51 protein-coding genes, 6 tRNA genes, 1 pseudogene and 1 riboswitch (2 of these 59 cut by a window edge) are annotated in these 55,663 nt (G+C 61.5%); of the genes and pseudogenes, 40 read left to right on the top strand and 18 right to left on the bottom strand.

The window, feature by feature from the left end:
* A protein-coding gene (locus tag E1K68_RS18645) for a GNAT family N-acetyltransferase (protein WP_212614530.1) crosses the window boundary here: on the bottom strand, positions 1-268 show its 5' portion. It extends 227 nt beyond the left edge of the window; only the first 268 of its 495 coding nucleotides appear in the window; its start codon is at positions 266-268; its stop codon lies off the left edge, out of view.
* A 119-nt stretch (positions 269-387) separates the two neighbouring features.
* On the opposite strand from E1K68_RS18645, the gene E1K68_RS18640 reads away from it, so the two are divergent.
* Entirely contained in the window at positions 388-903 is a 516-nt protein-coding gene (locus E1K68_RS18640; RefSeq protein ID WP_212614529.1) for a GNAT family N-acetyltransferase, read from the top strand.
* Between the two features lie 165 nt (positions 904-1,068).
* Here E1K68_RS18640 and E1K68_RS18635 read toward each other — a convergent pair whose 3' ends face one another.
* A complete protein-coding gene (locus E1K68_RS18635; RefSeq protein WP_005789819.1) occupies positions 1,069-1,533 on the bottom strand; it encodes a MarR family winged helix-turn-helix transcriptional regulator in 465 nt (154 codons plus the stop codon).
* 97 nt (positions 1,534-1,630) lie between these two features.
* Here E1K68_RS18635 and E1K68_RS18630 point away from each other — a divergent pair, with 97 nt between their 5' ends.
* Both E1K68_RS18630 and E1K68_RS18625 read left to right on the top strand, forming a co-directional pair.
* On the top strand, positions 1,631-1,999 hold the full coding sequence (locus E1K68_RS18630) for an antibiotic biosynthesis monooxygenase family protein (protein ID WP_005789817.1): 369 nt from the start codon (positions 1,631-1,633) through the stop codon (positions 1,997-1,999).
* Positions 2,000-2,031: 32 nt separating this feature from the next.
* Complete coding sequence (locus tag E1K68_RS18625; RefSeq protein ID WP_212614528.1) at positions 2,032-2,490, top strand: hypothetical protein; 459 nt, start codon at positions 2,032-2,034, stop codon at positions 2,488-2,490.
* A gap of 85 nt (positions 2,491-2,575) precedes the next feature.
* Here the strand turns inward: E1K68_RS18625 and E1K68_RS18620 are convergent.
* Both E1K68_RS18620 and E1K68_RS18615 read right to left on the bottom strand, forming a co-directional pair.
* A pseudogene (locus E1K68_RS18620) lies at positions 2,576-2,880 on the bottom strand (transposase); the annotation flags it as partial.
* Positions 2,881-3,477: 597 nt separating this feature from the next.
* Complete coding sequence (locus tag E1K68_RS18615) at positions 3,478-3,711, bottom strand: DUF6124 family protein (protein ID WP_122734552.1); 234 nt, start codon at positions 3,709-3,711, stop codon at positions 3,478-3,480.
* Between the two features lie 455 nt (positions 3,712-4,166).
* Here E1K68_RS18615 and E1K68_RS18610 point away from each other — a divergent pair, with 455 nt between their 5' ends.
* Entirely contained in the window at positions 4,167-4,613 is a 447-nt protein-coding gene (locus tag E1K68_RS18610) for a GNAT family N-acetyltransferase (protein ID WP_212614911.1), read from the top strand.
* A gap of 155 nt (positions 4,614-4,768) precedes the next feature.
* On the opposite strand, the gene E1K68_RS18605 is transcribed toward E1K68_RS18610, so the two are convergent.
* From E1K68_RS18605 to E1K68_RS18595, 3 genes are read right to left on the bottom strand one after another with little or no spacing between them, the layout of a single operon-like run.
* Positions 4,769-7,000: a GMC family oxidoreductase gene (locus tag E1K68_RS18605; RefSeq protein ID WP_212614527.1), complete on the bottom strand. Its 2,232-nt coding sequence runs from the start codon at positions 6,998-7,000 to the stop codon at positions 4,769-4,771.
* The gene (locus E1K68_RS18600) at positions 6,997-7,488 is read right to left on the bottom strand and encodes a hypothetical protein (RefSeq protein ID WP_003192607.1); all 492 of its coding nucleotides are present in this window, start codon (positions 7,486-7,488) and stop codon (positions 6,997-6,999) included. The genes E1K68_RS18605 and E1K68_RS18600 overlap by 4 nt, the downstream gene beginning before the upstream one ends.
* 4 nt (positions 7,489-7,492) lie before the next feature.
* Positions 7,493-8,833: a cytochrome C gene (locus E1K68_RS18595; RefSeq protein ID WP_212614526.1), complete on the bottom strand. Its 1,341-nt coding sequence runs from the start codon at positions 8,831-8,833 to the stop codon at positions 7,493-7,495.
* A 325-nt stretch (positions 8,834-9,158) separates the two neighbouring features.
* Here E1K68_RS18595 and E1K68_RS18590 point away from each other — a divergent pair, with 325 nt between their 5' ends.
* Positions 9,159-9,722 carry a nucleotidyltransferase family protein gene (locus tag E1K68_RS18590; RefSeq protein WP_057711849.1) on the top strand — a complete coding sequence of 188 codons (564 nt, stop codon included), beginning with the start codon at positions 9,159-9,161 and terminating at the stop codon, positions 9,720-9,722.
* 105 nt (positions 9,723-9,827) lie between these two features.
* Here E1K68_RS18590 and chrA read toward each other — a convergent pair whose 3' ends face one another.
* Positions 9,828-11,021, bottom strand: coding sequence for a chromate efflux transporter (chrA, locus tag E1K68_RS18585; RefSeq protein WP_212614525.1), 1,194 nt, complete (start codon positions 11,019-11,021; stop codon positions 9,828-9,830).
* Positions 11,022-11,185: 164 nt separating this feature from the next.
* On the opposite strand from chrA, the gene E1K68_RS18580 reads away from it, so the two are divergent.
* From E1K68_RS18580 to E1K68_RS18570, 3 genes are read left to right on the top strand one after another with little or no spacing between them, the layout of a single operon-like run.
* The gene (locus E1K68_RS18580; RefSeq protein WP_003192600.1) at positions 11,186-11,626 is read left to right on the top strand and encodes a TspO/MBR family protein; all 441 of its coding nucleotides are present in this window, start codon (positions 11,186-11,188) and stop codon (positions 11,624-11,626) included.
* Positions 11,626-12,555 (top strand): alpha/beta hydrolase, encoded by a 930-nt coding sequence (locus E1K68_RS18575; RefSeq protein ID WP_212614524.1) that lies wholly within the window; start codon positions 11,626-11,628, stop codon positions 12,553-12,555. Before E1K68_RS18580 ends, E1K68_RS18575 begins: the two co-directional genes overlap by 1 nt.
* Positions 12,545-13,036, top strand: coding sequence for a GNAT family N-acetyltransferase (locus E1K68_RS18570; RefSeq protein WP_212614523.1), 492 nt, complete (start codon positions 12,545-12,547; stop codon positions 13,034-13,036). Before E1K68_RS18575 ends, E1K68_RS18570 begins: the two co-directional genes overlap by 11 nt.
* 307 nt (positions 13,037-13,343) lie before the next feature.
* Here the strand turns inward: E1K68_RS18570 and E1K68_RS18565 are convergent, their stop codons facing one another.
* The 4 genes from E1K68_RS18565 to E1K68_RS18550 all read right to left on the bottom strand — a co-directional run bounded on the left by E1K68_RS18565 (position 13,344) and on the right by E1K68_RS18550 (position 17,473).
* Positions 13,344-14,108: an ABC transporter ATP-binding protein gene (locus E1K68_RS18565; RefSeq protein WP_003192596.1), complete on the bottom strand. Its 765-nt coding sequence runs from the start codon at positions 14,106-14,108 to the stop codon at positions 13,344-13,346.
* Positions 14,105-15,109 carry an iron ABC transporter permease gene (locus tag E1K68_RS18560; protein WP_003192595.1) on the bottom strand — a complete coding sequence of 335 codons (1,005 nt, stop codon included), beginning with the start codon at positions 15,107-15,109 and terminating at the stop codon, positions 14,105-14,107. The genes E1K68_RS18565 and E1K68_RS18560 overlap by 4 nt, the downstream gene beginning before the upstream one ends.
* Complete coding sequence (locus E1K68_RS18555) at positions 15,106-16,116, bottom strand: ABC transporter substrate-binding protein (RefSeq protein ID WP_034134156.1); 1,011 nt, start codon at positions 16,114-16,116, stop codon at positions 15,106-15,108. The genes E1K68_RS18560 and E1K68_RS18555 overlap by 4 nt, the downstream gene beginning before the upstream one ends.
* Positions 16,117-16,230: 114 nt before the next feature.
* Positions 16,231-16,424: riboswitch (cobalamin riboswitch) on the bottom strand.
* A 119-nt stretch (positions 16,425-16,543) separates the two neighbouring features.
* Positions 16,544-17,473 carry a DNA/RNA non-specific endonuclease gene (locus E1K68_RS18550; RefSeq protein WP_169912650.1) on the bottom strand — a complete coding sequence of 310 codons (930 nt, stop codon included), beginning with the start codon at positions 17,471-17,473 and terminating at the stop codon, positions 16,544-16,546.
* Between the two features lie 136 nt (positions 17,474-17,609).
* Between E1K68_RS18550 and E1K68_RS18545 the strand changes: the two genes are divergently transcribed.
* Together E1K68_RS18545 and E1K68_RS18540 are read left to right on the top strand one after the other, a co-directional pair.
* Positions 17,610-18,671 (top strand): M4 family metallopeptidase, encoded by a 1,062-nt coding sequence (locus E1K68_RS18545; RefSeq protein WP_003192590.1) that lies wholly within the window; start codon positions 17,610-17,612, stop codon positions 18,669-18,671.
* A 29-nt stretch (positions 18,672-18,700) separates the two neighbouring features.
* Complete coding sequence (locus tag E1K68_RS18540) at positions 18,701-19,006, top strand: protealysin inhibitor emfourin (protein WP_003192587.1); 306 nt, start codon at positions 18,701-18,703, stop codon at positions 19,004-19,006.
* A 14-nt stretch (positions 19,007-19,020) separates the two neighbouring features.
* Here the strand turns inward: E1K68_RS18540 and E1K68_RS18535 are convergent, their stop codons facing one another.
* Entirely contained in the window at positions 19,021-20,142 is a 1,122-nt protein-coding gene (locus E1K68_RS18535) for an NADH:flavin oxidoreductase (RefSeq protein ID WP_003192585.1), read from the bottom strand.
* 99 nt (positions 20,143-20,241) lie between these two features.
* Here E1K68_RS18535 and E1K68_RS18530 point away from each other — a divergent pair, with 99 nt between their 5' ends.
* Positions 20,242-20,643 (top strand): helix-turn-helix domain-containing protein, encoded by a 402-nt coding sequence (locus E1K68_RS18530; RefSeq protein ID WP_003192584.1) that lies wholly within the window; start codon positions 20,242-20,244, stop codon positions 20,641-20,643.
* Between the two features lie 11 nt (positions 20,644-20,654).
* On the opposite strand, the gene E1K68_RS18525 is transcribed toward E1K68_RS18530, so the two are convergent.
* Complete coding sequence (locus E1K68_RS18525; protein WP_169856056.1) at positions 20,655-22,049, bottom strand: aldehyde dehydrogenase family protein; 1,395 nt, start codon at positions 22,047-22,049, stop codon at positions 20,655-20,657.
* 254 nt (positions 22,050-22,303) lie between these two features.
* Here E1K68_RS18525 and E1K68_RS18520 point away from each other — a divergent pair, with 254 nt between their 5' ends.
* Positions 22,304-23,176 carry a LysR family transcriptional regulator gene (locus tag E1K68_RS18520; protein ID WP_057711847.1) on the top strand — a complete coding sequence of 291 codons (873 nt, stop codon included), beginning with the start codon at positions 22,304-22,306 and terminating at the stop codon, positions 23,174-23,176.
* 106 nt (positions 23,177-23,282) lie between these two features.
* Here the strand turns inward: E1K68_RS18520 and E1K68_RS18515 are convergent, their stop codons facing one another.
* Entirely contained in the window at positions 23,283-23,492 is a 210-nt protein-coding gene (locus E1K68_RS18515; RefSeq protein ID WP_005789784.1) for a hypothetical protein, read from the bottom strand.
* A 101-nt stretch (positions 23,493-23,593) separates the two neighbouring features.
* Positions 23,594-24,790 carry an amino acid aminotransferase gene (locus E1K68_RS18510; protein WP_057711846.1) on the bottom strand — a complete coding sequence of 399 codons (1,197 nt, stop codon included), beginning with the start codon at positions 24,788-24,790 and terminating at the stop codon, positions 23,594-23,596.
* 343 nt (positions 24,791-25,133) lie between these two features.
* Between E1K68_RS18510 and uvrB the strand changes: the two genes are divergently transcribed.
* The 10 genes from uvrB to E1K68_RS18460 all read left to right on the top strand — a co-directional run bounded on the left by uvrB (position 25,134) and on the right by E1K68_RS18460 (position 32,538).
* A complete protein-coding gene (uvrB, locus tag E1K68_RS18505; RefSeq protein ID WP_003192575.1) occupies positions 25,134-27,149 on the top strand; it encodes an excinuclease ABC subunit UvrB in 2,016 nt (671 codons plus the stop codon).
* A gap of 186 nt (positions 27,150-27,335) precedes the next feature.
* Positions 27,336-28,817: a glutamate--tRNA ligase gene (gene gltX, locus E1K68_RS18500; RefSeq protein WP_212614522.1), complete on the top strand. Its 1,482-nt coding sequence runs from the start codon at positions 27,336-27,338 to the stop codon at positions 28,815-28,817.
* A 147-nt stretch (positions 28,818-28,964) separates the two neighbouring features.
* Positions 28,965-29,040: transfer RNA gene (locus tag E1K68_RS18495), tRNA-Ala, on the top strand.
* Positions 29,041-29,119: 79 nt separating this feature from the next.
* Positions 29,120-29,195 (top strand) — tRNA-Glu (locus tag E1K68_RS18490).
* Positions 29,196-29,245: 50 nt separating this feature from the next.
* A tRNA-Ala gene (locus E1K68_RS18485) sits at positions 29,246-29,321 on the top strand.
* An 81-nt stretch (positions 29,322-29,402) separates the two neighbouring features.
* Positions 29,403-29,478: transfer RNA gene (locus E1K68_RS18480), tRNA-Glu, on the top strand.
* A 183-nt stretch (positions 29,479-29,661) separates the two neighbouring features.
* Positions 29,662-30,201, top strand: a complete 540-nt coding sequence (locus E1K68_RS18475) for a TetR/AcrR family transcriptional regulator (RefSeq protein WP_003192571.1) — start codon at positions 29,662-29,664, stop codon at positions 30,199-30,201.
* A 15-nt stretch (positions 30,202-30,216) separates the two neighbouring features.
* The gene (locus tag E1K68_RS18470) at positions 30,217-31,050 is read left to right on the top strand and encodes an alpha/beta fold hydrolase (RefSeq protein WP_003192569.1); all 834 of its coding nucleotides are present in this window, start codon (positions 30,217-30,219) and stop codon (positions 31,048-31,050) included.
* 38 nt (positions 31,051-31,088) lie between these two features.
* Positions 31,089-31,523 carry a thioesterase family protein gene (locus E1K68_RS18465; RefSeq protein WP_003192568.1) on the top strand — a complete coding sequence of 145 codons (435 nt, stop codon included), beginning with the start codon at positions 31,089-31,091 and terminating at the stop codon, positions 31,521-31,523.
* Between the two features lie 55 nt (positions 31,524-31,578).
* Positions 31,579-32,538, top strand: a complete 960-nt coding sequence (locus E1K68_RS18460; RefSeq protein ID WP_094773822.1) for a tRNA-dihydrouridine synthase — start codon at positions 31,579-31,581, stop codon at positions 32,536-32,538.
* On the opposite strand, the gene E1K68_RS18455 is transcribed toward E1K68_RS18460, so the two are convergent.
* The gene (locus tag E1K68_RS18455; protein WP_212614521.1) at positions 32,498-35,797 is read right to left on the bottom strand and encodes an EAL domain-containing protein; all 3,300 of its coding nucleotides are present in this window, start codon (positions 35,795-35,797) and stop codon (positions 32,498-32,500) included. The genes E1K68_RS18460 and E1K68_RS18455 overlap by 41 nt on opposite strands.
* 66 nt (positions 35,798-35,863) lie before the next feature.
* Entirely contained in the window at positions 35,864-36,754 is an 891-nt protein-coding gene (locus E1K68_RS18450; protein ID WP_003192564.1) for a LysR family transcriptional regulator, read from the bottom strand.
* A gap of 140 nt (positions 36,755-36,894) precedes the next feature.
* Between E1K68_RS18450 and leuC the strand changes: the two genes are divergently transcribed.
* The 18 genes from leuC to E1K68_RS18360 form a co-directional block, all read left to right on the top strand.
* Positions 36,895-38,313, top strand: a complete 1,419-nt coding sequence (leuC, locus tag E1K68_RS18445) for a 3-isopropylmalate dehydratase large subunit (RefSeq protein ID WP_003192562.1) — start codon at positions 36,895-36,897, stop codon at positions 38,311-38,313.
* A 10-nt stretch (positions 38,314-38,323) separates the two neighbouring features.
* A complete protein-coding gene (gene leuD, locus E1K68_RS18440) occupies positions 38,324-38,968 on the top strand; it encodes a 3-isopropylmalate dehydratase small subunit (RefSeq protein WP_003192559.1) in 645 nt (214 codons plus the stop codon).
* A gap of 129 nt (positions 38,969-39,097) precedes the next feature.
* Positions 39,098-39,862 carry a class I SAM-dependent methyltransferase gene (locus E1K68_RS18435; protein WP_034134165.1) on the top strand — a complete coding sequence of 255 codons (765 nt, stop codon included), beginning with the start codon at positions 39,098-39,100 and terminating at the stop codon, positions 39,860-39,862.
* A 53-nt stretch (positions 39,863-39,915) separates the two neighbouring features.
* Complete coding sequence (leuB, locus tag E1K68_RS18430; RefSeq protein WP_003192555.1) at positions 39,916-40,998, top strand: 3-isopropylmalate dehydrogenase; 1,083 nt, start codon at positions 39,916-39,918, stop codon at positions 40,996-40,998.
* A 64-nt stretch (positions 40,999-41,062) separates the two neighbouring features.
* A complete protein-coding gene (asd, locus tag E1K68_RS18425) occupies positions 41,063-42,175 on the top strand; it encodes an aspartate-semialdehyde dehydrogenase (protein WP_003192554.1) in 1,113 nt (370 codons plus the stop codon).
* A gap of 249 nt (positions 42,176-42,424) precedes the next feature.
* Complete coding sequence (locus E1K68_RS18420; protein WP_212614520.1) at positions 42,425-43,435, top strand: aspartate-semialdehyde dehydrogenase; 1,011 nt, start codon at positions 42,425-42,427, stop codon at positions 43,433-43,435.
* Positions 43,436-43,596: 161 nt separating this feature from the next.
* A complete protein-coding gene (locus tag E1K68_RS18415) occupies positions 43,597-46,131 on the top strand; it encodes a FimV/HubP family polar landmark protein (RefSeq protein WP_003192550.1) in 2,535 nt (844 codons plus the stop codon).
* 202 nt (positions 46,132-46,333) lie between these two features.
* Positions 46,334-47,158, top strand: a complete 825-nt coding sequence (truA, locus tag E1K68_RS18410; protein ID WP_003192549.1) for a tRNA pseudouridine(38-40) synthase TruA — start codon at positions 46,334-46,336, stop codon at positions 47,156-47,158.
* Between the two features lie 63 nt (positions 47,159-47,221).
* Entirely contained in the window at positions 47,222-47,854 is a 633-nt protein-coding gene (locus E1K68_RS18405; RefSeq protein ID WP_003192547.1) for a phosphoribosylanthranilate isomerase, read from the top strand.
* 245 nt (positions 47,855-48,099) lie between these two features.
* On the top strand, positions 48,100-49,020 hold the full coding sequence (accD, locus tag E1K68_RS18400) for an acetyl-CoA carboxylase, carboxyltransferase subunit beta (RefSeq protein WP_003192545.1): 921 nt from the start codon (positions 48,100-48,102) through the stop codon (positions 49,018-49,020).
* Complete coding sequence (gene folC, locus E1K68_RS18395) at positions 49,017-50,324, top strand: bifunctional tetrahydrofolate synthase/dihydrofolate synthase (RefSeq protein WP_034134167.1); 1,308 nt, start codon at positions 49,017-49,019, stop codon at positions 50,322-50,324. The genes accD and folC overlap by 4 nt, the downstream gene beginning before the upstream one ends.
* Positions 50,308-50,964, top strand: coding sequence for an SPOR domain-containing protein (locus E1K68_RS18390; protein ID WP_003192540.1), 657 nt, complete (start codon positions 50,308-50,310; stop codon positions 50,962-50,964). The genes folC and E1K68_RS18390 overlap by 17 nt, the downstream gene beginning before the upstream one ends.
* A 248-nt stretch (positions 50,965-51,212) precedes the next feature.
* A complete protein-coding gene (locus E1K68_RS18385) occupies positions 51,213-51,770 on the top strand; it encodes a CvpA family protein (RefSeq protein WP_003192538.1) in 558 nt (185 codons plus the stop codon).
* Positions 51,771-51,811: 41 nt separating this feature from the next.
* Positions 51,812-53,317, top strand: a complete 1,506-nt coding sequence (purF, locus tag E1K68_RS18380; RefSeq protein WP_003192537.1) for an amidophosphoribosyltransferase — start codon at positions 51,812-51,814, stop codon at positions 53,315-53,317.
* A gap of 65 nt (positions 53,318-53,382) precedes the next feature.
* Positions 53,383-54,594 carry an O-succinylhomoserine sulfhydrylase gene (locus tag E1K68_RS18375; RefSeq protein WP_003192536.1) on the top strand — a complete coding sequence of 404 codons (1,212 nt, stop codon included), beginning with the start codon at positions 53,383-53,385 and terminating at the stop codon, positions 54,592-54,594.
* A gap of 11 nt (positions 54,595-54,605) precedes the next feature.
* On the top strand, positions 54,606-55,370 hold the full coding sequence (locus E1K68_RS18370; RefSeq protein WP_003192533.1) for an SDR family oxidoreductase: 765 nt from the start codon (positions 54,606-54,608) through the stop codon (positions 55,368-55,370).
* A gap of 108 nt (positions 55,371-55,478) precedes the next feature.
* Positions 55,479-55,554: transfer RNA gene (locus E1K68_RS18365), tRNA-Val, on the top strand.
* A 55-nt stretch (positions 55,555-55,609) separates the two neighbouring features.
* Positions 55,610-55,663: transfer RNA gene (locus E1K68_RS18360), tRNA-OTHER, on the top strand (it continues 92 nt past the right edge of the window).

Raw genomic sequence — 55,663 nt, 5'->3', positions numbered from 1 at the left:
TTACATACAAGTGGTCGAGCAAGAGCTCATTGGGGTGATGTTTGACCACTACGAAACCTACCCGCTCTCCAGCTGCCTCGATATAGCGTGTATTGCGAGCTTCAAAGCCGCCAAGAAACCGCTCCCGCGCACGCACTGGGTCAAATCGCCCAACACGCTCCAGACTTTCGCGCATGGCCTCAATTCGAATGGCTACCAGATTATCCAAGTCGCTTTGTTGAACTGGGACCAAAATGATCGGGGAATTTTGATTGGGTGCGACGGGCATATTGTGTGCTCCAACTACCATCCTGGGGCCCCAGTATAGAGAGCCTGATACTGATGAGGCGACCTGCATGGTATGTTCACGGCATACATGGAGTAACGGCCCCCAGGAAGGAAATTGCAATGCCAGTGGACACCCACGCAATCCGCATTCTCTCGCAACGCCTGAGCATTGAGCCCTTCTGTGAGCAGGACGCTGTTGACTCTTTCCCTTGTATCACACCGTCTCTGACTCGCTATATGTCCTGGGAACCGCCTGCCTCGCTGGAAGAGTACGCACACGTTTGGGGGCGGTGGCTGCCTGCGATAGCGGATGGCAGCGACATTGTGTTTACGATCAGAGAGCGGGTGAATGCCCGTTTTACCGGCCTGGTCGGGCTGCACCATACCGGCAGCGAAACACCGGAATTGGGTATCTGGATCCGTGAAGATAAACATGGGTTGGGGTTTGGTGGTGAAGCGGTGCGGGCGGTTGTTCAGTGGGCTAGCCAGTGGGTGGTGGCAAAGTACTTTATCTACCCTGTTGCGACGCAGAATCGTGCGAGTCGACGTATTGCCGAAGCTTTGGGGGGAGTTGTTATCGAGAGGCGGGCGGCGGAGAAATATGATTCGGTTGTGTATCAGATACCGGGGGTTTAACCCTGGGAATCAGGTTGTCCGGATGCCTGTCTTTGGCCGAGGGCTGCCCCTCGTGACCGGCTGATATCGACCAGAAGCGGACGTCCGTGAGCACCGTTTACAAGCTGATCCGGTCTTTTGTTGCCTGAGCTTTTGACAAGCTCGATTATGCCGGGGCTGGCCGGGTCAGTCGGCCTGGTCTTCCTCAAGCCTATTGCGCAGGTGGTTTAGAACCTGATGGGTAGTCTGGATAGCATCGATGTCCAACCCCTCCGCCAGCTCATTAATCCAGGGCGTCTGAAGATTCATCGCCAGATCGAATGCTTCTCTTCCAGCGTCAGTCAGGACAACCAACTGCGCCCTGCGGTGGTGTGGGTTCGGCTGAAACTCCAGCAGTCCATCCTTCACCAGATCGTTAACGATCCGCTGAACGTTTTGCCGATTTGCCCCCATGTCGCGAGCAATCCATGAAACCGGTTGTGCTCGTTCGGCGTACACAATAGTACCCAGTAGTTGCCAGCGGGCGCTTGTCAGACCTAGCTCTGCGACGAGTCGATCGCCTGCAGTAAGCAGACGCGCACTTGCTCGAAAGATCTCAAGAACCAGATCGCTCATGGCGCGTCCTGGGGGGGTGTAGTTTGTCTTTTTCATGGCGCGAATCCTTCCACGTTGACACCATGATGTCAATCGCAGTAGGTTTGGAACTTGAAAACCAAATTGTCATCATGATTACAATATAGAGGTCGCCATGCTTTCTATTCGCCCCCTTGATCCGATCGTGCCCATCACTCAGCAGCTGCATTGCAGCGAAGCTCCAGTGGTATTGATCAACCTCTTCACTGTCGACGCAGACGATATACCTGACCTCCTTTGCGCATGGGAGCTGGATGCCAACTGGATGAAACAACGTGCCGGTTTCATCTCCACGCAGCTCCATCAGGCCATCGGTGGCAGCAACATGTTCTTGAATTACGCCGTATGGGAATCGGTAGAGCGGTTTCGCGATGCTTTCAATCATCCAGAATTCACCAATGCCTTGGCGCGGTATCCCTCAAGTGCCTTGGCCATGCCGCATCTGTTCACCAAGGTAGCGGTGTCGAATATCTGCACGGCCTGAGTATTAACCAACTGTCTGACGGTATTAGATAAATGCTTAGACGATTACATCTGATCTCCAGCACGCTGGCACTGATCTGCATCGCCACCTTCTTTCTGTCGACTATTTTTGTCGAGCTCATCGGATCCGGACATTCGATAGCCTCACTCAAGCACCTGATCGTGAGTCCCGGGCTTTGGATACTGGTACCGACAATGATTGCGACCGGTGCAAGTGGAGTGCTAATGAGTCGGAAACGACAAGGACGACTGGTCGCTTTGAAGAAGAAACGTATGCCATTCATTGCCGCCAATGGCCTGCTGGTTCTGATGCCGTGCGCCATTGTGCTTAACCAATGGGCGTCGGCGGGAAGCTTCGATACGCGTTTTTACCTCGTACAGGTAATCGAACTGATCGCAGGGGCCACCAATCTCGCATTAATGGGGTTGAATATGCGTGACGGCCTGCGCCTCAGCGGCCGACTGCCGCGGGTTGCACTTCACAGACAGTAAGCTGAATACTTGTTTCTGCTTGTCTAAAAGAGTGGAAAAGGGGACGGATTTATTTCTAGGAAAATAAATCCGTCCCCTTTTCGATTGGAATCAAACGCCCGGTCAGCCACATCAATTCAACGTTACGCTGGGCTTCTCGCTCCAAGCGCCGGCTCGACTGAATTCGGTTGAGATAGCCGTAGATGTAGATCTTCAGCAGGATCGCAGGGTGATAACCAGGTCGGCCTGTATCAGCAGGAATAGCGCTATCAAACCCCAAATTGACTAAGTCGAGTTCGTCGACAAAGACGTCGACTACGCGAACCGGATTGGTATCACTGACGTAGTCGTCAAGGCTTCGGGAAGCAGGGTGCTTTGTCCGCGATAGTCACCTTGGATGAAACGTTTCATAGGCAATCCTCCGTTATCACTTTGGGCAATCGTAGCAACGTTGGAAGACTCTTGATGTACTCTGATGCAAGAAAGTAATGCTAGTAAATTTGGAGCTTAAGGACCTGCCCATGGATGTGATTTCAGCGCACCTATTTTCTACAAATCACCGTACTCAAATTGAAGGAAGCGATCACTGTGGCTGTTTTTACTGCTTAGGTGTGTTTTCGCCCTCAGAAATCACTGAGTGGGTTGATCTAGATAGCACCGCTCTGTGTCCGAAGTGCGGGATCGACTCGGTCATCGGTTCAGCATCCAGTCTGCCGATTACCCCTGAATTTCTTTCGAAAATGCACGCACACTGGTTCTAGAATATCCCGTCATTCGACGGCATCCCTTCGGTTTGAGCCCTACAGACTAGCTTTACCTCAGTGCCACACGTTTCTGCTAAGTATTTACACACTCTGGGCCGAAAGCAGTCGCCGCTCTCGTCATCGCAGATGGCTTTGTGCCGAGGCTGAATCCACCAAAGCCATCAAGCGCCAACTCGCCGAGTCGTTGTATGTGGTCTACAACGACGCGGCGAGTCATCGGGCTAATGAGTTGAAGAGCTGATCATCAGCCAGGGCAGGGCGCTTCGCGGTCAAGGAGTCTGGCGGTGAGGAGTACGCCCAGTTCGCTCAGTTGGTGGATGGCGAGGGCGATGTCGCGGTGTTTGCCGTTGAGGTCTTCGGACAGGTCGAGCAGCAGGGTGCTGACGCTGGTGAAGGTTTCATAGCTGTTGGTGATGAGGGTTTCGTTGCTGGCGTTGGGGGCAATGGTGAAGAGCGTGGTTGAATCTGATTTGAGCATGTTTGAATTCCTGTTTAGGGCCACCATCCTTTAGCTACTAAACATAAGGGTGGCGGCTGTGCGCAGGTTAGTAGACCGGGGAATCCAAACAAAGCCGGCGCACCCGAAGGTGCCCTGCGCACAGCCACCATCAAACACAGACGCAATGTCTGATCGATGAAACTTGTGCACATTGTTTGGATAAACCCTCAGGCTACTAAACCCGATCACTGAACAATTCAGTGATCGAGCCACCTTAGAGACGGCTACCCCAGCGCACAAGCCGGCGGATTCTGACGCAGGCGTAGGCAATGTAGCAAGGTGCGGCAGGGGAATCGGATTTTGCCTTCAGGCGCTGCGTGATCGTTTGGGTTTTTCGCGAGCAAGCTCGCTCCTACAGGAGTGACCTTGCAGTGTTCATCACCTCAAACGAAATTGTTAGCATTGAACGAGTTTCATATTGGAGGCAGGGATGGATGAAACGATATGAGGTTCAACCGATCACACACCTTCCGCGCCAGATACAGGCGCTGGAAAAGGAAGCCGTTGGCGAAGGTTTCAGGTTCCTCAGCCGTCTGATTAACGAATGGCACTCTGGAGCAAATCGCTTTGATGCACCCGGCGAGTGTCTGATGGCGGCCTATTTGAACCAGCAACTGATAGGCATCGGCGGTCTTTCAGTTGATCCCTATGCTGACAATAATGTGGCCAGACTGCGACGGGTGTATGTCGCAGCTTCGTCAAGGGGGCAACACGTCGGGCAGGCGCTGGTAAAGGCGCTTGTTGAACGTGCCGCTCTCAGGTTTCAGGTCGTGCGTCTTTTCACGGATACGGCTGAAGGAAGCGCCTTTTATGAGCGCTGTGGCTTCATGCGAACAGATGAGGCTCAGGCGACTCATATCATGCGGCTTGGAGGTTTCTGAGGCGGGCAGCTATTGGCCGGTTTCAGCCTGTCACAACCAGCGGCAATGGCTCACTGCGTTAGGCGTGGCCGATAGCTTGTAAGTGACGGGATTGAGAGAGCAACCCCACAACACTGCAGCCTCGCCGCAGCACTGTGGGGTTGCTATGACAGCGCCTACACCGCCCCGAAACGCACCTCCACCGACAGGCTGCCCTGGTTATCGCTCAGGCCAGCCCCGTAACGCCCGGTCAGGTCGTCATTGATGCACAATTGCAACTCCCCCTGCTGGCCACGCGGCAATTGCGCCTGGTTGCCCACCAGGAACGGCGCGCCGCTGGTGCCGATACGGCCGATCAACGCGCCTTCCGCTTGACCGGGCAAGGTATAGCCGGGCTTGGCGGTCAAGCCTGGGTTGCCCGCCGCGCCGACCATGCCGGTGCCCGGGTTGGCCGTCCACTGCCCACCGGTGCACACCGCCATTTGCCAGCTATGCCCGTTGACCTGCACGCCGGTGCCCTGCCAGGCCTGGTTGGCCTGCACCTGCACGGTACGCTTGAGCAGATCGCTGGCGACCACGTCGGCGGCCTGGAAGGTCAGCGCGGTGATGGTCAAGGTCGGGTTGGCGGTGCCGGTGGAGGGGAACACGCCGTCGCCGACCAGGAACAGGTTGGGGTGGTCCCAACTGCGCTGGTCCTTGTCCACCACCGAATATCTGCGGTCCGAGCCCATGCGGTAGGTGCCCATCAGGTGGCCAGCGCCGTAGAACGCGTAGTTCTGGTGGTCGTATTCGAACACCGTTTGTGCGCCGAGCTTTGGGTCGAGCTTGGGGTTCAGGTTGGTCAGTTCGGTGGCGCCCATCAGCTTGGTGATGATATGCGTGGCGGCCAGGCGTGCCTGCTTGAAGCCCTCCTTGGTGTAGTCGGACAGTTCGTAGGCGATCTGCGGCCTGGTCAGGCCCAAGCCGTCGGTGAACCCCTTGGCTCTCTCTACCCGGCACAGCGCTTTGTCGGGGTCTTTCTCGACCTGCTCGATCAAGAAGGCCAGACGGAACTGGCGGGTCAGCACGCTGTTGAGCTGGCGCACCAGCTCCACGCCGGACAACGTCTTTTTATCAGGGTTGGCGCCGCCTTCGTTGGTGCCGTCGATGAAATCGCAGACCGTGGCGTACGGATCATTCGCCGACCAATTCCAGCCCTCGTTGCCGATCTCGATACGCCAGGCGGCACGCTGGCTGCGGAACGGGCCATCGCGCATGTCTTCGATCCCCGAGGTGGACAACGGCCCACGGAACGGGAACAGCGGCTTGCCTTCGGGCATCAGGCCCCAGGCCAGGTACACCGGGTGGTCGGCCAACGACTTGCCGACCTGGCCGCTGCTGTTGGCCACGCCGTTGGGTCTGTCCGGGCTGGCCGAGTTGAGCAGAAGCTTCGGCGTTTCGATCGCATGGGCGGCGATCACGTAGCGCTTGCCCTGGGCCTTGCCGTTCTGGCGGGTGCCGTTGTTCTGGTACTGGATGAAATCGATACCCGTGACCCCATTATTGTCATCGACCTGCACCTGGCTCGCCACGCATTGGTAGAGGATGCGCACGTTGCCGGTATCCAGCGCCTTGGCCATGGTCACGGTGGCGTCGTACTTGGCCTGGATCGGGCAGATCGGCGTGCAGCTGGTGTTGCCGGCGCACACCCGGCGACCGTTGTCGTTCTGCGAGTTACGCCCGGCTGGAGTTTGCCGCACTTTTAGGGTGACGCCCTGGTACTGCGTGCCATCGACGGCTTTGCCCACGCCCTGGTCGACCAACGACGGCGGGATGCCGTGCATGCTGTATTGATAGCCCTGCGGGAAGGTCACGCCCAGGTAGCTCTGCGACGCCACATCGGCGGAAACGCCCATCTCTTCCTCGGCGCGGCAGTAGGCGGTTTGCAGGTCGTCGTAGCTGATCGGCCAGTCGACCCCGACCTTGTACACGCTCTGCATGCGAAAGTCGTTGGGCAACAGGCGCAGGGCCGTGCCCATCCAGTGCCACATGGTACCGCCGCCTACCCGCTCGTAGGTGCTGGCGAACAGTTGCTTGCCCTTTTGTACCAGGTAGCTCTTCTGCAGCTTGTTCGGATCGTCGCTGCCGGCGGTGATCAAGTCTTGGATAGTCGCTCGCGGGGCGAACTGTTTGGCCGGGGTCTGCTCGGTCTGCTCCGGTGGGTAGGGCGACTCGGGCGCCTTGAGCACGGCCGTGTAGAAACGCTCCAGGTACTCGCTGCGGTTGGGCGGTATGGCCGGGCCCGACTCGAGCACCAGCACTTTCAAGCCAGCCAGGCCCAACTGATAGGCCATGACGCTGCCGGCCATGCCGGCGCCCACGACGATTACATCGGCGGTTTCGATGTTCTGGGTGTGTAGAGTGCTCATGGTTGCTGCCCTTCCTTGGCGTCGACACCGGTGAATTGCTTGAGGGTCGGTGGCTGCTCGGCCCAGTAGCCGAAGTGGTATTGGCTGTAGCCCATAGGGTGGGACTGGGCGATCTTCCACGCCCAGCTTTCCTTGTAGGCCTGGTCGGAGACCACGCGGATGTCACCCTTGTGGGCGGTGCCCTGGTCATAAGGCTGGTACCAGCTACCAAGCAGCCACAGCTTCATGATCGAGCGCGCGCCCTGGGCGATCTGCGGGTCAGAGTTGCCGAGCACGGCGCTGGCGATTTGCTCAGGCGGTTGGTTTTTGATGCGGGCGAATAGCGTCAGCAGGTTGCTGAACGCAGCGGTGCCCATGCCTTGCTCGGCAGTGGCCAAGAACAGCGGCGGCAGGTTGACCGGGTCGAGCAAAGGCGCCAGCAGTTTGGCTGACAGGCCAGTGAGCACGGCGGACAGGTCGATGAAGTTTTGCAGGTTTGGGTCGCTCATGGCATCACTCCTTGGCACCGGTGGATTGGGCACGTTCAAGCAGGAAGGTGAAATCGGCGAAACTGGTGCGCGGGGACTGGGTCACCCGGGTGGTCGCGTTGTTGTGGCACTCCATGCAACTGGACGAGGCCTGTGGCGTGGTGCCCTGGTTGTAGGTTTCCAGCGTGGCGTTGGCCAGGAAGGTCGGGGCAGGCGTGCCCAGCGGGTTGGTTGGCGACGGCACCTTGCAGTCATCGGCGGGGGCGGTTGGCCATTGGGTGCTGATCAGTTGGTAGTTGGCCCACACCGTGCCCTTGAGCGCGCCTTGCCACTGCGCGTTGAGCTGGTGGGTCGCGGCAGTGAGCGGGATTTCCCGTACGATCTGCGAGGGCGTGGCCTTCTTCGACGGGTCCCACGGTTGCGCGGGTGGCTCGTTCACGGGGAGGTTGCTGGCCTGGGCGTTGTAGAACAGGTAGGGGCCCTTGCGCTCGTTCATCGGTGTGGTCTCTTCCGGCACGTTGCGCACGTGCTCGAAGCTGGACCATACCCACTGCGGCGCCTCTTTGGTCTTGTGCACGATGTGCAGGCCGACCAGCCCGACCTGCTGCGCGCTGCACGACTCGGGGATCACCGCGCCCGTGTTCGGGTCGGTGTTGCCGGGGGTGTAAACCAACGCGTCGACGGCGTGGAATTCCTGCGGGTTGTCGTTGCTGCCGAGTACCTTCCAGGCCGACTTGACCATGATCGCGCCGACCTGCTTATCCTCCTTCACGCCGCAGGAGAAGGCGATGCGGCTGTCGGCCTTGGTGAAGAAAGCCTGCTGGCCTTCCTTGCTGTAGAGGCCATTGTTGACGATGTCGTTGAACATCGGCTGGTTGACCATGATCGCGTTGCGCGTGTAGGTGCCGTTCTGGTCCACCAGCGGGCCGGTCTTGAACGGCTGGATGAATTCGTCGAGCACACCGGCGACCTTGCCCATCTGTTGCAGCACGGGCAGGTTCCCCTTGCCTTGGCAGGCGGCGGGTGGCGGCGTGTGCTGGTCCCAGGCGACCGGCTTCTGGCCTTGGGGCAGGAAAATCGCGTAGCTCTCTTTCCACGACTCCCAAACCGTCTGCCCCGGCGCGCCGATCTGCGCCGAGGTGTTGGCGCTGCCGTCGGCGTTGGCGGGCCAGTTCAGGGCGACGAAGGTCTGCCACGACAGCACGTCGAAATCGTGTTGCAGGCTGTCCAGGGTGATGGGAGGGTTGGCGGTGACGTCGAAGGGGATCGCAGGTGACAGTACCGGCGGGGTGGCCGTATCGGCCATGGCGAGCGCGCTGGTGAAGCTTGCACCCAGGCACGCCAACTGTTTCAGGGTTATTTTCATTATCGTCTCCTCAGCAGATAACGCGTCGGGACGATGAGGCGGACTGGCCCTTCATGGACCGAATGTTCAGCGTAATCCCTGACGCTAAGCTGAAGGCTAGCCGTTGCGTCAGAACCCTCAGAGATATCCGACTAAAGGTAGGGATAAGCAGGATTGGCGCACGGCGGCAGATGCAGGCGTAGGCAATGGAGCAAGGTGTGGCGGGGGGGATTGGGTTTTGCCTTCAGGCGTTGCGTGATCGTTTAGGATTTTCGCGAACGAGCTCGCTCCTACAGGAGTGCCATATTCGGGTGTTATGGTTGCGGCAGGCTATGGAGGACTGAACATGACATTGACTGTCGACACCTTGCTCGAATTGGCCATGGCCAACCCGATCAATGCCCAAATCACGGCGCGCCTGCCGGATCTGGGTGTGCAGCAGTGCCTGCTCACGGCGGGCTGCCTGTTCCAGGCGGTGTGGAATCATCAGGCGAATCTGCCGGCCGATCAGGGCGTGAAGGATTACGACGTTTTTTACTTTGATGAGGATGTTTCGTACGAGGCGGAGGACGCGGTGATTCGCCGAGCACAGGCGCTATTTGAGGACCTGGGCGTGAATGTAGAGGTCAAGAATCAGGCGCGGGTGCACCTTTGGTATGGGCAGCGGTTTGGCCGGCCTTATCCGCAGTTGCATTCGGCTCGGCAGGGGGTTGACCGTTACCTGGTGGCGGGCACGTGCATTGCGCTGGATATTGCCTCGGGCGAGGTGTATGCGCCTTATGGCCTGGAGGATGTGGAGCAGGGTGTCTTGCGCATCAACCCTTTGCATCCGGAGCCTGAGCTGTTTTTGCACAAGGCCAGGAGTTATCAGGCGCGTTGGCCGTGGCTCAAGATTGTCGAGCCGGGCTGAGCCCCAATGCTGTAGGAGCGAGCTTGCTCGCGAAAATCGTTAACGATAACGCGTGCCTTCAGATTGAACGCGGCGCCTGTGAGTTTTTCGCGAGCAAGCTCGCTCCTACAGTAACGTGCCGAGTAGGCCGCAACTTATCACTACCAGCCATGGCGGCAGTTTCCACACCATCAACACGGCCAGTGCCAGCAACGCCAGGGCGAGGTCGTAGCCGTTGAAAATCGCACTGGTCCACACCGGCTGGTACAGCGCCGCCAACAACAGGCCAACCACCGCCGCGTTCACCCCGGCGAGCGCGGCTTGGGTGCGCGGGCTTTTGCGCAGGTTGGCCCAGAAGGGCAAGGCACCGAAGATCAGCAGAAACGACGGGGCGAAGATCGCCAGCAGCGCGATCACCCCGCCAAGCCAACCGCTCGGGGCGTGGGTCATGGAGGCGCCGAGGAAGGCGGCGAAGGTGAACAGCGGGCCGGGCACGGCCTGGGTGGCGCCGTAGCCGGCGAGGAAAACATCGTTGCTGACCCATTGGCTGGGCACCACTTCGGCTTGCAGTAGCGGCAATACCACGTGGCCGCCGCCGAATACCAGCGCGCCGGTGCGGTAGAAGGCGTCTACCAGCGCCAGTGTGGGGTTAAGCGCCCATGCGGCGAGGAGCGGCAAGGCCACCAGCAACAGCAAAAACAGCATCAACCATAGGGCCCCGGCGCGGCGGCTGATGGCAATGGGCAGGGCGTCGGGCTCGGCACTGCTCTCGGGCTTGAACAGCAACAGGCCGGCCACGCCTGCGACCACCATGACCCCGACTTGAGCCCAAGCGGAGGGTTGCAGCAACACCACGCAGGCGGCGATCAACATCAACGCCACCCGTAAAACGCCTCGGCACAGGTTGCGTGCCATGCCCCACACAGCCTGGGCCACCACGGCTACGGCGACGACCTTGAGGCCGTGCAGCGCGCCATGGGGGAGGGCGCCGCCGTAGTGGGCCAGCCCCAGGGCAAACAGGATCAGGACGATGGCCGATGGCAAGGTGAACCCGGCCCAGGCTGCCGCCGCGCCCCGGTAACCTGCTTGGGACAGGCCCAACGCGATACCGACCTGGCTGCTGGCCGGGCCTGGGAGGAACTGGCACAGCGCGACCAGTTCGGCATAGCTGCGCTCGCTGAGCCAGCGGCGGCGGGTGACGAACTCTTGGCGAAAATAGCCGAGGTGCGCAATCGGCCCGCCGAAGGAAGTGAGGCCCAGGCGCAGGAAGATCAGGAACACTGACCAGGGGCTGCTGCGGTGATCGGCAAGCTGGGGCAAGGGGACGTCTCGGGCAGCGATGCTGGATGTTGCCGACCATAACCAATTTTCATGACGCGCAGAAGAGCGGGTATTTTGCTGCTCCCATTGAATTTATCCGAGGTTGCTTGAGTCACTCAAAGCAGTGCATTGTTTTTCCATCCACAGGACCTCAAGGACCGACCATGACCTTTTTCATCTTCCTGCTCGCCTGCGCCGCCGCCGCCAGCACTGGCGTGATCTTCAAACCCGGCGCCTGGTACGAATCCCTGGTCAAGCCCAGCTTTACCCCGCCTAATTGGCTGTTCCCGGTGGCATGGACGATCATTTACCTGCTGTTGGCCTGGGCCGGTTACCGCTTGACCTTGATCCCCGGCAGCGAAATGGTGTTGGCCCTGTGGGCGGCGCAGATCGCGTTGAACACGCTGTGGACGCCGGTGTTCTTTGGTGCCCATCGCTTGTTCGCGGGGATGGTGATTATCGTGCTCTTGTGGCTCACCGTAGCCGCCATGGTAGTGCTGGCCGTGCGCCTGGATTTGATCACCGGCCTGATCCTGTTCCCGTATCTGGCGTGGCTGTGCGTGGCCGCGGCGTTGAACTTCTCGATCCTGCGTAATAATCGCTGATGGCCTACCAGCATTGGCCCGCCAGCGAGCCCGAACTGGCCCAGATGCGCCGCTTCAATCAGAAACTGGCGTGGATGCCGCGCTTTAAAGTCCGCAACCGCGTGACACCGCGTCTGATCCAGGCACTGCTACGCGCTAGCCAGACGTTCAAGAAGGCGCCCGTGGTTGAGCTGAAAAGGCTGGGCACGGTGCCCGTGCGCATCTTGCGCCCCAGTGGCAAGCCCAAAGGCGTGGTGCTGGATATCCACGGCGGTGGCTGGGTGATCGGCAATGCGCAAATGGATGACGACCTTAACCTTGGCATGGTCAACGCGTGCGATGTGGCGGTGGTGTCGGTGGATTATCGGCTGGCGGTGGATACGCCAATTGAAGGGCTGCTGGATGACTGCCTGACGGCTGCGCGCTGGCTGTTGGCGGACTGCCCGGAGTTTGCCGGCCTGCCGGTGTTTTTTGTCGGTGAGTCGGCCGGCGGGCACCTGGCGGCGGCCACTTTGTTGGCGCTCAAGCAATGGCCCGAGTTACTCCAGCGGGTCAGCGGCGCGGTGTTGTATTACGGCGTCTACGATTTGACCGGCACCCCCAGCGTGCGCACGGCCGGGCGGGACACGCTGTTGTTGGACGGGCCGGGCATGGTCCAGGCGCTGCGCCTGCTGACGCCGGGGATCAGCGACGAGACGCGCCGTCAGCCACCGTTGTCGCCCTTGTATGGGGACTTTGAAGGGCTGCCGCCCGCGTTGATGTTTGTGGGTGAACTGGACCCGCTCAAGGATGACACTCTGCTGATTGCCGAGCGATGGGCGGCGGTGGAGGCCCATCTCTTGCCGGAAGCGGCCCATGGGTTTATTCACTTTCCGGTGGCGATGGCTGATCGCGTGTTGGCTTACGCTCGCCAGTGGATAACGGGCCGGATCCTTGGCAATGAGCGTTAGTATCGAGGCGGTGCAGGCCGCTGACATTTCCCAGGTGCTGAGCTTCGCTTTGCAGGCGCGTGATGAACTGTTTCCCACGCTCAGTGCCACCGGAGTACCCCAGGATCTGGCGCAGTTTGAAGCCCTCTACCTTGAGGGCAGCGGGCGATTTTTGATTGCTCGTGCTGAAGGCCGGATCGTTGCCTCCGTGGCTTATCGGCCCTACGACGGCCGTTTCCCCCAGTTGAACTACCAGGGCCGCAACACGGTGGAAGTGGTGCGCCTGTATGTGCTCCCGGCAGCACGACGCTTGGGCCTGGCGGGCCGGTTATACCGCTCGCTGCAAGCGCTGGCGCGGGCCGATGGCGTAGAGATGATGTACTTGCATACCCATCCGTTTCTGCCCGGTGCGATTGATTTCTGGCGCAGGCAGGGGTTTGAGGTGGTGGATGTCGAGGCCGACCCGATATGGCAAACCACCCACATGCACCTGCCTCTGTAGAACCAATGTGGGAGGGGGCTTGCCCCCAGTGGCCGTTACCGCAGGAATGGATATGTACACGGTCCAACTGTGTTGACTGTCAAACCGTCTTCGCAGGCAAGCCAGCTCCCACAGTTGGATCGCGGTGCGTCAGTTAGATCAGCGTCGGCTGCCAGGCCGTCGCGGGAGCAAGCTCCCTCGCCACAGGTTTAGCGTCGTACCGAAGTTCTGTAGATACCTATGCTCATCGGGGGCAAGCCCCCTCCCACATTTGGATCACAGTTGGCAGTCAGACCGTCACCAGAGCAAGCTGCCCCAACGTACGGATTCAGTTGGAGCGCAGGCGCAGGATTTGCGCGCCGTCGAACGGGTCCGTCAGGTAATGCCCCTGCACTCCGAATGTCTCCTGCAAACGCTGCGGCGTCAGCACCTCAAGCGGCGTACCCAGCGCCACCAGCCGCCCGCGATCCAGCACGGCCAGGCGATCACAGGTCAGCGCCTGATTCAGATCATGCAGCGCAATCAAGGTGGTCACCGGCAAGCCTTGCACGCCTTTCAAGATCGCCAGTTGATGCTGGATATCCAGGTGATTGGTCGGCTCGTCCAGCAACAAAATCTGCGGGCGCTGCGCCAGGGCGCGGGCGATGTGCACGCGTTGGCGTTCGCCGCCAGAGAGGCTGCGCCAGGCGCGTTGGCTCAGGTGGGTGGCGTCTACGTCGTGCAGCGCCTGGTGCACGATGGCGTCGTCTTCACGCGACCACGGGCTCAGCGCCGACAGCCAGGGCGTGCGGCCTAGCGCCACGGCGTCGAACACGCGGATGGCGTCGTCGGTGTCGGCCTGTTGCTCCACCACCGCCAGCTGTTGCGCGATGGTGCGGCGTGACAACCCACCGACCCGCTTGCCGCCCAGGCGCACTTCACCGCTGGCCGGCGGGCGCAAACCGGCGAGTAATTTGAGCAGGGTGGACTTGCCCGAACCGTTCGGCCCGACGATGCCCAGGGTTTCGCCCGCCTGCACGTCCAGGTCGATACCGTCCAGTAACTGGGCCTCACGCACCTTGAAACCCAGGCCGCTGCAACTGAGCACGCTCATCGGGCGTTCCTCCGGCCAATCAAAATCAACGCAAACACCGGCGCGCCCACCAGTGCCGTGACCACCCCAACGGGAATCACTTGGCCCTTGATCAGGGTGCGTGACAGCACATCGGCGGCGATCAGAAACAGCGCGCCGCCCAAGGCGCTGGCCGGCAGCAAGCGCGAATGCCCGGTGCCAAGCAACAGGCGCACCGCATGGGGAATTACCAAGCCGACAAACCCGATGGAGCCGACGATGGACACCATCACCGCCGTCACCAGCGCGGCGCAGGCCACCAGCACAAATTGCACGCGGCGCACCGGGATGCCGAGGGAGGCCGCCGAGTCGCTGCCGAAGGTGAACGCATCCAGTGCACGCCGGTGCCACAGGCACACTGCGAGCCCCACGACCGCCACCGGCACCGCCAACCACACCGACGGCCAGCGCACGCCGCTGAGGTTTCCCAGCAGCCAGAACATAATGCCGCGGGCTTGTTCGGAGCTGGCCGACTTGGTGATCAGGAACGCGGTCAGGGCATTAAACAACTGCGAGCCGGCGATGCCCGCGAGGATGATCTGCCCGGTACCGCTGGACGATCCGCTGGCCCGCGCCAGCAGCGTCACCAGCGCAAATGCCGCCATCGCCCCCACAAACGCGCCCGCCGACAACGACACCAAGCCACCGCCCACGCCGATCAAGGCGACGAGCACTGCGCCGGTTGACGCGCCGGCGCTGATGCCCAGCAGGTACGGGTCGGCCAGCGGGTTACGCAGCAGTGATTGCAGGATCACGCCGCACGTTGCCAACCCTGCGCCGCAGGCTGCGGCCACCAGGGCGCGGGTGAGGCGGTAGTTCCACACCACACCTTCGTCGATGGGGTCCAGTACGTAGCCGGCGGCCCAGAGTTTATTGGCGAGCACCTGCAGCACCACCTGCGGTTCGATGGCGGTTTCACCGATGGCGACGCCAGCGAGCAGGGCGAGCAACAGCAGCGCCAGGGCGAGTAGGGTGCGCATCATTTGCCCAGGTGGTAGCCGTCGATGGCGGCGGCCAATTGTTCAAGGCCCTCGAAGGTGCGCAGGCTCGCCTGCAAGGCAAGGGCGTCGAGGATGATGATGCGGTTGTTCTTCACCGCGTCCATGTTGCGGGTTACCGGGTCACTGCGCAGGAAGGCGAGTTTCTTTTCATGGTCGTCGGCCGGGTAGCGGCGGCGGTCCATGCGTGCGATCACCAGGAAGGTGGGGTTGGCCTTGGCGATGGTTTCCCAGCCGACGGCAGGCCACTCCTCATCGGACTGCACCACGTTACGCAGGCCAAGGGTTTGCAGCATGAATTGCGGCACGCCTTTGTGGCCGGCTACGTAAGGGTCGCTGGCCATTTCGGCGCTGGAGAACCACACCAGTGCACTGGCTTGCTGCAAGCCCTTGCCCTGGGCCGTGGCGACGGACTTGGCCAGGCGCGCCTTGAGTTCGTCGGTCAGTTGTTGGCCGCGATCCTGCACGTCGAAAATCTGCGCCAGTTGCTGGAGGCTCTGGTAGATCGTCTCGATGCGAAAGGGCTCCAATCGCGTGCCGTCGGCACCCACCAGGTTGTCCTTGCCTTCGCAGTCGGACGGCAACAGGTAGGTGGGGATCTTCAGTTCATGAAACTGCTCACGGGTGCCGACCACGCCTTGGGGGCCCACCACCCATTCCAGCTCGGCGGCCACCAGTTGCGGGCGCTTGGCGAGTACGGCTTCGAAGCTGGGCTCGTTGTTGGCCAGGCGCTCGATGCGATCGTCCTGGGCCTTGTACTGCGCCGCCACGTTGTTGAACCACAGCGAAGTGCCGACCACCTTGTCGCCCACGCCCAGGGCGTAGAGCATCTCGGTGGCGGCCTGGCCGATGGTGACGCTGCGGGCGGGGGCGTGCTGGAAGGTCAGGGTGCTGCCGCAGTTTTGCAGGGTCAGCGGGTACTGAGTGGGCGCGGCTTGCGCCAGGGCACACACACTCAAACCTGCGATCAGGGCGGTAACGCGTGGCAGCATGAGGCGATCTCCTTGTGAACCGTAGGTGCAGCAGGGGAGGTACGGCTCGGAAATACGCCCATGGAGGCTGCTGAAGCGCAGGGCCAGGATGTCCTTCCCGGACACCCCGCCGGTTAGTGAATTAGCTGGGCCGGCAGGTCTCCTGACTGATGCGTCGTCGCCATGCCCCGCCTTCCCGGACGTGGTCCAGTGGCATTCGAGGGCAGGCTCGGCATCTACAGTTGCGGGGGCAGTTTCGGTTCACGCCGCGTGCGGCGTTTCGAATTCCCTGTTAGTCCCATACGGGAACCGGCGGCCGTATGGTAAGCGATCACACCCTGTAGGAGCGAGCTTGCTCGCGAAGGTCGCTAACGTTAACGCGGGGAGCCTGGTGCGCCGCGGTGCTCTCGGGTGCTTCGCGAGCAAGCTCGCTCCTACAAAGGGATCGTCAGAGCCGAATATCCTGGGGGCCGCGGATCAGCGCTTCGATCCGGGTACCTGTGGCGCGCTCTTCGTTGCTGAAGCCGTCGTAGTCGGCCAGGTTGGCGAAGCGGATGCCGGTCAATTGTTCGATCGCGATCACGCTGCGCTGGTAGGTTCTGAGCTGACCGAACACCAGGTCCAACTGATCCAGCTCGCGTCGCTGGTCGATCATGTAGGCACTGGCGGACGGTTTGCCGTCGTCGCTGAGGTAGGCCACCACTTTCCAGAATGCCTGGGGGATTTTTACCCCGCGATAAACGCGATCGTTGTCGCTGAACACCGGGCCGCTGAACACCGTGGCCCGGGCTTTCCAGCGCTGGGTGTTGTCGAGGATGTAGTCTTCCAGTTCCAGCCAGGTCTTCTGGTTGAAGCCGCTCATTTGAGGGGAGCAGTTGGTGAAGTGAAAGGTGTCGAAGTTGGCGGTGTTGGCCTCGTCGCCCCAGTTGGGGTCCTGGCGCCGTACCAGGTGGCCGCGGTCCAGGCCATTGCCGGCATAGAGGTCTTCACCTACCTGCGCATCCAGGGGCAGGCGGCCATCGTAGGCCCAGGTGTCGTTGCTGCGCGTGATGTCTACATGCTTGGCGCCGTCGATATTCACCCCCACGTAGAGCGCCAGTCGTCGAGAGCGCGACAGGGTGATGGAGAAATGCGTGTAGTCCAGACGCTTGGGTTGCACGTCGCCCGCCAGTGGCTGGTCAACCGTGGGCCATGGCACCACGAAGTCGCTGAGGAAATCGTCGGCATAGCCAGTGCGGTTTTTGAGGTCCTTGGCGGAGGTGACACGCGGCGTCGCGGCTCTGGCTTCCAGCAGGGTGGGGCTGAGCGCGACCAATGGGCGCAGGTCGGCGAGCCTTGGGCGGTGGGAAAGGTCGATGTTGGCTGTGCGGGCGGGCATGGGCATGTTCCTTATGGGCCTCGGATAAACACCACTGAAACACAAACTCATGACAATTTGGCCCAGGGGGCGAACACAGGGCTATCCTGAAAACCGTTACCCGGACGTTCACCACACGCCAAAAAGGAGCCAGCTCATGTGTGTTCGCCAACCGCGCAACCCGATTTTTTGCCTGATCCCGCCGTACATGCTCGACCAGATCGCACGCCACGGCGACAAAGCCCAACGGGAAGTCGCATTACGCACGCGTGCCAAGGACAGCACGTTTCGTTCGTTGCGCATGGTCGCGGTACCCGCCAAGGGGCCGGCCCGCATGGCACTGGCCGTGGGCGCCGAGAAGCAACGCTCGATCTACAGTGCCGAAAACACCGACAGCCTGCCCGGCAAGCTGATCCGCGGCGAAGGGCAGCCCGCCAGTGGCGATGCCGCGGTGGACGAAGCCTATGACGGCCTGGGCGCGACCTTCGATTTTTTTGACCAGGTCTTTGATCGCAATTCCATCGACGATGCGGGCATGGCGCTGGACGCCACGGTGCACTTCGGCCAGGACTACAACAATGCGTTCTGGAATTCGACCCAGATGGTGTTCGGCGATGGCGACCAGCAGTTGTTCAACCGCTTTACCGTGGCACTCGACGTCATTGGCCATGAGTTGGCCCATGGCGTGACTGAGGATGAGGCCAAGCTGATGTACTTCAACCAGTCCGGTGCGCTGAACGAGTCGTTGTCGGATGTGTTCGGTTCGCTGATCAAGCAGTACGCGTTAAAGCAAACGGCCGAGGATGCCGACTGGTTGATCGGCAAGGGGCTGTTTACCAAAAAAATCAAGGGCACGGCGCTGCGCTCGATGAAGGCGCCAGGCACTGCGTTTGATGACAAGCTGCTGGGCAAAGACCCGCAGCCTGGGCACATGGATGATTTTGTGCAAACTTACGAGGACAATGGTGGGGTGCATATCAATTCCGGCATTCCCAACCACGCGTTCTATCAGGTGGCCACCCGGATTGGCGGGTTCGCCTGGGAGCGTGCCGGGCGTATCTGGTATGACGCACTGCGCGATTCGCGGTTGCGGCCCAATTCCGGGTTCTTGCGTTTTGCGCGCATTACCCACGATATTGCCGGCCAGCTTTATGGCGTGAACAAAGCTGAGCAGAAGGCAGTCAAGGAAGGCTGGAAAGCGGTGGGCATAAACGTTTGACGAAGCCGCCTGAGCGGCGAGGAAAAACCATGCGAATTTCAATCAAGGAAAGCGGCGGACCGGCGTTTTTTCCGGGGTTGGCCAAGCCGCGCACGGTAGAGTTGGACGCGCTGCCCGAGCCTGATCAGCAGGAGTTGCGGCAACTGATTGAAGCGTCGGGTTTTTTCCAGTTGCCGCAAAGCACCGATCCCGAGCCTGGCAACCCAGGCCGGGTGCATTACACCCTGACAGTTGCGGAAGGCAAGCGCGAGCACACGGTCTGTGTGCTCGCGCCGGTGAATCCCCCGGCACTGGACGGGTTGGTGCAGTGCGTGCGACGGCATAGTCGGGGCTGACTTGGGCCTATTGGCTAGATGAGCTCAGCAAGATCCGATGGGCTGAAGGCTTTCAGGCTGGAGGTCTCTCCCGTGCGAATTTTGCTGGCCCACTGTGGGTCGCTCAGTAATGCGCGGCCAACGGCGATGAGGTCAAATTCTTCGCGTTCAAGCCTGTGCACTAGATTATCCAGGCTGGCGGGTTGAGAGCTTTCGCCTCCGAAGGCGGCAAGAAAGTCCCCGGACAGGCCGACCGAGCCCACGCTGATGGTCGCCGCGCCGGTGAGTTTCTTGGCCCAGCCGGCGAAGTTCAGCCCCTGCTCGCCATCCAGTTCGGGAAATTCGGCTTCCCAGAAACGCCGTTGTGAGCAATGCAGGATATCGACACCCGCTTCCACCAGCGGCACCAGCCAGTCCGACATGGCGTTCGGCGTGGTCACCAGGCGCGCGCTGTAATCCTGCTGCTTCCACTGGCTCACCCGCAATATCACGGGGAACGCCGGGCCTACTGCTGCACGTATCGCCTTGACCACCTCTGCCGCGAAACGCGAGCGTTCCTTGATCGATGCACCATTGAACTGGTCGGGACGCTGATTGGTGCCTTCCCAGAAGAACTGATCGAGTAAGTAACCGTGTGCACCGTGTATCTCAACGGTATCAAACCCTAACCGTTTGGAGTCGGCAGCCGCCTTGGCGTAAGCCGCAATCGTGTCGGCGATGGCTTCATCACTCATCGCGTCACCGCGTGGCGTACTGGGTGCGGCGAGGCCGGAAGGGCCTTCGATACCGGTCTCGGGCGCCCAATCGTTGAAGGGATTGCCCACTGATCCGACATGCCAGATTTGCGGTCCCATTTTGCCGCCTGCCGCATGCACGCCGTCGATGACCTGTTTCCAGCCCGCCAATGCCTGGTCGCCATGGAACAGCGGGACGCCGGGGTCGTTACGTGCGCCGGGGCGATCAATGGCGGTGCCTTCTGAGAGAATCAGCCCGACGTCGTGTTCGGCACGTCGGCGATAATAGGCGGCGACGTTTTCTTCCGGTACACCGGTGGGGGAAAACGAACGGGTCATGGGTGCCATGACGATGCGATTTTTCAGGGCCAGGGATTTCAGCGCAAATGGCTGAAACAAAGCATCCAGATTCGTAACACTCATTGCCAGAGACTCCATTTGAAATGAGTCTTGATAGTATATTGTGTATACCTAATATCAATTAGGCACTTTAAAGCTATCAGGTATCCCAGAGGAAACCACATGCTCGATCATGACCCGGCGCTGACTCAAGACGGTACGGTGCCCAAGGTATTCAAAGCCGATTGCTCCAGCCGATTATTGCTTGATCAGATCACCGACAAGTGGTCGGTGCTGATACTGGGCTCTTTGTGCGAAAAACCGCTGCGTTTCAATGAAATCAGGCGTCGCCTGGACGGCATCACGCAAAAAGCCCTGACCCAGAGCCTGCGCCGTCTTGAACGCAGTGGCATCCTGGCGCGCCGGGTCATCCCGTCTTCACAGGTGGCGGTGGAGTACAGCATTACGCCGCTGGGGGGGACGCTGGAAGAGCCGTTCAAGGCGCTTTACGCCTGGACGCTCAGCCATTCGGAAGCGGTGCTGCAGGCGCAGGCGGCGTTCGATGCGCGCACCGACGACGCCTAGCCGTTGCAGCTTTACTTGCGGTCCAGCCACACCGTTTGTGCGTTGCAGAACTCGCGTACACCGAAGTGCGACAGCTCGCGGCCGAACCCGCTCTTCTTCACACCACCAAACGCCACCCGCGGGTCTGACACGCTGAACGCGTTGACAAAGACCCCGCCGGTTTCCAACTGATCGGCAATCGCCCGCGCCTTTGCCGCGTCGCGGGTGAAGATGCTCGCGGTCAGGCCAAACTCGCTGTCATTGGCCAGCGCCACGGCGTGCTCGGCGTCGCGAGCGGTGATGATCGAGGCCACGGGGCCGAACAGTTCCTGTTTGAACGACGTCATTTGATCGGTGACGTCAGCCAGAACGGTCGGTTCGTAGTAATTGCCCGCGCCCGCAACTTTATGGCCACCCAGCAGCAGCGTGGCGCCTTCTTCCAGGGTCGCCTGGACCTGGCCGTGCAGTTCGTCACGCAGATCAAAGCGCGCCATGGGGCCGATATAGGTGGCGGTTGAGGTGGGCTCGCCCATCACCAGGGCGCGGCTGGCTTCAAGGAACTTGGCGGTGAAGGCTTCAACCACGCCCGCTTCGATGATCAAGCGCTTGGCGGCGGCGCAGACCTGGCCGCTGTTCTGGAAACGGCCGATCACGGCGGCTTGCACAGCGGCGTCGAGGTCGGCGTCGTTGAGTACGATAAACGGGTCGGAGCCACCCAGTTCCAGCACGCATTTCTTCAACGCGGCCCCGGCTTGTGAGCCGATGGCGATGCCAGCGCGCACGCTGCCGGTGAGGGTCACAGCGGCGATGCGCGGGTCGGCGATGGCCGTAGATACACCGTCCTGGGTCACGTTGATCACTTCGAATACGCCTTCAGCGAAACCGGCTTTACGCAGCGCCTGCTGGATCAGATACGCGCTGCCCATCACATTGGGCGCATGCTTGAGTACGTAGGTGTTGCCGGCAAGCAGGGTCGGCACGGCGCCGCGCAGCACTTGCCACACCGGGAAATTCCACGGCATCACCGCGAGGATAGGGCCCAGTGGGCGGTATTCGATTCGGGCGCTGCCGTTGTCCACCAGAGTGGGTTCCGGAGCAAGCATGGCCGGGCCGTGGGCGGCGTACCACTCGCTCAGTTGCGCGCACTTTTCGATTTCGGCACGGGCCTGGGCGATGGGTTTGCCCATTTCCAGGGTGATCATTTGCGCCATGTCTTCAGCTTGCTCACGCAGGGCGACAGCCAGGGCCAGCAGGTATTCGGCGCGCTGGCTCACGGGCGTGCGGCGCCAGGTTCTGAAGGCATCGGTCGAGCGGGCGAGGGCGGCGTTCAGCTGTTCTGCGCTTTCATAGGGGTAGCTGCGGACTGTTTCGCCGTTGGCGGGGTTGATCGACAGGGCGTGGGTCTGGTGGGAGATAGCATTGTTCATGGCACCGTCCGGCTGAATGAGTGGAATGGGGCCAGCGTACGGGGCTGTATGTTTTCTGGAAACTGAATAATATTAAGCAATATATTCTCATTACGAGAATATTTGGCCTAAGCTCGTCCCCACGCTCTGCGTGGGAATGCATCCTTTGACGCTCCGCGTCAACGAGCTGTGAGCCAACGATTGGACGCGGAGCGTCCGAGGCAGCGTTCCCACGCAGAGCGTGGGAACGATCATGTACATGATTGGAGAATGACTTGGATCTGGTGCAACTGGAAATCTTCAAGGCCGTTGCCGAGCAAGGCAGCATCAGCGCCGCCGCGCAGTTGATTCATCGCGTGCCATCGAACCTCACCACGCGCATCAAACAACTGGAGCAGGACCTGGGCGTGGAATTGTTTATCCGCGAGAAAAGCCGCCTGCGCCTGTCGCCGGCCGGGTGGAACTTCCTCGGCTATACACGGCGCATTCTTGATTTGGTGCAAGAAGCCCGCGCCACGGTGGCGGGGGAGGAGCCCCAGGGCGCGTTTGCCCTGGGCTCGCTGGAGAGCACGGCGGCCGTGCGTATTCCGGCGTTACTGGCGGCGTATAACCAGCAATACACCAAGGTCGAGCTGGACCTGAGCACGGGCCCCTCGGGCACCATGATCGAAGGCGTGCTGTCGGGCCGGCTGACGGCGGCCTTTGTCGATGGGCCGGTGCTGCATTCCACGCTAGAGGGTGTGGCGGTGTTCGAGGAGGAGATGGTGGTGATTGCGCCACTGCATCACGCGCCAATCACCCGTGGCCAGGATGTGAATGGCGAGAACATCTATACGTTTCGCTCCAACTGCTCGTACCGGCATCACTTCGAACGCTGGTTCTCACAGGATGGCGCGGTGCCGGGCAGGATCTTCGAGATCGAGTCGTACCACGGCATGTTGGCCTGTGTCAGCGCCGGGGCAGGGCTGGCGCTGATGCCGCGCAGTATGCTGGAGAGTATGCCAGGGTGTGCGGCGGTGAGTGTGTGGCCGCTGCCCGACACGTTCCGTATCTTGAATACCTGGCTGATCTGGCGGCGGGGCACGGTGTCGCAGAGTTTGAACAGTTTCGTAAAACTGCTGGAAGAACGCACTCTGCCAGCACCCTAGATCAAATGTGGGAGCTGGCGTGCCAGCGATAGCGGTGTGTCAGTCAATGAATCTTTAACTGAGCCGCCGCTATCGCAGGCAAGCCAGCTCCCACAGGTGTCCTACATCAGCCGCCAAATTGCAGGGTGCCCATGGCCAGTTTGGCCATGATTGCCGTCGCGCCTAGTTGTACCAGCCATAACGCCAGCCCACCGAGGAATACTCCCAACGCCACTTGCAGCACCAGGCTCTTCTGGCGCTTGGCTTGCGGTGCGCGTGGGGCGTAGTCGTGCAATTCGTCGCGGTCGGCGCGCAGGTCCAGGTCGTCGTTTCTCATAAAGCTCTCACAGCAAGGGGGCAGTCGGTGTTCAGTCTAGTGTGTTCGCCAATAAAAAGGGGGAAGCCATTGGCTTCCCCCTTCGTATAACGTTTGCCCGTTTACAGCACCTGGACAATCGCCTTGGTCACTGCACCAATGTTCGATTGGTTCAGCGCTGCCACACAGATACGCCCGGTATCGAGTGCGTAGATACCGAACTCGGTGCGCAGGCGGGTGACTTGTTCCACAGTCAGGCCGGAATAGGAGAACATCCCACGCTGGCGACCGACGAAGCTGAAGTCATGGCCTGGCGCAGCCTTAGCCAGTTCGGCCACCATCTGCTCGCGCATACCGCGAATGCGCAGGCGCATCTCGGCCAGCTCGGCTTCCCACTGGGCGCGCAGCTCAGGGTTGTTCAACACGGCGGCAACGATGGCTGCGCCGTGGGTCGGCGGGTTGGAGTAGTTGGTGCGGATCACACGCTTGACCTGGGACAGGATGCGCGCGCTTTCTTCCTTGGACTCGCTGACGATCGACAGCGCGCCTACGCGTTCGCCATACAGCGAGAACGACTTGGAGAACGAGCTGGACACAAAGAAGGTCAGGCCCGATTCCGCGAACAGGCGCACCGCGGCGGCGTCTTCGTGGATGCCGTCGCCGAAGCCCTGGTAGGCCATGTCGAGGAACGGCACCAGGTTCTTGGCCTTGACCACGTCCAGCACGTCTTGCCAGTCGGCCGGGCTGAGGTCGACGCCGGTGGGGTTATGGCAGCAGGCGTGCAGCACCACGATGGACTGTGGCGGCAGGGCGTTGAGGTCCTCGAGCAGGCCGGCACGGTTCACGTCGTGAGTGGCGGCGTGGTAGTAGCGGTAGGTTTGTACCGGGAAACCGGCTTTTTCAAACAGCGCCTGGTGGTTTTCCCAGCTCGGGTCGCTGATGGCGACGACGGCGTTGGGCAGCAGTTGCTTGAGGAAGTCGGCGCCGATTTTCAGCGCGCCCGTGCCGCCCACGGCCTGGGCGGTAATCACACGACCTTCGCTCAACAGCGGCGACTCAGCGCCAAACAGCAGCTTTTGCACGGCCTGGTCGTACGCCACGATGCCGTCGATCGGCAAGTAGCCACGGGCGGCATGTTGCGCCACACGAATGGCTTCCGCTTCGGCAACGGCACGCAAGAGTGGAATCTTCCCCTCCTCGTTGCAGTAAACGCCCACGCCAAGGTTCACCTTGGTGGTTCGTGTATCGGCGTTGAATGCTTCGTTGAGGCCCAGGATTGGATCGCGTGGTGCCATTTCGACAGCGGAGAACAGGCTCATTTTTGCGGCAGCTCTATGGGGGGTAGGAGGGACGTGTCGCGCTCCAGCCGAATGCACTAGAGCGGTGCACAAACGGGGAGCTAGTATAGAGGCCATCACGGCTGAGAGCGACAACGGAAACGGCTTTTCGGCCATGTTTTTCGGTTTATTTGCTGACCGTTAGTCTTATTGCCACATTGGCGAGAAAGGTCGTGTAGGACGACGGCCTTGAAACCCGTCACATTCGACACCACTTCTACAGCTATCATGGTTTTTTCCTGCAACCTGCGATGATTATTCGCGGGTTGCTGAGCTATTTCGTCCCTGGCGGTGTCGAGTCTGGGGTGACTTCACGAGGTACGTTATGTCGGATTTCCAGCTCGTTACCCGTTTTGAACCCGCCGGCGACCAACCGGAAGCCATTCGTCAGATGGTCGAAGGCATCGAAGCCGGCCTGGCGCACCAGACGCTGCTTGGGGTGACCGGTTCCGGCAAGACCTTCAGCATCGCCAATGTGATCGCCCAGACCAACCGCCCAACCCTGGTGCTGGCGCCGAACAAGACCCTGGCGGCGCAGCTCTATGGCGAGTTCAAGGCGTTCTTCCCGAACAACGCGGTGGAGTATTTCGTTTCCTACTACGACTACTATCAGCCCGAAGCCTATGTGCCGTCCTCCGATACCTTTATCGAGAAGGATGCGTCGATCAACGACCACATCGAGCAGATGCGCCTCTCGGCCACCAAGGCCCTGCTGGAGCGCAAGGATGCGATCATCGTTACCACGGTGTCGTGCATCTATGGCTTGGGCAGCCCGGAAACCTATTTGAAGATGGTGTTGCACGTCGACCGTGGCGACAAACTCGACCAGCGCGAACTGTTGCGTCGCCTGGCGAGCCTGCAGTACACCCGTAACGACATGGACTTTGCCCGCGCCACCTTCCGGGTGCGCGGCGATGTTATCGACATCTACCCGGCGGAATCCGACCTGGAAGCCATCCGTATCGAACTGTTCGATGATGAGGTCGAAAGCCTGTCAGCCTTCGACCCGTTGACCGGTGAGGTGATCCGCAAGCTGCCACGCTTCACCTTCTACCCCAAAAGCCACTACGTGACCCCGCGCGAAACCCTGATGGGCGCCATCGAGGGCATCAAGGTCGAGCTGGCCGAGCGCCTGGAATACCTGCGCTCCAACAATAAGCTGGTGGAAGCCCAGCGCCTGGAACAGCGCACCCGCTTCGACCTGGAGATGATCCTGGAGCTGGGCTACTGCAACGGCATCGAAAACTACTCGCGCTACCTGTCGGGCCGTGACTCCGGGGCGCCGCCACCGACGCTCTATGACTACCTGCCGCCGGACGCCTTGCTGGTGATCGACGAATCCCACGTCAGCGTGCCGCAGGTGGGCGCCATGTATAAGGGCGACCGTTCGCGCAAGGAAACCCTGGTGGAGTACGGTTTCCGCCTGCCGTCGGCGCTGGACAACCGGCCCATGCGCTTTGACGAGTGGGAAGCCATCAGCCCGCAGACCATCTTCGTCTCTGCTACGCCCGGCAACTATGAAGCCGAGCACGCGGGCCGCGTTATCGAGCAACTGGTGCGACCCACAGGGCTGGTGGACCCGGAAATCGAAATTCGCCCGGCGCTGACCCAGGTCGACGACCTGCTCTCGGAGATCAACAAGCGCGTGGCCCTGGAAGAGCGGGTGCTGGTCACCACCCTGACCAAGCGCATGTCCGAAGACTTGACTGATTACCTGGCCGACCACGGCGTGCGCGTGCGTTACCTGCACTCGGACATCGACACCGTGGAACGCGTGGAAATCATCCGCGACCTGCGCCTGGGCACCTTCGATGTGCTGGTGGGGATCAACCTGCTGCGCGAAGGCCTGGACATGCCGGAAGTGTCGCTGGTGGCGATCCTGGACGCAGACAAGGAGGGCTTCCTGCGCTCCGAGCGCTCGCTGATCCAGACCATCGGCAGAGCGGCGCGTAACCTCAATGGCCGCGCAATTCTCTATGCCGACCGCATCACCGGCTCCATGGAACGGGCAATTGGCGAGACCCAGCGTCGTCGCGACAAGCAGATCGCGTTCAACCTGGAGCACGGCATCACCCCCAAGGGCGTGTTCAAGGACGTGGCCGACATCATGGAAGGCGCCACCGTGCCCGGCTCGCGCAGCAAGAAGCGCAAGGGTATGGCCAAGGCTGCCGAGGAAAGTGCCAAGTACGAGAACGAACTGCGCTCGCCGAGTGAGATCACCAAGCGGATTCGGCAGTTGGAAGAGAAGATGTACCAGCTGGCGCGGGATCTGGAGTTTGAAGCGGCGGCGCAGACGCGCGATGAGATTGGCAAGTTGCGTGAGCGGCTGTTGGCTGTTTGATTTGCGTTGATTGGGCTGGCCTCATCGCGGGCAAGCCCGGCTCCCACATTGATCTGTGAGCGCGGTCAAAATGTGGGAGCTGGCTTGCCTGCGATGGCCGCGCCTCGGTTTTCCAGAAATCACCCAGGCTGTTACCATTCGCCCCTTGTTTCAATTTTCAGTTATATCGCCCATTCGAGACCTGCCATGACCACCGTCCGCACGCGCATTGCGCCATCGCCTACTGGGGATCCCCACGTCGGTACTGCTTACATCGCCCTGTTCAACTACTGCTTTGCCAAGCAGCATGGCGGTGAGTTCATCCTGCGGATCGAAGACACCGATCAACTGCGCTCCACCCGTGAGTCCGAACAGCAGATTTTCGATGCCCTGCGCTGGTTGGGCATTACTTGGGCTGAAGGCCCGGACGTGGGCGGCCCTCACGGTCCGTATCGCCAGAGCGAGCGCAGCGACATCTACAAGCAGTACACCCAGCAACTGGTCGATATGGGCCATGCCTTCCCGTGCTTCTGCACCGCCGAAGAGCTGGACCAGATGCGCGCCGAGCAACAGGCCCGTGGCGAGACCCCGCGCTACGATGGCCGTGCGTTGCTGTTGTCCAAGGAAGAAGTGGCTGCGCGCCTGGCGGCTGGTGAGCCCCACGTCATCCGTATGAAGGTGCCAAGCGAAGGCGTGTGCGTGGTGCCGGACATGCTGCGCGGTGACGTCGAGATCCCGTGGGACCGCATGGACATGCAGGTGCTGATGAAGACCGACGGCTTGCCGACGTACTTCCTGGCCAACGTGGTCGATGACCACCTGATGGGCATCACCCATGTGCTGCGTGGCGAAGAGTGGCTGCCATCGGCACCGAAACTCATTCTGCTGTACGAATACTTCGGCTGGGAGCAACCGCAACTGTGCTACATGCCGCTGCTGCGTAACCCGGACAAGAGCAAGCTGTCCAAGCGCAAGAACCCCACGTCGGTGACGTTCTACGAGCGCATGGGCTTCATGCCCGAGGCGATGCTCAACTACCTGGGCCGCATGGGCTGGTCGATGCCGGATGAGCGCGAGAAGTTCTCGCTGCAGGAAATGGTCGACAACTTCGACCTGTCCCGCGTCTCCCTCGGCGGGCCGATCTTCGATATCGAGAAACTCTCGTGGCTCAACGGCCAGTGGCTGCGTGACCTGCCGGTGCAAGAGTTCGCCAGCCGCGTGCAGCAGTGGGCGTTGAACCCCGAGTACATGATGAAGATCGCGCCGCTGGTGCAGGGCAGGGTAGAGACATTCAGCCAGGTCGCACCCTTGGCCAATTTCTTCTTTGCCGGTGGCGTGAATCCTGATCCCAAGCTGTTCGAGTCCAAGAAGCTTTCCGGTGACCAGGTTCGCCAACTGATGCAGTTGATTCTGTGGAAGCTTGAAAGCCTGCGTCAGTGGGAGAAAGATGCAATCACGGCGACCATCCAGGCGGTGGTGGAATCCCTTGAACTGAAACTGCGCGATGCCATGCCGCTGATGTTTGCCGCAATCACCGGGCAGGCCAGTTCGGTGTCGGTGCTTGATGCGATGGAAATCCTCGGCCCGGACCTGACCCGTTTCCGCCTGCGCCAAGCCCTTGATTTGCTTGGTGGTGTGTCGAAGAAAGAAAACAAGGAATGGGAAAAGCTGCTGGCCGCTATCGCTTAAGCAGGCCGCTTGCGGCACGAAACCCCGGTTTTCCGGGGTTTCGTCGGTAAGTGATTGTTATCCCGGCAAAAAATTTTGGAAATTGTTGAAAATAAATTTGACACGTTTCCAAACCGCCATTAAGATTCGCCCCGTCCTCACCGATGAGGGGCTATAGCTCAGCTGGGAGAGCGCTTGCATGGCATGCAAGAGGTCAACGGTTCGATCCCGTTTAGCTCCACCAATTTACAGGTTCAAGGTTCCGGCCACACCGTCCTTGAATTGATCAGGTCTCAGCTCTGATCAGATGTACAGAAGGTTTTGTCCCCTTCGTCTAGTGGCCTAGGACACCGCCCTTTCACGGCGGTAACAGGGGTTCGAGTCCCCTAGGGGACGCCAGTTTCAACAAGCAGCTCGAAAGGTCTGCTGCGTCGCGAGACGAAAAATCCGGGGCTATAGCTCAGCTGGGAGAGCGCTTGCATGGCATGCAAGAGGTCAACGGTTCGATCCCGTTTAGCTCCACCAATTTTACAGGTTCAAGGTTCCGGCCACACCGTCCTTGAATCGATCAGTTCTCAGCGCTGATCAGTTGTATAGAAGGTTTGTGTCCCCTTCGTCTAGTGGCCTAGGACACCGCCCTTTCACGGCGGTAACAGGGGTTCGAGTCCCCTAGGGGACGCCACGATTACCCGCTCTGCGGGATTTTTAAGGGTCATTCAATTATTGAATGGCCCTTTTGTTTGTCTGGCGTTTGGCCAATTCCCTCCTTTATTCCCATTTTTCTGTACTGACCGGCGGTCGTGCTTGTCGCTTGCCAAATATTATTATGGTAATAATATTCAACCCATGAACGACGGAGGCTTCGATGAGCGATAAAAAAGCGCAAACCCGCGAACGTATTTTGCAGGCTGCCAGCGCGGCATTGATCCAGCGTGGCCCGGCTGAGCCCAGTGTGGGTGAAGTGATGGGGGCGGCGGGGCTAACGGTAGGAGGCTTCTACGCGCATTTTGAAAGCAAAGACGCACTGATGCTGGAAGCGTTCAACCAGTTGTTGGCGCAGCGTCGCGCCTCCATCGATGACTTGGACGAACAGCTGACCGGCGAAGAGCGCCGCACCTTGGTCGCCGCGTTTTATCTGTCACGCAAGCACCGCGACTCCACGACCCAGGCCTGCCCGTTGCCCGCGACAGTGGGGGAGATGGGGCGCTTGCCGGACGCATTTCGCGAGGTCTTGAACGAGCACGTCGAGTTGATGGCTGCGCAACTGGCCGGCAGCCCTGAAGAGATCGACAAAGCCCTGGCGGACATGGCCTTGATGGTCGGGGGGCTGACCCTGGCGCGGGCGCTGGGGCCGGGCGAGTTATCGGATCGCGTGATACGTGCGGCCAAGTCGGCGGTACGCTGAAAAAGGGGACGCAAGATGGGCGCATTGACCTGGGTTCGTGGTTTCAATGGCACGGTGGGGCGCCTTGCGCCGCATGCGGTTGCCAGCAAGATGCGTCGCACCTTCATGACCCCGCGCGATCTGCCGCCGCGTGACTGGGAGCTGCCGTTGTTGGCGCAATCGGAGCGCATCACTCTGCGTTTCGGCCTGTCGGCGTTGCGATGGGGGCATGGCCCGGCGGTGCTGCTGATGCATGGCTGGGAAGGCCGGCCCACTCAGTTCGCCAGTTTGATCACAGCGTTGGTCGACAACGGCTATTCGGTAATTGCCCTGGACGGTCCCGCCCACGGCCGTTCGCCAGGGCGTGAGGCCCATGTGCTGCTGTTTGCCCGCGCCATGCTTGAGGCGGCGGCCGAGCTGCCGCCGCTGTACGCGGTGGTCGGCCACTCCATGGGCGGCGCCAGTGCGATGCTGGCGGTGCAGTTGGGGTTGCGTACACAGGCATTGGTCAGCATTGCCGCACCGTCGCGCTTTCTGGATGTGTTGCGCGGGTTCACCCGCATGGTCGGCTTGCCGCCACGGGCGCGCTCAGCCTTTATCCAAGAAGTGGAGTTGAGCATGGGCATGCCGCTCAAGCATCTGGACGTGGCCCACTACCAAATGAACATTCCCGGCCTGATCGTCCACGCCGAAGACGACACCTTCGTTCCGGTCAGGGCGGCTCAAGCCATTCACGAAGCCTGGTTCGACAGCCGCCTGCTGCGCCTGGAGCAGGGCGGCCACCAGAAAGTGCTCGCCGACCCGCAGGTGATCGACGCTGTACTCGCCCTATTGGCCGGCTGCCGTCTACAGGAGCGCCAGAGCGCCTGATACACTGCCCCGCCGACATCAATCGACTGGAGCAAGGCATGGGCTGGGATTTGGCAACGCCGTTCATCATCGATCTGCAGGTTGCGGCTGAAGACATCGACGGCCTGGGACACGCCAATAATGCGGTGTATGTCTCGTGGCTGGAGCGTTGCGCCTGGCGCCATTCCCAGCGCCTGGGGCTGGACCTCACCGAATACCGCCGCCTGGACCGCGCCATGGCCGTGGTGCGCCATGAAATCGACTACTTGGCGGCAGGCTATGAGGGCGATGAGTTACAACTGGCCACCTGGATCGTCGATTGGGACCAACGGCTGAAAATGACCCGTCGTTTCCAGCTGGTACGCCCCCGCGACGGCGCGACTCTACTGCGTGCGCAAACAACCTTCGTGTGCATTGAGTTGTCCAGCGGCAAGCCCAAGCGCATGCCCGCCGAGTTTATTGACGGTTACGGCCCCGCCCTGACAGGGGGTTAACGGTTGCCGCTGGAAACCCAGTAAACTGCGCCACGATTTTTGTTGAGTGTTTTCCATGCAAATTGCTTTGGCGCCCATGGAGGGGTTGGTCGACAACATCCTGCGGGACGTGTTGACCCACGTGGGCGGTATCGACTGGTGCGTGACCGAATTTATCCGGGTCAACGACCGCCTGCTCACGCCTGCCTATTTCCACAAGCTCGCGCCTGAACTGCTGCATGGTGCCCACACGGCGGCGGGTGTGCCGTTGCGGGTGCAGTTGCTCGGTTCTGACCCGGTGTGCCTGGCGGAAAATGCCGCCCTGGCCTGTGAGCTGGGCTCTGAGGTCATCGACCTGAACTTCGGTTGCCCGGCCAAGACCGTGAATAAATCCCGAGGTGGCGCGGTGCTGCTCAAGGAGCCGGAGCTGCTCAACCAGATCGTCGAGCATGTGCGTCGTGCCGTACCGGCGCATATTCCCGTGACCGCCAAGATGCGCCTGGGCTTCGACAGCCCGGATGGCGCGCTGGTGTGCGCCACGGCCCTGGCCGAGGGCGGCGCGGCGCATATCGTAGTGCATGCGCGCACCAAGGCCGATGGCTACAAACCGCCGGCCCATTGGGAATGGATCCCGCGGGTGCAGGACGTGGTCAAGGTGCCGGTGTTTGCCAATGGCGATATCTGGAGCGTCGAAGACTGGAAGCGCTGCCGCGAAATCAGCGGCGCCGAAGACATCATGCTGGGCCGTGGCCTGGTGGCGCGGCCCGACCTGGCGCGGCAGATTGTGGCGGCCAAGGCCGGCGAAGACGTGGTCGAGATGACCTGGGCGCAGATGCAGCCGATGCTTCAGGAGTTCTGGCGCCAGTCGGTGGCGCAACTCACGGAAAAGCAGGCGCCCGGCCGCTTGAAACAGTGGCTGGCGATGCTCACGCGCAACTACCCGCAAGCGGTGGAGTTGTTCACGGCCCTGCGCCGGGAAACGGACTTGAACCAAGTCAGCCGCCTGCTGGGTATGCCGCATCCAGCAGCCGCCTGAACCCCTCGATCGGCAACGGTCGGCTGTGCAAATACCCCTGGAATAAATGGCAGCCGAGCTTTTGCAGGAACGCCAGTTGCTCCAGGGTTTCCACCCCCTCGGCGATGACTTCCAGGTTCAGGCTGCGGGCCATGGCCACAATGGCGCGGATGATTTCCGCATCATTGGGGTCGTGGGTCGCATCGCGCACGAACGACTGATCAATCTTCAGCGCGTCCACCGGCAGGCGCTTGAGGTAGGTCAGGGATGAATAGCCGGTACCGAAATCATCCATCGCAAAGCTCACGCCGAGTTTTTTCAGGCGGCGCATCTTCACCACCGTGTCGTCCAGGTTCTGGATCACGATGCCTTCGGTAATTTCCAGTTTCAGCAGGCTGAACGGCAAACCGTGTTGCTTGAGGCTGTGCTCCACCCGTTCCACAAAGTCGTTCTGGCGAAACTGCCGGGGACTGATGTTCACGCACAGGCTGAAATTGAGCGGGTCCACCAAGCCGTCGGCAATCAACTGGGCAAAGGCGCCGCAGGCTTCATCGAGAATCCAGGTGCCGACCTCCAGGATCAGGCCGCTGTCTTCCAATACCTTGATGAATTCCGTCGGTGACTGCGCGCCCAATTGTGGATGCTGCCAGCGCACCAGGGCCTCGGCGCCGACTATCCGGTTGCCGCGCGCATCCACCTGGGGCTGGTAATGCACGCTGAATTCGCCGCGTGACAAGGCCAGGCGCAAGTCGGTCTCCATGCGCAGGCGTTCGCTAGCGGTTCTTTGCATGCTGTTGTGGAACATCTGCGTGGTGTTGCGCCCGGAGTCCTTGGCGCGGTACAGGGCGATGTCGGCGCGCTTGAGCAGATCGGCAGGGGTGGTGCCGTGGTCGGGGATCAGCGCCACGCCGATGCTGGGCGTGACCTGCAGCCGGTGACCGTCGAGAAACATCGGTTCCGAGAGCAATTCGCGCAGGGTATCGGCCAGCGCTTGCACCTGGCTGCTGACCGTCTGGCGGGTGCCCTCCAGGCCGCTGAGCAATACCACAAACTCATCGCCGCCCAGGCGCGCCACGGTGTCCTCCATGCGCACGCTGGCCTCCAGGCGCGCGGTGACGATTTTCAGCACGGTGTCGCCAACGGGGTGGCCGAGGGAGTCGTTGATGTGTTTGAAGTGGTCCAGGTCCAGAAACAGCAGGGCGCCGCGCAGGTTGTGGCGCTTGAGCAGGGCGATCTGCTGGCTCAGACGGTCCATCAGCAGTGCGCGGTTCGGCAGGTTGGTCAGCGGGTCGTGATAGGCCAGGTGACGGATCTGCGCCTGGGCGTTCTTCAATAGGCTTACATCCCGCGCGGTCAGCAGCAGACAGGGGGTTTCATTCAAGGTGATCGGCTCCACTGACACCTCCACCGCCAGTACCTCGCCGCGCTTGTTGCGCCAGAGCATTTCCAGGTGGTGGATGCGGCCCTTGATCTGCAACTCGGCCAACAGTGCGGCGCGTTGGTTTTCATCGGCCCAGATGCCGATCTGGTACAGGGTCAGGCCGATGGCCTCTTCGGTGCGGTAACCGGTCAGGCGGCAAAAGCCGTCGTTGACCTCCACATAACGGCCGGTGTCGCGTTCGGTGATGGAAATCGCGTCGGGGCTGGAGTGAAACGCCTTGGCGAACTTCTCTTCACTGGCCTTGAGTGCGGCTTCCGAGCGTTGCTGCTGGGTAATATCGCGCAGCGTGGTGACGATGCACGGCTGGTCGCTGACCTTGATCAAGCGGCTGGAAATCATGCAGGTCAGGCTTTGGCCGTCCTTGTGATGCACCACGATAGCCACATTGCTCAGGGCCTGTTCGCGAATCACCTGCTCGATGCGCTGCAGGCGCTTGCTGGAGTCGTCCCACAGGCCGATTTGTTCGGCGCTTTTGTCCAGTACTTCGGCGGCTGTAAAGCCAAACGTCTGGGTAAACGCCGGGTTGATCTCGATAAACGCGCCGCTCTCCAGGCAGGTGACGCAGATCGGGTCGGGGCTGGCCTGGAACAGGCTGGCGAACTTCTCTTCCGAGGCGGTCAGCCGTTGCTCGCGCTCGACCTGGTCGGTGATGTCCAGCAAGGTGCCGGCCATGCGCAGGGGCTTGCCTGATTCATCGCGATACAGGCGTGCGCGGCTCTCCAGGTAGCGCGGGCTGCCGTCTTCCATTTGCACGCGGTAGGTCAACTGATAGTTGCCGTCCGGGCCTTCGCGCAGACTGCGGTACGCATGGCGCATGCCCTCGCGGTCTTCATCGGACATGCCCTCAAAAAACGCATCGAAGGATTCATGGAACGGCGCGGGTTCCAGCCCGTGCAACTGGGCGGCACGCGCTGAGCCGTAGAGCATGCCGCTGGGGATGTGCCAATCCCAGGTGCCCAGTTGCGCGGAATCCAGGGCCAGGTCCAGGCGCTCCTGGCTGTCCTTGAGTGCTTGCTCGGCGTTTTTACGTTCGGTGGTGTCCAGGAACGTGCTGATCAGGTACGCCTCGCCGTCCAGTTCGACCTTTTGCGCGCTGAGGGTGCCGTCATGGATCTGGCCGTTGCTGGCGCAGAACTGCACTTCCATGGTGATGGGTTCCCCCTTGCGCTGCGTGGCCTTGACCAGCAGCGCACGCTGTTCCGGGTGGCGCCACAAGCCCAGTTCCAGGGTGGTGCGGCCGATGGCATCGGCCACCGGCCAACCGAACAGCATCTCGAAATACTGGTTGGCTTCGCTGATCAAACCGTCAGCCTGGCGCGTCAGCAGCACCATGTTCGGGCACAGGTGGAACAGGGTGGCAAAGCGCTTTTCCGAATGGCTGAGGGCGTGTTCACGGTCGCGTTGGTGGGTGATCTCGCGGATCACCCCGATCATGCGCCGCCGTCCGGCTTTGTCGGGAACCAGGCTGCCGCTGATTTCCAGCCAGTGCTGGCTGCCATCGGGCCATTGGATGCGGTGGTGCATGGCGCGGTCGAGCGGCTCTCCGGCGAGCACCGCATGAAAGCCGCGCACCACCCGCGCACTGTCTTGTGGGGCCAGCAGGTCGAGGTAGTCGAGGTCCTTGGGCAGAGGCTGGCGCGGGTCAAAGCCGAATAACGCCTGGGTACCCCGCGACCAGCTGATTCTTCCCGTGTCGATTTCCCAGGACCAGGCACCCAGTCGCGCGGCATTGAGGGCCGTCAGCAGTTGCGGGGCGCTGTCCCAGCTTTGTTCCGCCGCTTGAGGGTCCAGGGCGTAGATGCGGGGCAGGGGTGGAACCGGGTCAACGGGGTTGCGCATTATCAAAGGGCCTTGGCTCATTGAGAAAACCGCGCGGTTTGACCTAAACCCCTGGCCCACACAGTGTCATGCCGGTAACCCTGGCAGATCGACCTGTGCATCCAACAGGCTCATGAAAGCCCGCGCAGCGTTCGACAGCGTCCTTTCGGTGTGCACGATATAGCCTAGCTGGCGACTGAGCTGTATGCCCGGCAAAGCGATACTTGCCACCTGATCATCGAGCATGGTGCGCGGCAACACGCTCCAGGCCAGGCCGATGGAGACCATCATCTTGATGGTTTCCAGGTAGTTAGTGCTCATCGCAATATTAGGTGTGAGGCCCTGGGCCTCGAACAGGCGGCTGACAATATGGTGGGTAAAGGTGTTGCCGCCGGGAAATACCGCCGGATGCCCGGCGATATCGGCCAGGCTGACGGAGCCGTTGCTGATCAGGCTGTGTTCGGGCGCCACCACAAAATCCAGCGGGTCGTCCCACACACGGGTAGCTTGCACCAGGTTGTGGGGCTCTGGCGCCAGGGTGATCACCGCGACTTCCGCACGGCCGTGGAGGATTTCTTCGTAGGCCACTTCTGAATCCAGAAACTGAATATCCAGCGCCACATTCGGGTATTGCCGCGTGAAAGTGCGCAGGACCGGTGGCAGGCGGTGCAGGCCGATATGGTGGCTGGTGGCCAGGGTCAGGCGCCCGCTGACCTCGCCGGTGAGGTTGGTGAGGGCGCGGCGGGTGTCGTCCAGCACGTTGAGGATTTGATAAGCGCGTGGCAGCAAAGCCCGCCCGGCCTCGGTCAAGCCGACTTCACGGCCCAGGCGGTCGAACAGCCGAACCTTCAATTGTTGTTCCAAACCGGCGATGCGCTTGCTGATGGCAGGCTGGGTCAGGTGCAGGCGTTCGCCGGCGCCGGAGAAACTGCCGGTTTCGGCGATGGCGATAAAGGCGTTGAGGTTGGCCAGGTCCATGGTGATATTCCAGTTGGTAATCCAAAGCATAAAAAATATGAATTTGAGTTATTTAATGTAGCGCCATACCATCAGCCTCACAAGCCAAAGGGTTATTGAAAAGCCCGGCGTATAGAAGCACCGCTGATGAGGACCGACTGATGGCCGGCAAAACGCTTTACGACAAGCTTTGGGATTCCCATGAAGTGAAACGTCGCGATGATGGATCGTCGCTGATCTATATCGACCGTCACATCATCCATGAAGTGACCTCGCCCCAAGCGTTCGAAGGCCTGCGACTGGCCGGGCGCAAGCCTTGGCGCGTCGACTCCATCATCGCCACGCCGGACCACAACGTGCCCACCACGCCTGAGCGCAAGGGCGGCATCGAAGCCATTGCCGACCAGGTCTCGCGGTTGCAGGTGCAGACCCTCGACGACTATTGCGACGAGTACGGCATCACCGAATTCAAGATGAACGACGTGCGCCAAGGCATCGTCCATGTCATCGGCCCGGAGCAGGGTGCAACCTTGCCGGGCATGACCGTGGTCTGCGGTGACTCCCATACCTCCACCCATGGTGCGTTCGGCGCCCTGGCCCATGGCATCGGCACTTCCGAGGTGGAACACGTATTTGCCACCCAGTGCCTGGTGGCCAAGAAAATGAAGAACATGTTGGTACGCGTCGAAGGCCAATTGCCGTTTGGCGTGACCGCCAAGGACATCGTACTGGCCGTGATCGGCAAGATCGGCACTGCCGGTGGTAACGGCCATGCCATCGAGTTCGCCGGCAGTGCAATCCGCGACCTGTCCATCGAAGGCCGCATGACCATCTGCAACATGTCCATCGAAGCCGGTGCCCGCGTGGGCATGGTGGCGGCGGACGAAAAGACCGTCGAATACGTCAAGGGTCGCCCGTTCGCGCCGCAAGGCGCCGATTGGGACGCCGCCGTCGAAGCCTGGAAAGACCTGGTCTCCGACGCCGATGCGGTGTTCGACACCGTGGTCGAACTCGACGCTGCGCAGATCAAGCCGCAAGTCAGCTGGGGCACTTCGCCGGAAATGGTCTTGGCCGTTGACCAGAACGTGCCGGACCCGGCCAAAGAGGCCGACCTGGTCAAGCGCGGCTCCATCGAGCGCGCCTTGAAATACATGGGGTTGACCGCCAACCAGGCGATCACCGACATCCAGTTGGACCGCGTATTTATCGGCTCCTGCACCAACTCGCGGATCGAAGACCTGCGCGCCGCGGCGGTGATCGCCAAGGGCCGCAAGGTGGCCTCGACCATCAAGCAAGCCATTGTGGTACCAGGTTCCGGGCTGGTTAAAGCCCAGGCGGAAGCCGAAGGCCTGGACAAGATCTTCCTCGAAGCCGGTTTTGAATGGCGTGAGCCGGGCTGCTCGATGTGCCTGGCGATGAACCCGGACCGCCTGGAGTCGGGCGAGCATTGCGCGTCGACCTCCAACCGTAACTTCGAAGGGCGCCAAGGCGCGGGTGGGCGTACCCACCTGGTGAGCCCGGCCATGGCCGCCGCCGCTGCCGTCAACGGTCGTTTCATCGACGTTCGCGAATTGATCTGAGGAAAACCCGATGAGAGCTTTTACCCAACACACAGGCCTTGTAGCGCCGTTGGACCGTGCCAACGTAGATACCGACCAGATCATCCCCAAGCAATTTTTGAAGTCGATCAAGCGCACCGGTTTCGGCCCCAACCTGTTCGATGAGTGGCGCTACCTGGACGTGGGCTACGCCTATCAGGACAACTCCAAGCGCCCACTGAACAAGGACTTTGTGCTCAACGCCGAGCGCTACCAAGGCGCCAGCGTGTTGCTGGCCCGGGAAAACTTCGGCTGCGGCTCCAGCCGCGAGCACGCCCCGTGGGCCCTGGAAGAGTACGGCTTTCGCAGCATCATCGCGCCGAGCTACGCCGATATCTTTTTCAACAACAGCTTCAAGAACGGCCTGTTGCCGATCATCTTGAGCGACGCTGAAGTGGACGAGTTGTTCCAGCAAGTGGAAGCCAATGTCGGCTACCAGTTGACGGTGGACCTGGCCGCGCAAACCGTGACCCGCCCGGACGGCAAGGTGTATCACTTTGAAGTGGATGCCTTCCGCAAGCACTGCCTGATCAACGGCCTGGACGACATCGGCCTGACCTTGCAGGACGGCGATGCGATTGCTGCGTTTGAAGCCAAGCACCGGGCGAGCCAGCCCTGGTTGTTTCGCGATGCCTGATTTGCGGTAAACCGTGCGGGCCTCATCGCGGGCAAGCCCGACTCCCACATTGGAGTGCATTCCAACTGTGGGAGCTGGCTTGCCTGCGATAGCGCCAGTGCAACCACCACAAACCCAAGGAAAGCCTCCATGACCACCCCCGCCCACACCCAAGTCGTGCAAAAACAATTCGGCGAGCAAGCCTCGGCCTACCTGAGCAGCGCCGTACACGCCCAGGGCACCGAATTCGCCGTGCTGCAAGCCGAACTGGCCGGGCAGGGCGCTGCGCGACTGCTGGACCTGGGCTGCGGTGCCGGTCATGTCAGCTTCCACGTGGCGCCTCTGGTTAAAGAAGTGGTGGCCTACGACCTGTCTCAGCAGATGCTCGACGTGGTGGCCGCCGCCGCCAAAGACCGCAACCTGGCCAACATCCGCACCGTGCACGGCGCCGCCGAGCGCCTGCCCTTCGCCGATGGCGAGTTCGACTTCGTGTTCAGCCGTTACTCGGCCCATCACTGGAGCGACCTCGGCCTGGCCCTGCGTGAAGTGCGCCGGGTGCTCAAGCCGGGCGGCGTGGCTGCATTTGTGGATGTCTTGTCACCGGGCAGCCCACTGTTGGACACTTACCTGCAAACCGTCGAAGTGCTGCGCGACACCAGCCACGTGCGTGATTACTCCGGCGCCGAGTGGATGCGCCAGTTGAGTGAGGCCGGCCTGCACGTACGCAACAGCAGCCGCCAACGCTTGCGCCTGGAATACACCTCGTGGGTCGAGCGCATGCGCACGCCCGAGGTACTGCGGGCAGCAATCCTGGAGCTGCAAAAGGCGATGGGCCAGGAAGTACGCGACTATTACGAAATTCAAGCCGACGGCACCTTCAGCACCGATGTGCTGGTGGTCTTCGCCGAACGCTGATTGATGGTTCCCGACCTGCCTGTGGGCGGGTCGCCCGATGAAATGAGGAAAGCATGAGCAAGCAGATTCTGATTCTCCCTGGCGACGGTATTGGTCCGGAAATCATGGCCGAAGCGGTCAAGGTCCTTGAGCTTGCCAACAGCAAGTACAGCCTGGGCTTCGAGCTGAGCCACGATGTGATCGGCGGCGCCGCCATCGACAAGCACGGCGTGCCCCTGGCCGACGAGACCCTCGACCGCGCCCGGGCTGCCGATGCCGTGCTGCTCGGCGCCGTGGGCGGGCCGAAATGGGACAAGATCGAACGTGACATCCGCCCTGAGCGCGGCCTGCTGAAAATCCGTGCGCAACTGGGCCTGTTCGGCAACCTGCGCCCGGCCATCCTCTACCCGCAACTGGCCGACGCGTCGAGCCTCAAGCCGGAAGTGGTGGCGGGCCTGGATATCCTCATCGTGCGTGAGCTGACCGGCGGTATCTACTTCGGCTCGCCACGGGGCGTGCGCGAGTTGGAAAATGGTGAGCGTCAGGCCTATGACACGCTGCCATACAGCGAGAGCGAAATCCGCCGTATCGCCCGTGTCGGTTTCGACATGGCGCGCGTGCGCGGCAAAAAAGTCTGCTCGGTGGATAAAGCCAACGTGTTGGCTTCCAGCCAGCTGTGGCGTGAAATCGTCGAAGAAGTCGCCAAGGATTACCCGGACGTCGAACTGAGCCACATGTACGTCGACAACGCCGCCATGCAGCTGGTGCGTGCACCCAAGCAGTTCGACGTGATCGTCACCGACAACCTGTTCGGCGACATTCTGTCCGACCAGGCGTCGATGCTCACCGGTTCTATCGGCATGCTGCCGTCGGCATCCCTGGACACCAACAACAAAGGCATGTACGAGCCGTGCCACGGTTCGGCGCCAGACATCGCGGGGCAGGGCATTGCCAACCCGTTGGCGACGATTTTGTCGGTGTCGATGATGCTGCGTTACAGCTTCAACCTGGGCGATGCGGCGGACGCCATCGAGAAGGCCGTCAGCCTGGTGCTGGATCAGGGCTTGCGCACGGGCGATATCTGGTCCCAGGGTTGCACCAAGGTCGGGACGCAAGAAATGGGCGACGCAGTAGTCGCCGCGCTGCGGAATCTGTAATCTCTCGGGCCCGCTTGCAGTTGTTGCTGCAAGGCGGCCCACTTTTTAACAAGGTGTAGTTGCGATGAAACGTGTAGGTCTGATCGGTTGGCGCGGTATGGTCGGTTCCGTGCTCATGCAGCGGATGCTGGAAGAGCAGGATTTCGATCTTATTGAGCCGGTGTTTTTCACCACTTCGAACGTAGGTGGCCAAGGGCCGTCCGTGGGCAAGGATATTGCCCCGCTCAAGGATGCCTACAGCATTGAAGAGTTGAAGAGCCTCGACGTGATCCTGACCTGCCAGGGTGGCGACTACACCAGCGAAGTCTTCCCCAAGCTGCGCGAAGCCGGCTGGCAGGGTTACTGGATCGACGCCGCTTCGAGCCTGCGCATGCAGGATGACGCGGTGATCATCCTCGATCCGGTCAACCGCAAGGTCATCGATCAGCAACTGGACGCCGGCACTAAGAACTACGTGGGCGGCAACTGCACCGTGAGCCTGATGCTGATGGGCCTGGGTGGCCTGTTCGAAGCGGGCCTGGTGGAGTGGATGAGCGCCATGACCTATCAGGCGGCCTCCGGCGCCGGCGCGCAGAACATGCGTGAACTGATCAAGCAGATGGGCGCGACCCACGCCGCTGTCGCCGATCAACTGGCTGACCCGGCCAGTGCGATCCTCGATATCGACCGCCGTGTGGCCGAGGCCATGCGCAGCGACGCTTACCCGACCGAGAATTTTGGCGTGCCATTGGCCGGTAGCTTGATCCCGTGGATCGACAAGGAACTGCCTAACGGCCAGAGCCGCGAAGAGTGGAAGGCCCAGGCCGAAACCAACAAGATCCTGGGTCGCTTCAAGAACCCGATCCCGGTGGATGGTATCTGCGTGCGCATTGGCGCCATGCGTTGCCACAGCCAGGCACTGACCATCAAGCTGAACAAAGACGTGCCAATCGCCGATATCGAAGGGTTGATCAGCCAGCACAACCCATGGGTCAAGCTGGTGCCGAACAACCGCGATATCAGCATGCAGGAGCTGAGCCCGACCAAGGTCACCGGCACCCTGAATGTACCGGTGGGCCGCCTGCGCAAGCTGAACATGGGCAGTCAGTTCCTCGGCGCGTTCACCGTCGGCGACCAACTGCTGTGGGGCGCGGCTGAGCCGTTGCGTCGCATGTTGCGGATTTTGCTGGAGCGTTGATCGCTTGAAGCAATAACAGAAACCCGCGTTCTGGTGACAGGCGCGGGTTTTTTGTTGCCTTTGTGATCATTCCCACGCTCTGCGTGGGAATGCAGCTCTGGACGCTCTGCGTCTGCTTTAGAGGCGTGACGCGGAGCGTCACAGGAGGCGTTTCCACGCAGAGCGTGGGAACGATCAGGGGGGCTGTAATTGCCTCACCCTCTACCACCCGGTAAAGTGCCGCTCCCCCGTAATGCCCGAGGCAATCCCATGACCCAGACCTTTGAAATCGCCGTGATCGGCGCCACCGGTACCGTTGGCGAAACCCTGGTGCAGATTCTCGAAGAGCTGGAGTTCCCGGTGGGCACCTTGCACCTGCTGGCGGGCAGCAACTCGGCGGGGGCTTCGGTGCCGTTTCGGGGCAAGAACGTGCGGGTCAAAGAAGTCGACACGTTTGACTTCAGCAAGGTGCAGTTGGCGTTCTTCGCCGCAGGCCCAGCGGTGACCCTGAGTTTCGCCCCGCGTGCCACCGCCGCTGGCTGCGCGGTGATCGACTTGTCCGGCGCATTGCCCGCCGAGCAGGCGCCGCAAGTGGTACCGCAGGCCAACGCCCATGTGCTGAACGCGTTGAAAAAGCCTTTTCAACTCGGCAGCCCGAGCCCCTGTGCCACGTACCTCGCGGTGGTGCTGGCGCCCTTGCGCGGTGTGGTGGACATCCAGCGCGTCAGCGTCACCGCCAACCTGGCCATCTCTGCCCAGGGCCGCGAGGCCGTCAGCGAGTTGGCGCGCCAGACCGCCGAGCTGCTGAACGTACGCCCCCTGGAGCCGGCGTTCTTCGATCGGCAAGTGGCGTTCAACCTGCTGGCGCAAGTCGGCACGCCGGATGCCCAAGGTCATACCGCCCTGGAGAAACGTCTCGTCCACGAACTGCGCGCCGTGCTGGAAACACCTTTACTAAAGATTTCCGCCACCTGCGTTCAAGCCCCGGTGTTTTTCGGCGATAGCCTGACTGTGTCGCTGCAACTGGCCGCGCCGGTCGACCTGGCCGCGGTGAACCGCGCCCTCGAGGCTGCGCCGGGTATCGAGCGGGTCGAGGAGGGCGATTACCCCACGGCCGTAGGCGATGCCGTTGGCCAGGACGTGGTGTACGTAGGGCGAGTTCGCGCCGGTATCGACGACCCGGCGGAACTAAATCTTTGGCTGACGTCAGATAACGTACGCAAAGGCTCGGCCCTGAACGCCGTGGAGCTGGCGCAGTTGTTGATAAAAGGCCTTGTGTAAAAGATACTTGGCGGCAATTTGTAGATTGATTCTAACCAGGCGCTATGCTTGGTCCCAAGTGAAACACAAGCGCGTCGGTGACCTATCGGCTCGCCATGCCTAATGGCAGCGGTTACCAACCTTCTCGCAGGGCGGGAAGCGTTCAAACAAAGGATGAGGCTATGGTTCAAGTTCGCAAACTGGTGTTAGCAATAGCGGCCGCCTCGGCGCTGTCCTCCGGTATGGCGCAGGCGCTGCAACTTGGGGAGATGACCCTCAAGTCGAAGTTGAACCAGCCGCTGTCCGTGGAAATCGAATTGCGCGATGTGGGCGGCCTCACCGCGTCCGAGATCACCCCCAGCCTGGCGTCTGCCCAGGCCTTCGTGGACGCGGGTGTCGATCGCCAGGCGTTCCTCGATGACCTGACGTTCACCCCGGTGATCAACCCCGAAGGTCGCAGCGTGGTGCGCGTGACCTCCAGCAAGCCGCTGCCCGATTCCTATGTGCGCTTCCTCATGCAGGTGCAATGGCCCAATGGCCGTTTGATGCGTGATTACAGCGTGCTGCTCGACCCGGCCAAGTTCGACCAGCCGGCCCCGACGGCGAGCGCGCCGGCCAGCACCGCGCCAGCCAGTACCGCACCTGCCGCCAGCACGCCTGCCCAGCACACCACCACGTCCCGCGACACCTTGTGGGAAATTGCCGCAAAGAATCGCAATGGCGCCTCGGTCCAGCAAACGATGCTGGCCATCCAGGCGCTTAACCCGGATGCCTTTGTCGACGGCAATATCAACCGCCTGAAAACCGGCCAGGTCCTGCGCCTGCCGGACGCTACGCAAAGCACCGCCCTGGCGCAGCCGCAAGCGATCGCCGAAGTGAGCGCGCAGAACGCCGCCTGGCGCCAGGGCCGTCGTGGCCCGCAGAGCCAAGTGGCCGGCAAGCCACAGTTGGACGCGACCAAGCGCACCCAGGCCGGCAATGCGCCGTCGAGCACCCAGGCCAAGGACAATTTGAGCCTGGTGTCGGCCGAAGCCGCCAAGAAAGGTGGAAAGGGCACCGTCGGTGACAGCCGCGCCCTGAGCGACAAGCTGGCGATGACCCAGGAAGAGCTCGACACCACGCGGCGCGACAACGAAGAGCTGAAAAGCCGTGCCGCCGACTTGCAAAGCCAGTTGGACAAGCTGCAAAAGCTGATCCAGCTCAAGAATGACCAGTTGGCTCGTTTGCAGGCGCAAACGGGTGAACCACAGACCGCCGCGATGCCCGCGCAGTTGCCGGGTGAACCTGCAGCCGAGCCGGCAGCTCCCGCTGCAACACCAGCGCCAGCGCCTGAACCGGTTAAGCCAGCTGCCGCGCCGGCCAGCACTGAAGGCAAGTTCAACGACCTGCTGACCAACCCGATTGTGCTCGGCATCCTTGGCGGTGCGGCCCTGCTGGTGGTGTTGCTGCTTCTGCTGCTGTGGGCACGCCATCGCAATGCTCGTCGCGAAGAAGAGAAGCATCTGCGCATGGCGCGGGCGTTGGCCGAAGAGCCTGAGTTCGTTTCCAATATCGATCAAGACCTGCCGCCTGACAGCTTCGAGGGTCTTGAAGTACCGCCGCCGAGCGTCAAGCTCGACACCGCAACGCCGCCAGCACCCGCGCCTGCACCGGTGGTTGAGACGGTTGTGGCACCGACGGTCGCCTCTGTGCTGGCGCCGTTGGCGGTTGCCGTGGCTCAGGAAAATTCCAGCGACGCCCTGGCCCAGGCCCAGTCCCATATCGACCGTGGCCACCTGAACCAGGCGGCGGATGTGCTTGAACAAGCCATCAAGCGCGAGCCCAAACGCAGCGACCTGCGTTTGAAGCTGATGGAAGTCTATGGCCTGCAGAACAACAAGGACGGGTTCGTTACCCAAGAGCGCCAGTTGGTGGCCAACGGTGAGAACCATGCTCAGGTCGAGCAGCTCAAGGCGCGTTTCCCGGCCATGGCCGTGTTGGCCGCGGGTGTCAGTGCCGCAGTGGCCGCCGCAGCCCTGGATGCGCAGTACGTCAAGGACCTGCTCGACGACAAGCCGACCCCAGCCCCGCAGGCAGATACCTTCGACACCGATTTCGACCTGAGCCTGGATGACCTGGAAGCTGCCTCGCCGGCCGAGATCGCGCAAGACCAGCAAACCTTTGAATCGCTGCTCAAACAACAGACCGAGCCCAAGGCCGATGCGCCGGACCTGTCGGACTTTGACCTGGACCTGCAGTTGGACCCGCCCGCGTCGCAATCCGATGACGACTTCCTGTCGGGCCTGGAAGGGCAGATCAAGGATGTACCGCCGGTAGAGCCGCCGACCCTGACGCCGGCTGCGCTGGACGAATTCGACCTGCCGGAAGACTTTGACCTGTCGCTGGCGGATGAGCCGAGCGCGCCTGCGGCCAAGTCCGATGCCTTCGCTTCGGAGCTGGACGACGTCAATGCTGAGCTGGATCGTTTGTCTCAGAGCCTGGAACATCCGCCGATCGGGCCTTCCTTCACAGCTGAAGATGCCGCGCTGGGTGCTGAGGACGAGCCAGAGTTCGATTTCCTCTCCGGCACCAATGAAGTGGCCACCAAGCTTGACCTGGCCCAGGCGTACATCGACATGGGCGATGCCGAAGGCGCGAAAGACATCCTGTCTGAAGTGCTGACCGAAGGCGACGAAGGTCAGCGTAGCGAAGCCAAGGAAATGCTCGGCCGAATCTAACGGCCGACGCAGAAAAATGTGGGGCTTGCTCGCGAATGCGGTGGTTCAACTGCTGATGTGCTGGATGATACGGCGCATTCGCGAGCAACCCCGCTCCCACATTTAAAGTCCACTCATGCACCCTGACGCCCTATAATGCCCGCCTTTGCGCAACTCATCAGGCTCACAGTTCTTGGCAAATATAGATAACGCGGCTGCCGAAATGGCGGCCGCAGGCTTTTACCGCATCGCCCTGGGCGTGGAATACAAAGGCTCGCGCTATCGCGGCTGGCAGCGTCAGGCCTCCGGGGTGCTGACGGTGCAGGAAACCCTGGAAAATGCCCTGTCCAAAGTCGCCAACTCGCCGGTGTCGCTGATGTGTGCCGGGCGTACCGACGCTGGTGTACACGCGTGTGGCCAAGTGGTGCACTTCGACACCCAGGCCGAGCGTTCGATGAAGGCGTGGGTGATGGGCGCTAATATCAATTTGCCCCATGACGTCAGCGTCAGCTGGGCCAAGGTCATGCCGGCGCATTTCCACGCGCGTTTCAAGGCCATCGCCCGGCGTTACCGCTACGTGATCTACAACGATCAGATCCGCCCGGCGCACCTCAATGAAGAGATTACCTGGAACCACCGCCCGCTGGATGCCGAGCGCATGGCCGAAGCCGCGCAGCATCTGGTCGGGGTGCATGACTTCAGCGCCTTCCGTGCCGGCCAGTGTCAGGCCAAGTCGCCGATCAAGGAAGTCCACCACCTGCGGGTGACGCGGCACGGCAAGATGATCGTGCTGGATATCCGTGCCGGGGCCTTCCTGCATCATATGGTGCGCAATATCGCTGGGGTGCTGATGACCATCGGCACCGGTGAGCGCCCGGTGGAGTGGGCCAAGGAAGTGCTGGAAAGCCGCATTCGCCGCACGGGCGGGGTCACGGCGCATCCGTTCGGCCTGTATCTGGTGGATGTGGAGTACCGCGACGAGTTCGAACTGCCGGAACGCTTTATCGGGCCGCACTTCCTCACCGGTTTCAGCGAACTTGGCGGCTGACGCCCGGAAAAGCTTTTGTTACCATCCGGGACTTTCTCGGTCCAACCCTGAGGTTCCTACGACATGTCAGCCGTTCGCAGCAAGATTTGCGGGATTACCCGCATAGAAGACGCGCTGGCGGCGGTCGAAGCGGGGGCGGATGCCATTGGCCTGGTGTTTTATGCCAAGAGCCCACGGGCGGTGAATGTGCTGCAGGCGCGGGCGATTATCGCTGCGTTGCCGCCCTTTGTGACCACCGTGGGGCTGTTCGTGAACGCCAGCCGCTGCGAGCTCAACGAAACCCTGGATGCGGTGCCGCTGGATATGTTGCAGTTCCACGGCGACGAATCGCCAGAGGAATGCGAAAGCTATCAGCGCCCGTACATCAAGGCGTTGCGGGTCAAGGCCGGGGACGATATCGCCGCAGCCTGCGCCGCGTATGCCGGCGCTCGCGGGATTCTACTGGACACCTACGTCGAAGGCGTACCCGGTGGTACGGGCGAGGCGTTTGACTGGTCGCTGATTCCCGAGGGTTTGAGCAAGCCAGTTATCCTCGCGGGTGGGCTCACCCCTGAGAACGTCCAGGCGGCCATCGAACAGGTCCGGCCGTATGCCGTGGACGTCAGCGGTGGGGTGGAACAGGGCAAGGGGATAAAGGACCCGAGCAAGATTCGCGCGTTCATGCAGGCCGTGCGCAACAGCAGGGGTGGGATGTGACGGCTGGCAGTCTGCCGCCGTCCATAACTACCACTGTGTAAAACAGCCCGGCGCCGCCTGTGGGTGGCCCGGAAACGAAGTGGCAACCCTGCGCTGGCAGGTTGTCTGGAAGGCTGAGGATACGGGCGGGAAATGGCAGGTCCAACGTCTGACCCCGTCCCGCCTGTGTCATCGCCACATATGAATTTAGCTCAAGGGCATACGCGGGGCTGTGTTCAAGCCACCGGTACTGGAGAAAAGAAAGCATGAGCAACTGGTTAGTAGACAAACTGATCCCTTCGATCATGCGTTCCGAGGTGAAGAAAAGCTCGGTTCCTGAAGGTCTGTGGCACAAATGCCCATCCTGCGACGCGGTGCTGTATCGCCCGGAGCTGGAAAAGACCCTGGACGTTTGCCCCAAGTGCAACCACCACATGCGTATTGGCGCACGCGCCCGTATCGACATCTTCCTGGATGCCGACGGCCGTAATGAGCTGGGCGCCGACCTGGAGCCGGTTGACCGTCTCAAGTTCCGCGACAGCAAGAAGTACAAGGACCGTCTGGTCGGCGCGCAGAAGCAGACCGGCGAGAAAGACGCGCTGATTTCGGTCAGCGGCAAGCTGCTGGGCATGCCAGTGGTGGTTTCGGCCTTCGAATTCTCCTTCATGGGCGGCTCCATGGGTGCCATCGTCGGTGAGCGCTTTGTTCGCGCTGCCAACTATGCCCTGGAAAACCGTTGCCCGATGATCTGCTTCGCCGCCTCTGGTGGTGCGCGTATGCAGGAAGCCCTGATTTCCCTGATGCAAATGGCCAAGACCTCGGCGGTACTGGCGCGTCTGCGTGAAGAAGGCATCCCGTTCATCTCCGTGCTGACCGACCCGGTCTACGGCGGCGTGTCCGCCAGCCTGGCGATGTTGGGCGATGTGATCGTTGGCGAGCCTAAAGCGCTGATCGGCTTTGCCGGCCCACGTGTGATCGAGCAGACCGTGCGGGAAAAACTGCCGGAAGGCTTCCAGCGCAGCGAGTTCCTGCTGGAGCACGGTGCGATCGACCTGATCATCCCGCGTGGCGAATTGCGCCCGCGCCTGGGCAGCCTGCTTGCGCAAATGATGGGCCTGCCGACGCCTGTGTACATTGCGCCTAAGGTCGAGCCGATCGTCGTGCCGCCGGTGCCTGCAAACCTATGACCCAACGAACCCTGGGCGAATGGCTCGCCTACCTTGAGCAGTTGCATCCGTCCGCCATCGACATGGGCCTGGAGCGCTCGCAACAGGTAGCGGCCCGCCTCGGGTTGGGCCAGCCGGCACCGCGTGTGATCACGGTGACCGGCACCAACGGCAAAGGCTCCACCTGTGCCTTTGTCGCCGCGCTGTTGCAGGCCCAGGGCCTCAAGGTCGGCGTGTACAGCTCGCCGCACCTGCTGCGCTACAACGAGCGGGTGCAGCTCAATGGCGTAGAGGCCACTGATGCCCAGCTGTGCGAAGCCTTTGCTGCGCTGGAGGCCGGGCGTGGCGACATCTCCCTGACCTATTTCGAGATGGGCACCCTGGCGGCGTTCTGGCTGTTCGAGCGTGCGCAACTGGATGTGGTCGTGCTGGAAGTCGGCCTCGGCGGGCGCCTGGATACGGTCAATGTGGTGGATGCCGACCTGGCCCTGGTGACCAGCATAGGTGTCGATCATGCTGACTACCTGGGCAATACCCGCGAATCGGTGTCTTTTGAAAAGGCCGGGATCTTCCGCCAGGGCCGTCCGGCGCTGTGCGGTGACCTGGATCCGCCGCAACCCTTGCTGGACAAGGCGCGCGAACTGGATTGCCCGTTCTACCTGCGCGGTCGCGAATTCACTCTGGACATCGGCGACACCCATTGGCAATGGCGTGGGCAGGATGCACGTGGCCAACGGGTAGAGCTGCTTGATTTACCGTTGCTGAACCTGCCGATGGAAAACGCCGCGCTCGCGCTGCAAGCCTATCTGCTGCTGGACCTGCCGTGGGATGCCGCGCAGATTGCCGCGACCTTGCTGGCAACCAAAGTGGTGGGGCGCCTGGATCGCCGAACCTTCGACTGGCAAGGCAAGCGCCTGAGTCTGATGTTGGATGTGGGCCATAACCCCCATGCTGCGCAGTACTTGGCTCAGCGTCTGGCGCGTACCCCGCCGTTGGAGCGTCGCCTGGCGGTGTTCGGGTTGTTGGTCGACAAGGACCTGGACGGCGTGGTTGCGCCACTGCTGGGCAGCGTCCAGTCTTGGGCTGTTGCGCCGCTGGATACGCCGCGCAGCCGTCCCGCCGCTGAGCTGGAAACTGCCTTGCAGAACCTTGGCGCGCCGGTGGCGTCGTATGCAAGCGTCACTGCGGCCCTGGAGGCGCAGTGTGCGGTAGCGACGGCCGAGGACGAAATCCTGTTGTTCGGATCATTTTATTGTGTTGCCGAGGCGCTTGAATGGCTGGCCCGGCGCTCCACGGAGGAAGCTGCACATGGCATTACTGGATAGCGCATACAAGCAGCGAATGGTCGGGGCCTTGGTGCTGGTGGCGTTGGCGGTAATCTTTCTGCCGATGCTGTTCTCCCGCCAGGACGAACAGCGCCAGGTGGTGGTTGAAGCCCCTGCCGCGCCCCAGGCACCGGTGGTGCCGCAGGTTCAGGTCGAGCCGGTGGTGGTGCCTGAGCCCCAGGCGTTGCCGCAAGAACCTGTGCCCACCGATGAAGACGTTGCCGCGCAAGAGGCGCCCTCGATGCCGGTGCAGCCGAGTGTCCCGGTGGTCAAGCCGACCCCGGCACCGGCCGTTGCTGCCAAGCCGGCCGCCCCTGCGCCAGTGCCCAAACCGGTAGCGCCGCAGCCTGCGGCACCGGGCAAGCCGGATGTGGGCCAGAGCCGCATCGACCCTAATGGCCTGCCGATCAGTTGGTCGATCCAACTGGCCAGCCTGGCCAACCGCGAAAGTGCTGACGCCCTGCAGAAAAAGCTGCGAGCCCAGGGTTATAACGCTTATATCCGCAGCGCCGACGGCAAGAACCGTGTGTTTGTCGGGCCGCTGATCGAGCGTGCCGAGGCAGATCGCCTGCGCGATCTGCTGGGTCGCCAGCAGAACCTCAACGGTTTCGTGGTGCGTTTCCAGCCCGAGCGCGGCTGAACAACCGCCGGCTTTGGCTGGTAAATGTGGGAGCTGGCTTGCCTGCGATGGCGGTGGTTCAATCGACAACGATGTCGAATGTTCCGCCCTCATCGCAGGCAAGCCAGCTCCCACATTGATTTATGGTGGGCTTGAAATGGCGTTCACACCGCCCAATCTATTGATTTGCAAAGCACCCGCAATCACCGCTTACCGATAGCCCGGCGCTCTGCTAAAATGCGCCGCCTTATCCGTACGTAGGCTGCACTGTGCCATTTACCTGGGTTGATTGGGCGATCGTTGCAATCGTCGCCATCTCCGCTTTGATCAGTCTAAGCCGCGGCTTCGTAAAAGAAGCACTGTCGTTGCTGACCTGGATCATCGCAGGAGTCGTAGCCTGGATGTTCGGTGGTTCGCTGTCGGTCTACCTGGCCGGGTACATAGAGACACCTTCGGCTCGCGTCATCGCGGGCTGCGCCATCATGTTCATCGCCACGCTGTTGGTGGGGGCAATGGTCAATTATCTTATTGGCGAGTTGATACGTGTCACCGGCCTTTCCGGGACCGATCGATTTCTCGGCATGGCCTTCGGGGCTGCGCGTGGCGCGCTGCTGGTGGTCGTGGCGGTCGGGCTGTTGAGCCTGGGGCCGGTACAGCAGGATTCGTGGTGGCAGGAGTCGGTACTCGTGCCAAAATTTCTATTGGTTGCAGACTGGTCCAAAAACCTCATATTGGGGTGGAGCAGTCAGTGGCTGGCCAGCGGAATCAGCGTACCCGCTGATCTTCCGTTCAAGGAACACCTCTTGCCGGCCAAAACGCCTCAGTAAGCTGTGTTCAGTCAAGATTCATTAAGTAGGGGTTGCGTCGCATGTGTGGCATCGTCGGTATCGTCGGTAAGTCGAACGTCAATCAGGCGCTGTATGACGCGCTAACCGTCCTCCAGCACCGCGGCCAGGACGCTGCCGGTATTGTGACCAGCCACGACGGCCGGTTATTCCTGCGCAAGGACAATGGCCTGGTGCGTGACGTGTTCCATCAGCGTCACATGCAGCGCCTCGTCGGGCACATGGGCATTGGTCATGTGCGTTACCCGACTGCCGGTAGCTCGACCTCGGCCGAAGCTCAACCGTTCTACGTCAACTCGCCTTACGGCATTACCTTGGCGCACAACGGTAACCTGACCAACGTTGAACAACTGGCCAAGGAGATCTACGAATCTGACCTGCGCCACGTCAACACCAGCTCCGATTCGGAAGTGCTGCTCAACGTGTTCGCCCACGAGCTGGCCCAGCGCGGCAAGCTGCAGCCGACCGAAGAAGACGTGTTCGCCGCCGTGATCGATGTGCACAACCGTTGCGTCGGTGGTTATGCGGTGGTGGCGATGATCACCGGTTACGGCATCGTCGGTTTCCGCGACCCCCACGGCATTCGCCCGATCGTGTTCGGCCAGCGTCACACCGACGAAGGCGTCGAGTACATGATCGCTTCTGAAAGCGTGTCCCTGGACGTGCTGGGCTTCACCCTGATCCGCGACCTGGCGCCGGGCGAAGCTGTCTACATCACTGAGGACGGCAAGCTGCACACCCGTCAGTGCGCCGTAGCGCCGAAACTCACCCCGTGCATCTTCGAACACGTCTACCTGGCGCGTCCGGATTCGATCATCGACGGCGTCTCGGTCTACAAGGCGCGCCTGCGCATGGGCGAGAAGCTGGCCGAGAAGATCCTGCGCGAGCGCCCCGAGCACGATATCGACGTGGTCATCCCGATCCCGGACACCAGCCGTACCGCTGCGCTGGAGCTGGCCAACCATTTGGGCGTCAAGTTCCGCGAAGGCTTCGTGAAGAACCGCTACATCGGCCGTACCTTCATCATGCCCGGCCAGGCGGCGCGCAAGAAGTCGGTACGCCAGAAGCTCAACGCCATTGAGCTCGAGTTCCGCGGCAAGAACGTGATGCTGGTGGATGACTCCATCGTGCGCGGCACCACCTGCAAGCAGATCATCCAGATGGCCCGCGAAGCCGGGGCTAAGAACGTGTACTTCTGTTCCGCCGCGCCTGCGGTGCGTTACCCGAACGTGTACGGTATCGACATGCCGAGCGCCCATGAGTTGATCGCTCATAATCGTTCTACCCAGGATGTGGCCGACCTGATCGGCGCCGACTGGCTGATCTACCAGGACCTGCCGGACCTGATCGAAGCGGTTGGCGGTGGCAAGATCAAGATCGAGCAGTTCGACTGCGCCGTGTTCGACGGCAAGTACGTGACCGGCGATGTCGACGAGGCCTACCTGAACAAGATCGAACAGGCGCGCAACGACTCGTCGAAGATCAAGACCCAGGCGGTCAGCGCGATCATCGATCTGTATAACAACTGAGTAAACACCGGCCCTGAGGGGCCGGTTTTGTATCTTAAATAAAGAATTGAATAAGGAGTCGCAGCATGAGTCAGGAATGGGATGCCGGTCGGTTGGACAGCGACCTCGATGGCGTAGCTTTCGATACCCTGGCTGTGCGCGCCGGCCAGCACCGTACCCCGGAAGGTGAACACGGCGACCCGATGTTCTTCACCTCCAGCTACGTGTTCCGTACTGCCGCCGATGCCGCTGCGCGCTTTGCCGGCGAAGTGCCGGGCAACGTGTATTCGCGCTACACCAACCCGACCGTGCGCGCGTTCGAAGAGCGCATCGCGGCCCTGGAAGGTGCCGAGCAGGCCGTGGCGACTGCCACCGGCATGGCGGCCATCCTGGCGGTTGTGATGAGCCTGTGCAGCGCCGGCGACCATGTGCTGGTATCGCGCAGCGTGTTCGGCTCGACCATCAGCCTGTTCGAAAAGTACTTCAAGCGTTTCGGTATTGAAGTGGACTACGTACCCCTGGCGGACCTGTCCGGTTGGGAGGCGGCCATCAAGGCCAATACCAAGCTGTTGTTCGTCGAATCGCCGTCCAACCCGCTCGCTGAGCTGGTGGACATCGCTGCGCTGTCCGAAGTCGCGCATGCCAAAGGCGCGATGCTGGTGGTGGACAACTGCTTCTGCACCCCGGCCTTGCAGCAGCCGCTGAAGCTGGGTGCGGACATCGTGGTGCACTCGGCAACCAAGTTCATCGACGGCCAGGGCCGTTGCATGGGCGGCGTGGTGGCTGGTCGCAGCGAGCAGATGAAGGAAGTGGTGGGCTTTCTGCGCACCGCTGGCCCGACCCTGAGCCCGTTCAACGCCTGGATCTTCCTCAAAGGCCTGGAAACCCTCAGCCTGCGCATGAAAGCCCATTGCGCCAACGCCCAAGCCCTGGCCGAGTGGCTGGAACAACAGGACGGTATCGAGAAGGTGCATTACGCCGGCCTCAAGAGCCACCCGCAACACGCCTTGGCCCAGCGCCAGCAGCGTGGTTTCGGTGCGGTGGTGAGTTTCGAAGTGAAGGGCGGCAAAGACGGCGCCTGGCGCTTTATCGACGCGACGCGCTTGATCTCCATTACCGCCAACCTGGGTGACAGCAAGACCACCATCACCCACCCGAGCACCACCTCCCACGGGCGCCTGGCGCCCCAGGAGCGTGAAGCGGCCGGCATCCGTGACAGCCTGATCCGCATTGCGGTGGGCCTGGAAGACATTGCCGACTTGCAGGCAGACCTGGCCCGCGGGCTGGCGGCCTTGTGATCGAGTGGTCCATGGAGGCCGCAGCGGCCAGTAACGGGCGCGTGGCGTTGGTGACGGGCGCGGCGCGGGGCATTGGCCTCGGGATTGCCGCGTGGCTGATCAGTGAAGGCTGGCAGGTGGTGCTGACCGACCTGGACCGCGAGCGCGGTGCCAAGGTGTCCAAGGTGCTGGGCGACAATGCCTGGTTTATCACCATGGACGTGGCCGACGAGAAGCAAGTGGCCCAGGGTGTCGCCGAGGTGCTGGGGCAGTTCGGGCGCCTGGACGCGCTGGTTTGCAATGCGGCGGTGGCCGACCCGCGCAATATCACCCTGGAAAGCCTCGACCTGGCGTACTGGAATCGCGTGCTGGCGGTCAACCTCAGCGGGCCGATGCTGTTGGCCAAGCACTGCGCGCCTTACCTGCGTGCCCATGGCGGTGCCATCGTCAACCTGGCCTCGACCCGGGCGCGTCAATCCGAGCCTGACACCGAAGCCTATGCGGCCAGCAAAGGTGGGCTGTTGGCCCTGACCCACGCCCTGGCCATGAGCCTTGGGCCGGAAGTGCGGGTCAATGCGGTCAGCCCTGGCTGGATCGACGCACGTGACCCGGCTGCGCGGCGTGCAGAACCGCTCACCGACGCCGATCATGCCCAGCATCCGGCGGGCAGGGTGGGGACGGTGGAGGACGTGGCGGCGATGGTGGCCTGGTTGCTGTCACGCCAGGCCGGGTTCGTCACCGGGCAAGAGTTCGTGGTGGACGGCGGCATGAGCAAGAAGATGATTTACAGCGAGTAGGGCCGGTAGCCGTCTTGAAGTCATTTTTGTCTTTTTCAGAAAAACTTCAAGCAGGCTATTGACTTAGGTCCGCTACCTGCGTAAATTTCGCGGCCTCAACGAAGCAAAGGGTGATTAGCTCAGCTGGGAGAGCATCTGCCTTACAAGCAGAGGGTCGGCGGTTCGATCCCGTCATCACCCACCACTTCTTGAGAGTTTTGCCCTCGGGCAAGACGCAACGTTAAAGGTTGCACCGACGCGCAGCGGTAGTTCAGTCGGTTAGAATACCGGCCTGTCACGCCGGGGGTCGCGGG

The organism is Pseudomonas sp. B2021, from assembly GCF_018135665.1.
Lineage (GTDB): Bacteria > Pseudomonadota > Gammaproteobacteria > Pseudomonadales > Pseudomonadaceae > Aquipseudomonas > Aquipseudomonas lactis.
Note: the sequence above shows the minus strand (reverse complement) of the source record. Positions and strands in the feature narration are given on the sequence as shown.

Excerpts from the sequence above, each read along its gene's own strand:
- E1K68_RS18640 (WP_212614529.1), top strand. The coding sequence starts at position 388 with ATGCCAGTGGACACCCACGCAATCCGCATTCTCTCGCAACGCCTGAGC.
- E1K68_RS18635 (WP_005789819.1), bottom strand. The coding sequence starts at position 1,533 with ATGAAAAAGACAAACTACACCCCCCCAGGACGCGCCATGAGCGATCTG.
- E1K68_RS18630 (WP_005789817.1), top strand. The coding sequence starts at position 1,631 with ATGCTTTCTATTCGCCCCCTTGATCCGATCGTGCCCATCACTCAGCAG.
- E1K68_RS18625 (WP_212614528.1), top strand. The coding sequence starts at position 2,032 with ATGCTTAGACGATTACATCTGATCTCCAGCACGCTGGCACTGATCTGC.
- E1K68_RS18615 (WP_122734552.1), bottom strand. The coding sequence starts at position 3,711 with ATGCTCAAATCAGATTCAACCACGCTCTTCACCATTGCCCCCAACGCC.
- E1K68_RS18610 (WP_212614911.1), top strand. The coding sequence starts at position 4,167 with ATGAAACGATATGAGGTTCAACCGATCACACACCTTCCGCGCCAGATA.
- E1K68_RS18605 (WP_212614527.1), bottom strand. The coding sequence starts at position 7,000 with ATGAGCACTCTACACACCCAGAACATCGAAACCGCCGATGTAATCGTC.
- E1K68_RS18600 (WP_003192607.1), bottom strand. The coding sequence starts at position 7,488 with ATGAGCGACCCAAACCTGCAAAACTTCATCGACCTGTCCGCCGTGCTC.
- E1K68_RS18595 (WP_212614526.1), bottom strand. The coding sequence starts at position 8,833 with ATGAAAATAACCCTGAAACAGTTGGCGTGCCTGGGTGCAAGCTTCACC.
- E1K68_RS18590 (WP_057711849.1), top strand. The coding sequence starts at position 9,159 with ATGACATTGACTGTCGACACCTTGCTCGAATTGGCCATGGCCAACCCG.
- E1K68_RS18580 (WP_003192600.1), top strand. The coding sequence starts at position 11,186 with ATGACCTTTTTCATCTTCCTGCTCGCCTGCGCCGCCGCCGCCAGCACT.
- E1K68_RS18575 (WP_212614524.1), top strand. The coding sequence starts at position 11,626 with ATGGCCTACCAGCATTGGCCCGCCAGCGAGCCCGAACTGGCCCAGATG.
- E1K68_RS18570 (WP_212614523.1), top strand. The coding sequence starts at position 12,545 with ATGAGCGTTAGTATCGAGGCGGTGCAGGCCGCTGACATTTCCCAGGTG.
- E1K68_RS18565 (WP_003192596.1), bottom strand. The coding sequence starts at position 14,108 with ATGAGCGTGCTCAGTTGCAGCGGCCTGGGTTTCAAGGTGCGTGAGGCC.
- E1K68_RS18560 (WP_003192595.1), bottom strand. The coding sequence starts at position 15,109 with ATGATGCGCACCCTACTCGCCCTGGCGCTGCTGTTGCTCGCCCTGCTC.
- E1K68_RS18555 (WP_034134156.1), bottom strand. The coding sequence starts at position 16,116 with ATGCTGCCACGCGTTACCGCCCTGATCGCAGGTTTGAGTGTGTGTGCC.
- E1K68_RS18550 (WP_169912650.1), bottom strand. The coding sequence starts at position 17,473 with ATGCCCGCCCGCACAGCCAACATCGACCTTTCCCACCGCCCAAGGCTC.
- E1K68_RS18545 (WP_003192590.1), top strand. The coding sequence starts at position 17,610 with ATGTGTGTTCGCCAACCGCGCAACCCGATTTTTTGCCTGATCCCGCCG.
- E1K68_RS18540 (WP_003192587.1), top strand. The coding sequence starts at position 18,701 with ATGCGAATTTCAATCAAGGAAAGCGGCGGACCGGCGTTTTTTCCGGGG.
- E1K68_RS18535 (WP_003192585.1), bottom strand. The coding sequence starts at position 20,142 with ATGAGTGTTACGAATCTGGATGCTTTGTTTCAGCCATTTGCGCTGAAA.
- E1K68_RS18530 (WP_003192584.1), top strand. The coding sequence starts at position 20,242 with ATGCTCGATCATGACCCGGCGCTGACTCAAGACGGTACGGTGCCCAAG.
- E1K68_RS18525 (WP_169856056.1), bottom strand. The coding sequence starts at position 22,049 with ATGAACAATGCTATCTCCCACCAGACCCACGCCCTGTCGATCAACCCC.
- E1K68_RS18515 (WP_005789784.1), bottom strand. The coding sequence starts at position 23,492 with ATGAGAAACGACGACCTGGACCTGCGCGCCGACCGCGACGAATTGCAC.
- E1K68_RS18510 (WP_057711846.1), bottom strand. The coding sequence starts at position 24,790 with ATGAGCCTGTTCTCCGCTGTCGAAATGGCACCACGCGATCCAATCCTG.
- uvrB (WP_003192575.1), top strand. The coding sequence starts at position 25,134 with ATGTCGGATTTCCAGCTCGTTACCCGTTTTGAACCCGCCGGCGACCAA.
- gltX (WP_212614522.1), top strand. The coding sequence starts at position 27,336 with ATGACCACCGTCCGCACGCGCATTGCGCCATCGCCTACTGGGGATCCC.
- E1K68_RS18475 (WP_003192571.1), top strand. The coding sequence starts at position 29,662 with ATGAGCGATAAAAAAGCGCAAACCCGCGAACGTATTTTGCAGGCTGCC.
- E1K68_RS18470 (WP_003192569.1), top strand. The coding sequence starts at position 30,217 with ATGGGCGCATTGACCTGGGTTCGTGGTTTCAATGGCACGGTGGGGCGC.
- E1K68_RS18465 (WP_003192568.1), top strand. The coding sequence starts at position 31,089 with ATGGGCTGGGATTTGGCAACGCCGTTCATCATCGATCTGCAGGTTGCG.
- E1K68_RS18460 (WP_094773822.1), top strand. The coding sequence starts at position 31,579 with ATGCAAATTGCTTTGGCGCCCATGGAGGGGTTGGTCGACAACATCCTG.
- E1K68_RS18455 (WP_212614521.1), bottom strand. The coding sequence starts at position 35,797 with ATGCGCAACCCCGTTGACCCGGTTCCACCCCTGCCCCGCATCTACGCC.
- E1K68_RS18450 (WP_003192564.1), bottom strand. The coding sequence starts at position 36,754 with ATGGACCTGGCCAACCTCAACGCCTTTATCGCCATCGCCGAAACCGGC.
- leuC (WP_003192562.1), top strand. The coding sequence starts at position 36,895 with ATGGCCGGCAAAACGCTTTACGACAAGCTTTGGGATTCCCATGAAGTG.
- leuD (WP_003192559.1), top strand. The coding sequence starts at position 38,324 with ATGAGAGCTTTTACCCAACACACAGGCCTTGTAGCGCCGTTGGACCGT.
- E1K68_RS18435 (WP_034134165.1), top strand. The coding sequence starts at position 39,098 with ATGACCACCCCCGCCCACACCCAAGTCGTGCAAAAACAATTCGGCGAG.
- leuB (WP_003192555.1), top strand. The coding sequence starts at position 39,916 with ATGAGCAAGCAGATTCTGATTCTCCCTGGCGACGGTATTGGTCCGGAA.
- asd (WP_003192554.1), top strand. The coding sequence starts at position 41,063 with ATGAAACGTGTAGGTCTGATCGGTTGGCGCGGTATGGTCGGTTCCGTG.
- E1K68_RS18420 (WP_212614520.1), top strand. The coding sequence starts at position 42,425 with ATGACCCAGACCTTTGAAATCGCCGTGATCGGCGCCACCGGTACCGTT.
- E1K68_RS18415 (WP_003192550.1), top strand. The coding sequence starts at position 43,597 with ATGGTTCAAGTTCGCAAACTGGTGTTAGCAATAGCGGCCGCCTCGGCG.
- truA (WP_003192549.1), top strand. The coding sequence starts at position 46,334 with ATGGCGGCCGCAGGCTTTTACCGCATCGCCCTGGGCGTGGAATACAAA.
- E1K68_RS18405 (WP_003192547.1), top strand. The coding sequence starts at position 47,222 with ATGTCAGCCGTTCGCAGCAAGATTTGCGGGATTACCCGCATAGAAGAC.
- accD (WP_003192545.1), top strand. The coding sequence starts at position 48,100 with ATGAGCAACTGGTTAGTAGACAAACTGATCCCTTCGATCATGCGTTCC.
- folC (WP_034134167.1), top strand. The coding sequence starts at position 49,017 with ATGACCCAACGAACCCTGGGCGAATGGCTCGCCTACCTTGAGCAGTTG.
- E1K68_RS18390 (WP_003192540.1), top strand. The coding sequence starts at position 50,308 with ATGGCATTACTGGATAGCGCATACAAGCAGCGAATGGTCGGGGCCTTG.
- purF (WP_003192537.1), top strand. The coding sequence starts at position 51,812 with ATGTGTGGCATCGTCGGTATCGTCGGTAAGTCGAACGTCAATCAGGCG.
- E1K68_RS18375 (WP_003192536.1), top strand. The coding sequence starts at position 53,383 with ATGAGTCAGGAATGGGATGCCGGTCGGTTGGACAGCGACCTCGATGGC.
- E1K68_RS18370 (WP_003192533.1), top strand. The coding sequence starts at position 54,606 with ATGGAGGCCGCAGCGGCCAGTAACGGGCGCGTGGCGTTGGTGACGGGC.